Below are 57,671 nucleotides of genomic sequence, written 5' to 3'. Positions count from 1 at the left end.
TCCTCTGGTTTGCCTGGGTGGTCAGCGACCCGAAGGCTACTGGAAAAATTTCGGTAGAGAAATTATTCTGCCGTAAGTTTTCCCGCCATGCGAGTCCGAGACGGGGCTTCAGGCGGTCGGGTAGGGGAGGTTGGCGTGACGTCACCGGTGGGTCTGCACCGCGTCGTGGAACCCGCTGGGGTGCTGCCGCAGGCCGCGTGGCGGCTGGACGCGCGTCCGGAGATCGCGCCGAACGAGGTGCGGATCCGGGTCGAGCGGCTGAACCTGGACGCGGCGAGTTTCCGCCAGTTGTCCGAGAAGCACGCCGGGGACGGCGATGCGGTCCGTGCCGAGGTGCTCCAGATCATTTCCAGCCGGGGGAAGATGCAGAACCCGGTGACCGGGTCCGGCGGCATGTTGATCGGCACGGTCGAGGAGGCCGGACGGCGCTCGCCGTTGGGGTTCAAGGCCGGCGAGCGGGTGGCCACCCTGGTGTCGTTGACGTTGACCCCGCTGGTGGTGACGGACGGGTTGGCCCGCTGGGACGGTCGTAGCGAGCAGGTGCCGTGCGAGGGGTGGGCGATCCTGTTCGCCCGGTCGGTCGCGGCGGTGCTGCCGGCGGATCTGGATCCGCAGCTGTCCCTGGCGGTGCTGGACGTGTGCGGTGCGCCGGCGTTGACCTCCCGGGTGGTGTCGCGGTATGTGGCCGAGCGGGCGGCCGAGGGGGACGCGCGACCGGTGACGGTGGCGGTGGTCGGCGGAGCGGGCAAGAGTGGTTCGTTGTCGCTGGCGGCGGCGCGGCGGGCGGGCGCGGGCCGTACGGTCGGGGTGGTGCCGGTGGTCGCGGAGCGCGACGCGCTGGTGGCGGCGGGTCTGGCCGACGCGGTGGCGTTGGCCGACGCCCGGGATCCGGTGGCGTTGTCGACGGCGGTGACGTCTGCGCTGGGGGTGCCGGCGGACGTGACGGTGGTCTGCGTTGATGTGCCGGGTTGTGAGCACGGTGCGGTCCTGGCGACGGCGGACGGCGGCACGGTGATCTTTTTCTCGATGGCGACGAGCTTCGCGGCGGCGGCGCTGGGTGCGGAGGGCCTGGCGGCGGACGTGACGATGCTGGTCGGTAACGGGTACGTGCCGGGGCACGCCGAGTTGGCGTTGGGACTGCTGCGCGGCGAGCCGGGGGTGCGTGGCCTGTTCGAGGCGCGGCTGGCGGCAGACTGAGGCCATGAAGAACAACCCCTCGACGTTGTACCGCGCCGGTGTGCTGCACTGCCCGGCGGATCCGTCCGCGACGGCGCTGTTGGTCCGCGACGGGCGGATCGCCTGGTTGGGTACGGATGGCGACGCCCCGTCGGCGGACCGGGTGGTGGAGCTGGACGGCGCGTTGGTGACGCCGGCGTTCGTGGACGCGCACGTGCATGTCAGCGACACGGGTCTGGTGTTGTCGGGGCTGGATCTGTCCGGGGTGCGGTCGGCCGGTGAGCTGTTGGACGCGGTGGCGGCGTACGTGGCGGGTCTGCCGGCGGACGCGGTGGTGCTGGGGCACGGGTGGGACGAGTCGACGTGGCCGGTGCCGCAGCCGCCGTCGGCGGAGCAGGTGGGGCGGGCGGCCGGGGGCCGGCGGGTGTACCTGTCGCAGGCGTCGATCCATTCGGCGTTGGTGTCGTCGGCGTTGTTGGCGGCGTGTCCGGAGGCGGTGGCCGCGCCGGGGTACGACGAGTCGGGTTGGTTGCGCCGTGACGCGCACCACGTGGTGCGGGCGGTGGCGCGGGCGTCGGTGACGCGGGCACAGCGGGTGGCTGCGCAGCGGGTGGCGTTGGCGCATGCGGCGTCGCTGGGGATCGCGGCGGTGCACGAGTGTGGTGGGCCGGAGATTTCCGACGAGGAGGATTTCACCGGCCTGTTGGGGATCTCGGGTGCGGGGGTGCCGGAGGTGTACGGCTACTGGGGTGAGCTGGGTGGTGCGGCCCGGGCCCGGGAGCTGGGTGCGGTCGGCGCCGGCGGTGATCTTTTCGTGGACGGCGCGTTGGGTTCGCGGACGGCGCATCTGTCGCAGCCGTACGCCGATGGTGACGGGTGTGGTCACGGTTATCTGAGCGCGGACCAGGTTCGTGATCATTTGTTGGACTGTGCCGCGCACGGGATGCAGGGCGGGTTCCATGCGATCGGTGACGCGGCGGTGTCGACGGTGCTGGAGGGTTTCGCGGCGGCGGCGCGGACGGTGGGTACGGATCGGCTGCGGACGGCGCGGCATCGGGTGGAGCATGCGGAGCTGGTGGATCGGCGGTTGATCGCCGGGTTCGTGGAGTTCGGGGTGGTGGCGTCGATGCAGCCGGCGTTCGACCGGTTGTGGGGTGGCGCGGGCCGGATGTATGAGACGCGGTTGGGGTTGGCGCGGTCGTTGGCGTCGAATCCGATGGGGGCGATGCACGGGGTCGGGGTGGCGTTGGCGTTCGGTTCGGATTCTCCGGTGACGCCGTTGGATCCGTGGGGGTCGGTGCGGGCGGCGGTGGCGCATCACAACCCGGTGCAGCGGATGAGTGTGCGGGCGGCGTTCGCGGCGCACACCCGGGGTGGCTGGCGGGCGGTGCATCTGGACAGCGAGGGGGTGCTGGCCCTGGGTGCGCCGGCGACGTTCGCGGTGTGGTCCACGCCGGCGGGTGTGGAGCGGGGGTTGCCGGTGGTGCAGTCGGAGGATCCGGAATTGCGTGGTGCGGGTGATCCGACGCCGTTGCCGGTGTGTCGGCGCACGGTGCTGCGTGGTGAGGTGATCTATGAGGAAGGGTCCGCGTGACTGGGAAGCTTGACCTGGATCCGGTGCTGGTGGCGCGGGCGCGGGAGTTGGCGCGGCGGGCCGGGTTGCCGGTGGTGGAGCTGGCGCGTGGTCACACCACGGTGTCGGTGGAGCGGGCGGTGCTGCGGTTGGCCGGGGTGGCCGGGGCCGATCCGGACGGGATTCCGTGGGTGAACCGTCTGGTGGACGCGGTGGTGGCGGATGTCGGGTTGGGTCACGGGGTGGCGCTGCCGGTGTTCGACGCGCTGGCGCGGGAGCAGATCAGCGATGTGACGTTGCTGGCGCAGAAGGCGGCCGCCGGGTCGGTGCGGTTCGTCCAGCCGACGGGTAGGGCGGCTACCGCTGCCCGGCGGGCGGCGCGTGCGGCGGTCGCGGCCGGGATCCGGCGGATCGATCGGCGGCGCGCCGAGCGGGAGCGGTTGGTGAAGCGGTACGGGGATCCGCCGCGGCGGCCGTGGATCTATCTGATCGTGGCGACGGGGGACATCTACGAGGACATTCCGCAGGCGCAGGCGGCGGCGCGGGCCGGCGCGGATGTGATCGCGGTGATCCGGTCGACGGGGCAGTCGCTGTTGGATTACGTGCCGGAGGGGGCGACCCGGGAGGGGTTCGCCGGTACGTACGCGACGCAGGAGAATTTCCGGCTGATGCGGGCGGCGTTGGATGTGTCGTCGAAGGAGCTGGGTCGGTATGTGCGGCTGACGAACTACGCGTCGGGGTTGTGCATGCCGGAGATGGCGACGCTCGCGGGTCTGGAGCGTCTGGACATGATGCTCAACGATTCGATGTACGGGATTTTGTTCCGGGACATCAATCCGGTGCGGACGTTTGTGGATCAGCGGTTCTCGCGGCAGGTGCACGCCCGGGCGGGGATCATCATCAACACCGGTGAGGACAACTACCTGACCACCGCGGACGCGGTGGATGAGGCGCACACGGTGACGGTGTCGCAGTTGCTCAACGAGTATTTCGCGCATGAGGCGGGGTTGGCGGACTGGCAGTTGGGGCTGGGGCACGCGTTCGAGATCAACCCGGATGTGCCGGAGTCGTTGCGGTTGGAGTTGGCGCACGCGTTGCTGGCGCGGGAGCTGTTTCCGGACGCGCCGTTGAAGTGGATGCCGCCGACGAAGCACATGACCGGGGACGTGTTCCGGGGGAATCTGCTGGATGGTTTCTTCAACCTGGTGGGTGCGCTGACCGGGCAGGGGATTCTGCTGGTGGGGATGATGACGGAGGCGGTGGTGACGCCGTGGTTGTCGGATCGGGACATCGCCCTGCAGAACGTGCGGTACGTGTTGGGTGCGGCCGGTGGGTTGGCCGAGGATTTCGTGCCGGCGTCGGGTGGGTTCATTCAGCAGCGGGCGAACCGGGTGCTCGGCGAGGCGGTGGAGCTGCTGGAGCGGATCGGTGAACAGTCGTTGTTGACGGCGATCGCCGAGGGCACGTTCGGGATCATGAAGCGGCCGGCGGACCGGGGTAAGGGTCTGGACGGGGTGGCGCGGCATGAGGCGGACTACTTCAACCCGGCGACGGAGATTCTGGAGCGGCCGGGCGCGCGAGGAATGGGCGAGCGCGGCGAGCGAGTCCCGCAGTCGCGACCTGAGGAGGTCCGGTCGTGACGGGCGGGACGGTTGTGCGGCCGTACGGGGACACCACCGGTGACGGCATGGTGCAGGTGTCGTTCACGTTGCCGGTGCCGCATGACAAGCGGGCCGAGGGTGCGGCGGTGCAGTTGGCGAACCGGATGGGCATCGACCCGGCGTTGCTGGTGCACGCGAAGCCGGTTGGTGACGGGTTCACGTTCTTCGTGGTGTACGGGCGGGTGAACCATCTGGTGGACCTGTCGGCGGTGCGGGTGGTGGAGCGGGACTTTCCGCTGCTCAGCGCCAAGGAGGTCAACGCGGTGGTGAAGCGGCGGTTGCGGCGGAAGCTATCGGTGGTGGGTGCCTGTATCGGCACGGACGCGCACACGGTGGGTATCGACGCGATTCTCAACGTGAAGGGCATCGCGGGGGAGAAGGGCCTGGAGTACTACCGGGAGTTGTCGGTGACGAACCTGGGGGCGCAGGTGAGTGTGCCGGAGCTGGTGGAGGCGGCGCGGGTGGCGCGGGCCGACGCGGTGCTGGTGTCGCAGGTGGTGACGCAGCGGGACGCGCATCTGCACAACACCCGGGAGATGTCGGCGGCGTTCCGGGAGGCGATGCCGGCGGGTCGGCGGCCGTTGCTGATCGTGGGTGGGCCGCGGTTCGACGAGTCGCAGGCCGCCGAGCTGGGGGTGGATCGGATCTTCGGTCGGGGTACGACGCCGGGTGAGGTGGCGTCCTACCTGGTCCACGCGTTGATCACGAACAAGAAGGCGAAGGTGGCATGACTGACCGGCGGTTGGGTGTGACGGTGACGCATCGGCGGTATGTGCCGTACGCGCACGCGCACTACGCGGGGAATCTGGTCGACGGGGCGTACGCGTTGGGCCTGTTCGGGGACGTGGCCACCGAGGTGTGCATCCGTACCGACGGGGACGAGGGGTTGTTCGCGTCGTACTCGGATGTGCAGTTCCGGGCGCCGATGCGGGCCGGTGACGTGTTGGAGGTGGTGGCGACGGTGACGCGGGTGGGTACCCGCAGCCGCACCATCGACTTCGAGGCGCGGGTGGTGTGCCGGGGTCGGCCGGATCGGGGCGGGTCGGCGGCGGAGGTGTTGGCCGAGCCGCTGGTGGCGGTGACGGCGACCGGCACGGTGGTCGTGCCCGCCGCGGCGTGAACGTCGCGGTCTGCGCCGACGTCGGTTCGACGTACACGAAGGTCGCGGTGGTGGACCTCGACGGTGGTGGGCTGGTGTCGGCGGCGGCGGCGCCCACCACGGTGGGGTCGGATGTGCTGCACGGTCTGGACGCGGCGGTGGCCGCGGCCACCGCCGGGCTCGGCTCGGGTGAGGTGCCGTGGTTCGTGTGTTCGTCGGCGGGGGGCGGGTTGCGGCTGGCGGTGATCGGCTACGAGCCGCTGGTGACGGCGCAGGCGGGTCGGCGGGTGGGTCTGTCGGCGGGGGCGGACGTGGTGCACGTGGCGGCCGGCCGGGCGGGTCGGGCGGAGTTGACGGCGTTGCGGGCGGCTCGCCCGGACGTGGTGCTGCTGGTGGGGGGCACCGACGGCGGGGACGCCGACACGCTCACGCACAACGCGACGCGGCTGGCGCGGGCCCGCTGGCGGGTGCCGGTGGTGTTGGCGGGCAACGTCGACGTCCGGGACGACCTGCACGGGCTGCTGGCGGGGGCGGGGGTGCCGGTGACGGTGGCCGACAACGTGCTGCCCCGCATCGGGGTGTTGGCGCCGGTGTCGGCGCGGGCGGCGATCCGGCGGGTGTTCCTGCGGCATGTCATCGGTGGTAAGGGGTTGTCGCGGGGTCGCCGGTTCGCCCGGCTGGTGCGGGCGGCGACGCCGGACGCGGTGTTGTCGGGGGTGGAGGTGCTCGCCGACGTGGCCGGTGGTGACCTGGTGGTGGTCGACGTGGGTGGTGCGACGACGGACGTGTACTCGGTGCTCACCCCGGACGAGCGGGCCAGCGGGCCGGGCCGGGAGGTGGCCGGTGAGTTGTGGCGGGCCCGGACGGTCGAGGGGGACCTGGGTGTGCGGTGGAGCGCCCCCGGGGTGGTGCGGGCGGCGGTCGAGGAACGTCTGATCGCGGTGGGCGAGGGTGACGGGTTGGCGGTCGCGGCGGCGGCGCGTGCGGCCGATCCCGGGCTCCTGCCGGCGGATGCGGCCGGGCGGGCGGTGGACGCGCGGATCGCGGTGTTGGCGGCGACGGTGGCGTTGCGGCGGCACGCCCGCGGGGTCGGCACCGGTGAGCGGGCCGGCCGGGACCTGCGGGACGTGCGGTTGCTGGTGGGTTCCGGTGGGGTGTTGAGGTACGCCCCGGACAACGACGCGGCGGGGGTGTTGGACGCGGTGTTGTCCGACCATGCCGGTGGGTGGGCGTTGCCGCGGGCGGCCCGGCCGGTGGTGGACGGCGACTATGTGCTGGCCGCGGCCGGGTTGCTCGCCGGGGAGCATCCGGTGGCGGCTCGGGCTCTGCTGCGGCCGCTGCTGGGTTGACCAGGGTGGACGGCCGCTGTCGCGGGGGGTGCTTGTCCGGCGGCCGGTGGGTGGTCCGGGGCTGGCGTCGTGGTGGTGGCGGCCACGACACGCCGGGGCGGGGCGACGACTCGTCGGGGGTGGGTTGACAAGGCCGGGGGTGGGCCACGTACCGTCTTTGAGTCCTACCACGGGAAGCGGCTGTTGTTCGCTTCGTCCCTTCGTCCGCTGGCCGAGCGACACGGTGCATGTTCAGTCGCGGCGGCCAGGTCCAGCGGGCGGGGGTCGGCGGGGCGGCGCGAACCGGCCGCGGTTACCGGTGTACGGGCAGGATGGGATGCACGGCCAGTAGACAACGGCCCGGCGGGGACAGCCAGTCATCGTCCGGTCGGTCCGAAGGTCGGCGTGTCACATTCCGCCGCACCGGCCGGGAGGGGCCTGGGAGCATCGGGGCGCGGCGTATGCCGCGCCCCGACTTCATTGAGTCCCTTTGTCGACCTTCCCGGTGCGCTGTGATCGACGGCACGGCGCGTGCGTTCAGCTGTCGGCCCTGGCGGGGCGGGCCCGCACGTGCAGGCGTTCGCCCTGCGGTCCGAACAGGTTGAGCACTTCGGTGGGTTCGGGGCCGGGGTTGGTGACGCAGTGCGGCACCCGGGTGTCGAATTCGGCGACCTCGCCGGGGGCCAGGAGCAGGTCGTGTTCGCCGAGGCGCAGCCGCAGTTGGCCGGAGAGCACGTAGAGCCACTCGTAGCCCTCATGGGACTGCGGTTGCGGGTCGGCGGGGGTGTGCGGGGGCAGGATCTGTTTGAACGCCTGGAGGCCGCCGGGGCGGCGGGTCAGCGGCAGGAAGGTCATGCCGTGCCGGACGATGGGGCGGGGGCGTACCCGTGGGTCGCCGACGGCGGGTGCGCCGACGAGTTCGTCCAGCGGTACCTGGTGGGCGCGGGCCAGGGGCAGCAGCAGTTCCAGGGTGGGGCGGCGCTGCCCTGATTCGAGTCGGGACAGGGTGCTCACCGAGATGCCGGTGGTGTCGGCGAGTTCGCTCAGGGTGGTGCCGCGACGTTTGCGCAGGGCGCGCAGCCGAGGCCCGACCGCCGCCAGCACCGCCGCCTCCTCGTTTGCCATAGCAGCAACGTTACTTGTCGTTTGCCGGTGTGGGTTGCAGGGTGTGAGTCAGCAGCGACGAGGGGGCGGACATGGACGACAGGTACGACGTGGTGGTGGTCGGTGGCGGGGCCGCCGGGTTGGCGGGGGCGCTGGCACTGGCCCGGGCGCGGCGCAGTGTGCTGGTGGTGGACGCGGGGGAGCCGCGTAACGCCCCGGCCGGCGGGGTGCACAACTATCTCGGGCGGGAGGGCACGCCGCCGGCGGAGCTGATGGCCGTGGGGCGGGCGGAGGTCACCGCGTACGGGGGGCAGGTCGTGGCCGGTCGGGTCGACGCGGTGACCCGCGACGACAGCGGCTTCGTGGTCATGGTCGACGGTGGCCGTACGGTGCGGGCCCGGCGGCTGCTGGTCACCACCGGACTCGTCGACGAGCTGCCCGAGGTGCCGGGGCTGACCGAGCGGTGGGGGCGCGACGTGCTGCACTGCCCGTACTGCCACGGTTGGGAGGTCCGCGACCGGGTGATCGGGGTGCTGGCCACCGGGCCGATGGCGGTGCACGCGGCGCGGCTGTGGCGGCAGTGGAGCCCGCACGTGCGGCTGCTGCTGCACGACAGCGCGCCACCCGGGCCGCAGGAGACCGAACAGTTGGCGGCCCGCGGCATCGCCGTCGTGCCCGGGCGGGTCGTCGGCGTGGAGACCGCCGGGGACCGGCTGGCCGGGGTGCGGTTGGACTCCGGGGAGCTGGTGGAACTCGACGCGGTGGTGGTGGCCTCCCGGATGACGGCCCGGTCGGCGCTACTGGAGTCGCTCGGGTTGACCCCGGTCGACGTGGAACACTCCGGTCACGTCATCGGGCAGCGGATCCCGGCCGACGCCAACGGCGCCACCGACGTGCCGGGGGTGTGGGTGGCCGGCAACGTGACCGACGTGACCGGCCAGGTGATCAAGGCCGCCGGGGGCGGCCTCACCGCCGCGGCGATGATCAACATGGATCTGGTGGAGGAGGACACCCGCGACGCGGTGGCCGAGCACCGGCGGCAGCGGGAGACCATGTTCACCGAGGCGGCCTGGGAGGAGCGCTACCGGTCCAAGCCCGCGGTGTGGAGCGGCCGACCGAACCCGCAACTGGTCGCCGAGGTGACCGGGTTGACCCCCGGCCGGGCCCTGGACGTGGGCAGCGGTGAGGGCGCCGACGCGGTGTGGCTGGCCGAACGCGGCTGGCAGGTCACGGCGCTGGACATCTCGACCGTCGCACTGGCGCGGGCCGCCGCCCACGCGCGAAGCGCCGCCGCCGAGGTGGCCGAGCGCATCGAGTGGACCCACACCGACCTGCTCGCGTGGTCGCCCCCGGCCGGCGCCTACGACCTGGTGTCGGCGCAGTTCATGCACCTGCCGCCGGAACCTCGGCGGGAGGTGTTCGCCCGGCTGGCCGACGCGGTCGCCCCCGGCGGCCGGCTGCTGATCGTCGGGCACCACCCGCGGGACCTGCGTACCACGGCCCACCGTATGCACTATCCGGAGATGATGTACACCGCCGAGCAGGTCGCGGCGGAACTGGATCCGGAGCGTTTCGAGGTGCTGACCGCGCAGGCCCGGCCCCGGACGGTGACCGACCCGGACGGGCGCGACGTCGTGGTGCACGACGCTGTCCTGTTGGCTCGCCGCCGGTGACGGCGGTGGTATCCCCGGGCGGGCCGCTTCGCAGGACGGCGGCCGGGCGGCCGGTCGCAATGGCCGGGTAGCCTTCGGCGCGTGATCGCGTCCGACCCGCCCGTGACGACCGTGGACCGTGCCGCCGGTGCCACCTCGCCGCCGCCCGCCCGTGTGCCGGTGGGCCCGGTGCGTCTGCCGGTGGCCGTCGCCATGGCGGTGGCCGCCGGCGTGGCGCTGCTGGTGGCGTTCCCCCCGTACGGCTGGTGGCCGCTGGCGCCGGTCGGTGTCGCGCTGCTGGCCGCGGCGACGCACCGGCGGCGGTTGCGCGCCGGAGCCGGTCTGGGTTTCCTGACCGGTCTGACCCTGTTCGCGCCGTTGCTGGCCTGGACGAACCTGCACACCGGCTACCTGCCGTGGGTGCTGCTGTCGCTGCTGCAGGCCGGCTACCTGGCGCTGCTGGGGCTGGCCACGGCGTGGGTGTCGCCGCTGGCCGACCGCCTGCCGGCGGTGTGGCCGGCGCTGACCGGGGTGCTGTGGGTGGGGCAGGAGGCGCTGCGTGACCGGACCCCGTTCGGCGGGTTCCCGTGGGGGAGGCTGGCGTTCGGCCAGGACGACTCGCCGCTGCTGCGGCTGGCGGCGCTGGGCGGCGCGCCGCTGGTGACGTTCGCGGTGGCGCTGGCCGGTGGGCTGCTGGTCGCCGGGGCCTGGTGGACGGTACGGGCCCGCCGCGACGCCGGCGGCACCCGGTGGTGGGCGCCGGCGGCCGGATGCGCGGCGACGGTGCTGCTGCTGCTCGCCGGTGGGCTGCTGGTGCCGGTGGCCACGACCCGCGACTCGGCGAGCGTGACCGTGGCCATCGTCCAGGGCAACGTGCCCCGGTTGGGGCTGGACTTCAACGCCCAGCGGCAGGCCGTGCTCGACAACCACGTCGACGCCACCATCGCCCTGGCCGGTGAGGTCGCCGCCGGCACCCGCCCCCGACCGGACCTGGTGGTGTGGCCGGAGAACTCCAGCGACATCGACCCGCTGCGCAACGCCTCGGCCGGTACGCGGATCTCCGCCGCCGCCGACGCCGTCGGCGTGCCGATCCTCGTCGGTGCGGTGCTGTTCGGGCCGGAGCAGGGGCAGGTGCGCAACGCGGGACTGCTGTGGCGTCCGGGTAGCGGTCCCGACCTGGAGCAGCTGTACATCAAGCGTCATCCGGTGCCGTTCGCCGAGTACGTGCCGCTGCGTCGGATCGCCCGGATGGTCAGTGACCAGGTCGACCGGGTGCGGGCCGACTTCGTGGCCGGCACCGAGCCGGGGGTGGTCGACAGCGGGCCGGTGCTGCTCGGGGACGTGATCTGCTTCGAGGTCGCCTACGACGGGCTGGTCCGCGACACCGTCGTCGGTGGGGCGCAGCTGCTGGTGGTGCAGACCAACAACGCCACGTTCGACGAGGCGGAGGCGCGCCAGCAGTTGGCGATGGTGCGGCTGCGGGCGGTCGAGCACGGGCGTGCGGCGTTGATGGCCTCGACGGTCGGGGTGTCCGGGTTCGTCGCCCCGGACGGGCGGGTAAGCGACGCCACCGGGTTCAACACCCGCGCGGTCGTGGTGCGGCAGCTGCGACTGACCGAGGGTCGCACGCTGGCCACCCGGGTCGGGGTGCTGCCGGAGGTGGTGCTGGCCGGGCTGGCCGTGGCGGCTCTGGCCGGTGCGGCGGTGCTGCGGCGCCGGCGGGGCGGCCGATCCGGACAGGTGGCCGCCGACCCGGGGTGAAGGGGGCAGCGGTGATGCGCGGAACCGACATCCGTCCGGTGATGACCGGGGTGCCCGGCGTGGGTCGGGTGCTGGTGGTCATTCCCACCTACAACGAGGCCGACAACGTCACGGCGATCGTGCGGCGGGTTCGTGAGGCCGCGCCGCAGGTGGAGATTCTCGTCGCCGACGACAACAGCCCCGACGGCACGGGCGCGATCGCCGAGGGCCTCGCCCGGGTCGATCCGCGGGTGCACGTGCTGCACCGGGAGGGCAAGCAGGGGTTGGGCGCGGCGTACCTGGCGGGGTTCGCGTGGGCACGGCGGCGTGGTTTCGACGCGGTGGTGGAGATGGACGCCGACGGCTCACACGCCCCGGAGGACCTGCCGGCGCTGCTGGCCGCGGCCCGCGACGCCGACGTGGTGATCGGGTCGCGGTGGACCCGTGGTGCGCGGGTGGTCAACTGGCCGTTGCGGCGGCTGCTGCTGTCGCGGTGCGGCAACCTGTACGCGCGTTTGGCGCTGGGCATGCCGGTCGCCGACGCCACCGGCGGCTACCGGGTGTACCGGGCCGGGGTGTTGGACGCGCTGGATCTGGACTCGGTGTGTTCGCAGGGGTACTCGTTCCAGGTGGAGTTGTCCCGGTTGGCCCACCGTGCCGGGGCGCGGATCGTGGAGGTGCCGATCACCTTCGCCGAACGGGAGCGTGGCGCCAGCAAGATGAGTCCGTTGATCGTCGTCGAGGCGTTGTGGCGGATCACCGGCTGGGCGGTGCGGGACCGGCGGACGGCGATGCGGCGTGGACTGCACGCCGCCACGGCCGGGCAGGCGCGGTGGCCCTGAGCCAGGGCGTGTCATGCTGGGGACGGGACGGCTGCGCCCGTCGGGCGGGCCGAGACGATGAGACGTCGTGAGGCGGATGGGGTGATATGCGCCGAGCACTGAGGTTCGTACCGTTGGCCCTGCTGGTGTCCGTGGCCGTGGAGATCGCCGTGTTCGTGCTGGTGGGTCGGGCGATCGGCTTCGGCGCGGCGACGTTGCTGGTCTTCGCGGCCTCGCTGCTGGGTCTGGTGCTGCTGCGTCGCGAGGGCGTGCGGGCGTGGCGGGGGTTCCGGGAGGCGGCGCAGTCGGGCCGGCCGCCCGGCCGGCAGGTGACCGACGGGCTGGTGGGGCTGGTCGGCGCGCTGCTGCTGGCCTCTCCGGGGCTGGTCAGTGGCGTGGTGGGGCTGGTGCTGCTGGTGCCGCCGGTGCGGCGGCTGATCCGTGGCGGGCTGCAACGTGTCGCCGAGCGCCGGGTGTCGTCGATGACCGCCGGTGACCTGTTCGGGCCGCGGCGGGTGCGGGTGTACCGGGGTGGGCCGCAGCAACCGGCGCCGGCGCCGCCGCAGGAGCCGTCACCGCAGACTCCGGTGCGTCCGGTGGTCGAGGGTGAGGCCATCGAGGGTGAGATCGTGGAGCCCCGCAACGGTTGAGCGTGCACGACGACGCCCCCGGAGATTCCGGGGGCGTCGTCGTGGTGTTTCGGGTCAGGCGCGACCGCGGCGGGTGCGGACCTCCTGCAGCCGCTCGGCCAGAATGTCCTCCAGCTCGGCGATCGAACGCCGCTCCAGCAGCATGTCCCAGTGGGTGCGCGGCGGCTTGGCCTTCTTCTGCTCCGGCTCACTGCCGTCGACCAGGCGGGCCACGCTGCCGTCGAACTTGCACTCCCAGGTGGTCGGCACCTCGGCGTCGACGGCGAATGGCACCTCGAACTGGTGACCCTTGGCGCACAGGTACTCGCGGGTCTGCCGCGGCGCGAGCTCCGTGTTGCGGTCGGATTCGTAGCTGACCGCGCCCAGTCGGCTACCGCGCAGCATACGCTCGCCCATGTTCGACTTCCCCTCTTCGGTGGTGCTGGTCCTATCGGTGTAACGGTCCGTCAGCGGCGGGCCATTCCCGCGGCCGCGCCTCGACGCCCCGAACGCCCGGGTGCGTGGTCAAGGGTAGCCGGCCATCACGTACGCCCGGCGGGGGTCGTCCCAGCCGGGTCGTCTCGGCGGACCGTCGCCGCCAGCGGGAATGGTAACCGGCCGCAGCCTCGGTACGGCGACGCCGCGAGGTGACGCGCCGGTCCGGCCGGCCGGCGCGGCCCACGCCGGAGCGGCCGGCGTCGGTCAGCCCGCCCGTGGCGTGGGCGGTAGCGGCAACGGCAGCCCCGGCAGACCGTCGATGCTGCTGGCGATGTCGTCCTTGCCGGCGAAGTACGCGTCCAGCGACGTGTCGTCCTCCCGGGCGAAGCGGCGGGCGTGCAGGTCCCGGTCGGCGTCGTAGGTCATCAGCGGCACCGCGTAGCCGCAGGTGTCGCGGATCAGCCGGGCGTGCACCACGATGACGGCCCGTAGGCCGTGCCGGGTGGTGTCGATGTCGGGAAAACGCGCGAGCAGGCCCGGGAAACGGGGATCGTCACGGAACACCGGCTCACCCCTGCCGTGCACCCGCACGATGTTCGGCGGGCCGGAGAAGGCGCACCACATCAGGGTGATCCGGCCGTTCTCCCGCAGGTGGGCGATGGTCTCGGCGTTGCTGCCGGCGAAGTCCAGGTAGGCCACTGTCTGCTCGTCGAGCACGGTGAGACAGCCGCGCAGGCCCTTGGGGGAGAGGTTGACCGTGCCGTCACCGGCCAGCGGCGCGGTCGCGGTGAAGAACATCGGCTGCGCCTCGATGAACTCCCGCAGCCGGCCCTCGATGCGCTCATACGTCTTACCCATACCGCCATCCTCCCCCGGCCGCGCCCGTCGATGTGTCCCGATTGGACGGTGTTCGAGGTGCCCCCGACCGCACCACCGAACCAGGTCAGGGGGTGGGGCGGGTGAGGGCGGTGGCCAGGTCGGCGACCTTGGCGGCCAGCTGCGCCACCCGCTCGCGGGCGTCGTCGCGGTCGGCCTCGGTGGCGCGCAGGCGTACCGTCAGCTCGGCGACCTGGCCCTCGGCGGCACCGACCGCCGCGCGGACGCCGGCCAGCTCGTCCCGCAACCGGTCGACGTGGGCGGCGGCGACAGCCTGCTGCTCGCCGGCCTGCCGCGCCTCGGCCAGCGCCCGCTCGCGCTCGGCGTCGGCCTGCGCCCGGGCCTGCGCCGCCCGCTCGGCGTCCGCGCGGGCCGCCGCCGTGTCCGCCCGGGACCGCTCGACCTCCACCGTGAGCCGCGCAGCCTCGGCCCGGGCCTGCTCGGCCTCCGCGCGGGCCCGCTCGGCCGCGGACCGCGACCGGTCCAGTTCGGTCCGCAACCGGCCGGCTTCGGCCACCGCCTCGGCGGTGGCGCCGGCAGCACGCTCGGCCTCGGCGCGGGCGGCATCGCGCTCGGCGGCCAGCTCACCACCACGGCGGCGTTCGGCGGCCAGGTCGGCACGCAGCGCGGTCAGTTGGGTTCCGGCGGCATCCCGGTCGGCCTCGGCCTGCGTCCGCAGCGCCTGCGCGGCCACGGCCTCCCGTCGGGCCTCGTCACGGGCCGTCTCCGCGTCCTGCGCCCGCTGGGCGGCGGACGCGGCCTCCTGCGCGGCGCGGGCGGCCTCGCCGAGGGCGGCGTCACGCTCGGCGGTCGCGGTCTGGGCGTGTCGGCGTTCCCGTTCGGCGCGGGCCGTGGCGTCCTCGGCGACCCGCAGCGCCTCGTCGCGTTCGGTCTGCGCCGCCGCGACCTCCCCGGCGGTCTCCGCGCGCAGCTGCGACAGCTGCCGCTGCACCCCGGCCGGGGACAGCTCGGCGTGCAGCGCCTCGGTCAGCGTCGCCACGATCTGGTCGAGCCGGTCCACCGCCTCCCAGGTGCGGGCCACCTGGCCGGGCAGGCCCGGGGCGTTGCGGTGTCGCATGCGGCTGTTGCGGGAGGCCCGCTGGCAGGCGCCGTCGTTGTCCCGGCAGTACCGGAACGGGCGGCCCGCCCCGGCGCGCTGCGGCACGTCACGTCCGCAGTGGGCGCAGGGGCGGGTGTCGGCGGCGGTTGTCGACTCAACGTCCATCGAACGGGCAGTCTAGGCCCTGCCCTGTCGATCATGCTGGGCCGAGACGCGGCCCGGTGACGACCGGCAGGGCCGGGCCTCGTGGCGCGTCCCGCACCGTCGACGGTGTCGCCGCGAGGTCCCGGCACGCCCCGACGGCTATCGGGTGAACGACACCCCGGTCGGCTCACCGGCGGCCAGCTGCCGCACCGTCGCACCGTACGGGCTGCGTATCCGCAGCCGCTGCGGGACCGCCGAGACCAGCCGGACGCGTACCGAGCCCGGCCGCCAGGCCAGCTCCTCGACGGTGACCCGCCCGGGGCAGCGCACCCCGCGCAGCGTTCCGCGCGGCAGTGCGGGCAGCGGCGCCGGCAGCAACCGCAGCCGGCCGGGCCGCCCCTGCACCAGCGACTCGATCAGCACCGCCGGCAGGGTGTGGGCGGCGTCGGCGTTGTAGGTGACCCGACCCGGGTTGTGCGCGCTCATCAGCGACCGGAAGAACATGTCGTTGCCGACGATCTTGAGAAGGTTCGCCTCGACCAGTGGACCGTCGTACAGCCGGGCGGCCGCCAACGCCCGGTGCAGGCTGCCGTGCGCGGACAGGTTCTCGTCGCCCCGGCGGCGCAGCGCCCGGTGCGCGGCCCGGGCCAGCTCCGGGGTGTCCTCCGGGTTGATCTCGTCCAGCGGCCACACCGGATACAGATGGCTGACGTGGCGGTGGTTCTCGTCGCCCTCGTATCCGGGCCAGGCCCACTCCGTCAACGCCCCGTCGGCGTCGACCCGGTACGCCGGCAGCCGCGCCGCCAGCCGCGCCCACCGCCGCTCGCCGGTCAGCACGGCGGCCACCGCGAACGCGTGCCGCGCCGCCGCGATGTCCATGGTGGCGTTGACCGCCACGTGCACCGCTCTGCCCGTCGCGTCCAGCGGCCCGGTCTCCGCCGAGTACGACGGCACGAACCCCCACGTCGTGTCGCCTCCGGTGGTGGTCAGCACGTCGGCGAAGAACTCGGCCACCTCCACCAACCAACCCGCCACCTCGCCCAGCGGCGCGCCGGTCACCAGATGCCGCTCGTAGAGCGGGAACAGCAGCCAGTGCGCGCCGGGCAGCCACGCCGCGAACGGCCAGTCCGGATGCAGGTGGAACAGGTGTCCGTGCTCGCCGTCGGTGCGGCTGGGCGCCAGCAGGCCACGCGCCCCGTAGATGACCCGGGCGTTGCGTCGCCAGTGCTCCACCTGCGCGCGTACCAGCCGCGCGTGCGCCTCGACCACCTCCGGCAGGGCGGCGATGTTGGCCGAGGCGAGCTGAAGGTTCAGGTTGGCGTCGGTGGTGAAGTCACCGGCCCAGGCGGCGTCCCACGAACCCGCCCACAGCCCGGTCAACCGGGGCGGCAGCACCCCACTGGCGCTCAGCAGCAGGTACCGTCCGGCGTGGAACAGCCGCTCCAGCAGGACCGGATCCAGGGTCCGCGGGTCGGCGGCCTGCCGGGCCAGCAGCTCACCGACGGGCAACGCCCGCTGCGCGTCCGGCACCTGCAGGTCCAGCTCGACCCGCCGGTACGCCGGTGTGTGCCGGGCCGTGTGCCGGGCGAGCAGGTCGCCGTAGCGGGCGTCGCGGTGACCGGTCAACCGGCGGACCAGCGACCCGGTGCGCCAGCGGGCCTGCGGGCGGTCGAGCACCGTCAACAGCAGAGCGGGGCCGTCGACGCGCACCCCGTCCCCGTCGACCTCGACCGCGCCGCGGAGCAGGGTCAGCCCTTCGAAGCCGTACGCGGCACCGGCGGTCGGGTAGCGACCCCGGACCCGCAGGAAGACCAGCCCGTCGCGGCGGTACGCCGACACCGCGTAACGCAGCGCGGCGGGCCGGCCGGGCAGGTCCCCGGTCGCCCCGACGCGGCAGGCGCCCATGTCCAGCCAGGTGACGACCATCCGGTCGGTACGCGAGACGAACGAGCGGCGGCTCCCGCCGGCCCACCGCACGACGACCTCGCCGGTGTCGAAGTCGGTGTACCGACGGTAGTCGTCCACCGGTCCGCCGGCCGCCTCGACGGTGAGCGCGAAGCCGGGATGGAACGACTGCGTCCACCGCAACACCCCGTCACCGGCCAGCAGCCGACCGGCCTCGGCCCGCCGGTCGGCGAGGACCAGCCGCCGGATCCGGGGCAGCATGGCCGCCAACTGCGGCGCACGCGCGTCGTGGGTGCCGTTGGGCAGCACGAACCGGTGGTGGTTGACCACGATCCGTTCGGCGTACGGGTCGCCGTGCACCATGATCCCGTACTCGCCGTTGCCGGCGAGGAACGCGTCTGCCCAGCCGAGCGCCGGTGCGGTGTCCCAGATCCGGTGCGCCGGTCCGGTCACCGGGCCGCCGTCCGGCCGTCGTACGCCGGGTCGGCCGGCGCGACGGCGGCGGTGCTGTCCCGCACGGTCAGCCGGGGTTCCAGCAGCGTCACCTGCGGTACGGCCTCGTCACGCAGCTTGCGCATCAGCAGCGACACGGCCTGCCGGCCGATCTCCTCCGCCGGCACCGGCACCGAGGTCAGCCGTGGGCTGGCGTGCTCGGCGAACTGGTCGGGGCAGACCGCCACCACCGACACGTCGTGCGGCACCCGCCGGCCCAGGGCGGCCAGCGCCGCCTGCACCGGCCCCACCGCCGCCTCGTTCTGCACCACCAGCCCGGACAGCTGCGGCTGCCGGGCGAACAACTCGACCACCCGGGCGTGCACCTCGGCGGCGTTCTCCTCACAGGGCAGCGTCACCGCCTCGACGCCGTGGCGGGTCGCCGCCTCGACGACGCCGGCGCGGGTGCGGTGGGCGAAGCCGGTGCCCCGGTCGTAGACGGCGGCCGGGGCACCGAGCAGCGCTATCCGCTGGTGGCCGAGCCCCGCCAGGTGTTCCACGCAGACCTGCCCGGCCCGGTGGAAGTCCAGGTCCACACAGGTCAGGCCGGCGGTGTCGGCGGGCAGCCCGATCAGCACACTGGGTCGGCCGAGCTGCCGCAGCAGCGGCACCCGCACGTCGTGCAGTTCCACGTCCATCACCAGCACCCCGTCGACCAGGGCGCCGGCCGCGATGCGGTGCAACCCCTGCGGGCCCTCGTCGGAGGTCAGCAGCAGCACGTCGTGGTCGTGGCGGCGGGCGGAGGTCACCACCGCCGTGGCGAACTGCATCACCACCGGCACCTGGATGCCCGAGCGCAGCGGCAGCACCAGCGCGATCACGTTGGCGCGCCGGCTGGCCAGGGCCCGCGCCCCGGCGTTCGGGTGGTAGCCGAGCAGCCGCACGCTGGCCAGCACCCGGTTGCGGGTCACCTCGGAGATGGCGCGTTTGCCGCTGAGCACGTACGACACGGTGCTCACCGCGACACCGGCGTGCCGGGCCACGTCGGCGATGGTGGGCTGACCGGACGGCGTCCGGCCCCGCCCGCTCACCGGACCCCGCTCGCGGCGTGCGGCCGGGTCGGCCGACCGAACGGTTCACCGCGTACGGCCACGGCGTCGACCAGCCGCACGTCGGTCGCGGACCGCCCCACCAGCACGGTGTGGGTGGCGTCCTCCACCACGTGCGCGCCCCGCTCGGCGTCCCACCAGCACAGCTCGGCGGTGCGCAGGCGCAGTGTGACGGTACGCCGCTCGCCCGGTGACAGGACGATCCGGGCGAAGTCGCGCAGTTGGCGCAGCGGCTGCTTGACCCGGGAGCGGCGCTGCCGGGTGTAGAGCTGCACCACCTCCACACCGGTGCGGCCGCTGGTGTTGGTGACGTCCACGCTCACCTCGACCTCCTCGCCGGCGCTCACCGATGTGGCGCTCAGCCGCAGGTCACGGTAGTCGTAGTCGGCGTAGGAGAGGCCGTGCCCGAACGGGTACAACGGCTCGCCCCGGTAGTACAGGTAGGTGGAGTCCGAGCCGATCACGTCGTAGTCGAGCAGGTCGGGCAGCTCGGCGGCGTCGGCGTACCAGGTCTGGGTGAGCCGGCCGCCGGGATCGGCGTCGCCGAGCAGCACGTCGGCCAGGGCGTGGCCGTGTTCCTGCCCGCCGTGCGCCGACCAGAGCACCGCCGGCAGGTGTTCCTGCGCCCACCCCAGCGCGTACGGGTAGCTGCTGGTGACCACCAGCACGGTGCGCGGGTTGGCGGCGTGCACGGCGCGCAGCAGCGCCTCCTGCCGGGCCGGCAGGGCCAGGTCGAGGCGGTCCTCGGTCTCCCGCCCGTTGACCATCGGATGGTTGCCCAACGTCACCACCGCCACGTCGGCGGCGGCGGCCAGCTCGGCGGCGCGCGCCGCACCGTCGACGATCACCTCGATGCCGAAGGGGGTGCCGGCTTGCCGGCCGTCGCCGTCGACCCGCAGCCGGCCCTCGTCGTCGACGGTGACGTAGCGGTCGGTGGCCAGGTGGCGCAGCAGCACCGTGCCGCCGGGCAGCGGATCGAACTGGAAGGTCTCCCGGACCACCCAGCCGCCGGGGCCGCAGCGGTCGTTGACCAGGTAGCCGTCGTCGTCGGCGCCGACGTGCCGGCCGTTGCCGGCGGCGCGCAACGCCACCGCGTCCCGACCCCAGTCGAACACGTCGAACCCGGCGGCGTCGGCGCCGACGGTCAGCGGGCCACCCTCGGCCGCGTCGGGGCAACCAACGTGACGGTCACCCACCCGCAACGCGATCCGGTCGGCGCCCGGATGGGTGGTGACGGCCGCCAGCCGCTGCGCCAGCCCCTGGTGGACGCTGACCGCGTAGGGGAGGGTGCCGCTGTACCAGTCGGTGTGCACGGCGTCGGCGAGCGGGCCGAGCACGGCGATCCGCAGGCCGGTCGTCAGCGGCAGCAGCCCGCGGTTGCGCAGCAGCACCACCGACTGCCGGGCGGCCTCCCGGGCCAGCTCCCGGTGCGCCGGGCAGTCGATGACCTCCGGACCGGTCGCGGCGTACGGGTCCGTGTGCGGCGGATCGAGGTCGCCCAGGCGCAGTCGGACGGTGAGCACCCGCCGGACCGCCCGGTCCACGTCCGACACGGTGATGAGGCCACGGTCCAGGGCCTCGGTCAGGTACCGCCGGGTCGGGGAGCTGTCGGCGTCGTCCTCGGTGAAGCTGTCGATGCCGGCGCGCAGCGCCGCGGCGAAGCCGCTGACGTGGTCGGGCAGGTGCCCCTGCACGCCGGCGATGTTGCTCACCGCACCGGCGTCGCCGACGACCAGCACCTCGCCGGGCGCCCACCGGCGCAGTTCACTGTCGATCAGCGGGCTCAGGTGGGCCGGGACCCCGTCGACCAGGTTGTACGCGGCCATCGCGGCGACGGCCGCGCCCACGGCGAGGGGGGCGCGGAACGCCGGCAGTTCGTACTCGTGCAGGACCCGGGGCGGCAGGTCGCTGGAGGTGGTGGCCCGGTCGGTCTCGTTGTTGTAGCCGAGGAAGTGCTTGACGGTGGGTGCGGTACGCAGCCGTTCGGGATGCCCACCGCGCAGGCCCTCGGCGTAGGCGGTGGCGAGCCGGCCGGTCAGCCACGGGTCCTCCGACCAGCCCTCCTCGTTGCGTCCCCAGCGCGGGTCGCGCAGCGGGTTGACCACCGGCGCCCACACGTTGAGGCCGACCCGCTGCGGGTCGGCCTGGTGCTTGGCGCGCACCTCGTCGCCGACGGCCTCGCCGACGGCGCGCACCAGGTCCGGGTTCCAGCTGCTGGCCAGGCCGATGGCCTGGGGAAATACGGTCGCCGGGCCGAGCCAGGCGACGCCGTGCAGCGCCTCGGTGCCGGTGCGGAAGCCGGGCAGGCCGAGCCGGGGCACGGGGGCCTGCCACTGGTGCAGCAGCCCGATCTTCTCCGGCAGGGTCAGCCGGGCCAGCAGGTCGTCGACCCGGTCCCGGGGCGGGGGCGTGGTGCGGTCGGTCATGGTGGATCGCCTTCCAGTGCCCGGCACGCCGGAGGTCGAAGCGCTTCGACGGCGGATGGCCGAGCGGCATCGCAGGTCATGGTGGGATGACGGTCGTCGGCCCGGACGCTGGCGAAGCGCTTCGACAAACCGTGGAAAGCAAGCCGCCCCGGGTGCCCGTACGGAGCGGCTCGCTTCGAGGTTGGCACCCGCGGCGGGTCGGGTCAAGACTCCGACCGGCCGAGTGGGCATCGACCGCGGACGTTGCCCGTCGGGGCGGCCGCCCGACGGTGGCGGATCAGCGGGCCGGCAACCGTCCGGCCTCGACGGTGGCCAGGGCGGCGGTGGCGCCGCCGAGCGCGGCGGCGGTGTCCAGGACGGAGGCCTCCAGGCGACACCCGCCCGCGCCCGGGGCGTGCGTGCGTGCGGCCAGCTCGGAGCGGGCCGCCGGCAGCAACCAGGGGGCCAGGGTGGCGAAGTGGTCGCCGAGCACGACCGTCTCGGGGTTGAGCAGGTCGGCCAGGACGGCGACACCGCGCCCGAGGTGCCGGCCAATCTCGGCCAGCCCGCTGCACACGCCGGGGTCCCCCTGCCGGGCGAGCGCCACGATCCGGGTCAGTTCCGGCAGGTGGTCGACGACCGGACCGTCGGCCTCGGCGTCAGGCAACAGCCGGCGCACCACGGCGGGCAGGCCGACCAGGGCGGTCAGACAGCCACGGTTGCCGCAGGGACAGGGCGGCCCGGCCGGGTCCAGCGTGAGGTGCCCGATCTCGCCAGCGAAGCCGCGCCCGCCGCGCAGCAGTCGTCCGGCCGCGATGATGCCGGCGGCGACGGTGAGCCCGCCGGTGAGGTGCACCAGGTCGGTGCCGCCCGCGTACGCGCCGTGCCGCTGCTCGGCGAGGGCGGCGAGGTTGGCGACGCTGTCGACCCCGACGGTGAACTCCGGTTCCCGCAGGGCGGCGCGCAGCTCGGCGGCGACCGGCACGTCCCGCCAACCGAGGGCGTCGGCCAGCGGCACCGCGCCGGAGGGGTCGACCAGTCCGGGGACGCCGAGGGTGAGGCCCAGCACGGTGCGGCCCTGGGCGGTGACCCGGGCGACCGCCCGTCGGGCGAGTGCGGCCACGGCGCGCAGCGTCTCGGTAGGGGAGACGGTGGTCGCGGCGAAGGCCCGCCGCCAGGTGAGCAGCCGGTTGCCGCCGAGGTCGATGGCGACGGCCACCAGTTCGTCGACGCCGATCTGCAGGCCCAGGGCGGCGTACGGCTCACCGTCGAGCACCAGCATGGTGGCCGGTCGGCCGACCCGGTTCTCGGTCAGCCCGGTCTCGCGGACCAGCCGCTGGTCGATCAGCTCGGTCACCAGACTGGAGACGGTGGCCTTGTTCAGGCCGGTCCGCGCGGCGATGTCGGCCCGGGAGCAGGGGGCGTGCAGACGTACGTGCCGCAGCACCACCGCCCGGTTGGCGACGCGTACGTCACCGAGATCGGTCGGCTGCGGTTCGTTGTGGATGCTGATCACGATCTGCCCGCTCCCTGCGCCGGTGTCGCGGCGCGCGTCCATCATCGCGTACCGCGCTGGCGGGACCGACCAGGCCGCCCGCCTGTCTTGTGGGACGGATTACCGTCGATTAGTTTGTTCGGCTAGAACCCCAACTAATCCTAGCCCGAGCCTCCTGCTCCGCAAACCATTACCGACAACGAAGGGAGTGCGCCGTGAAGCCTTCCCTGCCGAGCGCATCCACCGACCGCCGGACCATGCTGCGGCTGCTCGGCCTCGGCGCAGCCGCGACCGTGAGCGGCGGCGCCCTGGCCGGTTGCAGCAAGGAAGCCGGGAGCCAGGGCAGCGCCACCAACGCCGACGCCATCAAGGCGGTGCTGCCCACCTACCAGCGGGCTGAGCTGCTCAAGCCGGACATCCCCGGCGAGGGCCCGATCCCGGACGGCTACCTCAGCTACCCGCGCGAGCTGGTCGACGCGGTCACCGAGCAGCCCGGCCGGGGTGGCCCGCCGATCCAGACGATGAGCCCGTGGTGGGGCCCGACCCCGCCGCCGCTGGGCCGCAACTCCTACCTGAGCGCGGTGAACGGCAAGCTCGGCGTGGAGGTCAACCCGAGCCTGCAGGACGGCCTCACCTACGCCGACAAACTCAACGCCATGCTCGGTGCCCGCGACGTGCCGGAGCTGCTGTCCGCGCCGAACTGGGAGGTGGACAAGGTCGCCCGGTTCTCCGACGCGGTCAAGGCGTTGTTCACCGACCTGACCGACCACCTCCAGGGCGACAACGCGGCGAAGTACCCGTACCTGGCCGCGCTGCCCAGCGGCGCCTGGGAGTACTCGGTCTGGGGCGGACGGCTCTACGCCGTGCCGTTCCCCACCGACGGCCCGTTCGCGTGGGCCATGTTCTACCGCAAGGATCTGCTCGGCGCCGCCGGACTGGCCGCCCCCACCAGCCCCGACGAGCTGTACGAGTTCGGCAAGAAGGCCACCGACCCGGCCAAGGGCGTGTGGGCCTTCGGCAGTGTCTTCGAGATGATCCAGCAGTACTTCGGCTGCCACCAGACCTGGCGCAAGAAGCCCGACGGCGGCCTGCAGCACAAGTTCGAGGACCCGGCGTTCGAGGCGGCGCTGGCGTTCACCGCCCGGCTGTTCGCCGAGGGCCTGGTGCACCCGGACACGGTGGCCAGCAAGGGCGCCGACGAGAAGCAGCTGTTCAACTCCGGCAAGATCCTGATGTACCGTGACGGCCTCGGTGCCTGGCAGGGCATGCAGAGCGAACGGGTCAAGGAACTGCCCACCTTCGACATGCAGCCGCTGCCGGTCTTCGGCGCGCAGGGCGCCCAACCGGTCATCTGGGGCAGCGAGAAGCCGATCTTCTACACCTTCCTCAGGAAGGACCTGCCCACCGAGCGGGTCGACGAGTTGCTGCGGGTGCTCAACTGGTGTGCCGCGCCGTTCGGCAGCCGGGAGTTCGAACTGCGCGAGTACGGCGTGGAGGGACAGCACTTCACCCGGGGCACGGACGGTACGCCGACGCTGACCGAGCGGGGACGTACCGAGTTGGGCGCGCAGTACACCCACATCGGCGGTCGGGTGCCGGTCAAGGTGCGCAGCGGCGACACCCCCAACTACGTGCAGGACTACATCGGGTACTACCGCAACCACATCGGCCAGATGGAGCAGGACCTGTTCGCCGGGATCAAGCTGGAACTGCCGGCGAACTGGTCGAAGATCATCCAGCCGACCGACGACAAGATCCGCGACATCCTGCGCGGTCGTCGCCCGGTCAGCGACCTGGCTCAGGTACGCAAGGAGTTCCTCGACACCGGTGGCGAGGAGGGCCGCGCGTTCCACGAGAAGGCGCTCGCCGACAACGGCCGATGAGCAGGCAGGTGAGCGTGCCGCCGACCGGCGGCGGGGTGCGGCCGTGAGCGCCCCCGGCACCGTCGACACGCGACCACCCGCCGGGCGTACGCCGTCACCGCGGCGTCCCCGGCGGGGCCGGCGGCGCAGCCTGAAGGTGCGGCTGCGCCGCGACTGGCCGCTGCTGGCGATGGCCGCGCCGGCGGCGGCGCTGCTGCTGGTCTTCCACTACCTGCCGACCCTGGGCAACATCATCGCCTTTCAGGACTACAACCCGTTCGTCGGCGACGACCCGCTGGAGGCGTTCCTCAACAGCGAATGGATCGGGTTCGGCAACTTCGAGGCCCTGTTCCGCGACCCGCTGTTCTGGGACGCGGTGCGCAACACGCTCAGCATCACCGCCTTCCAACTGGTGTTCTTCTTCCCGCTACCGATCCTGCTGGCGCTCATCCTCAACAGCGTCGTCTCCGGGCGGCTGCGCGGCTTCGTGCAGAGCGTGGTCTACCTGCCGCACTTCTTCAGTTGGGTGCTGGTGGTGACGTTCTTCGTGCAGATGTTCGGCGGGGCCGGGCTGCTGGCCCAGGAGATGCGCCAGGCCGGCCTCGAGCCCTGGGAGATCATGACCAACCCGGACACGTTCATCGTGCTGGTCACCGCGGAGGCGGTGTGGAAGGACCTCGGCTGGGGAGCCATCGTCTTCCTGGCCGCCCTGTCGGCGATCGACCAGAACCTGTACGAGGCGGCGGCCGCCGACGGCGCCGGCCGGTGGCGACGGCTGTGGCACATCACCCTGCCGGGCCTGCGTCCGGTGATCGTGCTGCTGCTCATCATGCGGCTCGGCGACGCGCTCTCGGTCGGCTTCGAGCAGTTCATCCTGCAACGTGAGGCGGTCGGCCGGGAGGCCGCCGAGGTGCTCGACACCTTCGTCTACTACCAGGCGATCAGCACCCAGCAGTGGGGGCTCGGGGCCGCGGCGGGCCTGTTCAAGGCGGCGGTCGGGTTGGCGCTGATCCTCACCGCCAACAAGATCGCGCATCGGCTCGGTGAGCAGGGGGTGTACTCCAAGTCATGACCGCACAGCTCAGCGGTGCCGGGCCGGTGCCCGCGGCACCGACCACGGCGGGACCGCCCCCGTCACCACCCCGGCGACGCCACCCCGGTCGTCCGGTGTGGGCGGGGCGCCCCTCGACGTCCCTGACCATCGGCAAGGGGGTCGTGCTCACCCTGCTGGTCGCGGCGGTGCTGGTGCCGCTCTGGGCGGTGCTGGTCACCAGCCTCGCCTCCCGCGGCACCATCGACGACGCGGGCGGCATGGTGATGATTCCCCGGGAGATCGACCCGTCGGCGTACATCACCATCTTCAGCGGCGGAGACGTCACCCGGGCGGTGTGGATCAGCACCCTGGTCACCGTGCTGGGTACCACGGTCAGCCTGGTGCTCACCGTGCTGGCCGCGTACGGACTGTCCCGGCCCGGCTCGGTGGCCCACCGTGGGCTGCTGTTCTACTTCCTGCTGACGTTCCTGATCTTCCCGGGACTGGTGCCGAGCTACCTGGTGGTCACCGGTCTCGGGCTCAAGGACAGCCTCTGGTCGCTGATCCTGCCCAGTGCGATCAGCGTGTTCAACCTGGTGGTGATCCGCGCGTTCTTCATGAACGTGCCGGCGGAACTGCTCGACAGCGCCCGCATCGACGGCGCCGGTGAACTGCGCATCCTGACCCGGATCGTGCTGCCGCTGTCCAAGGCGGTGATCGCCGTGGTCGGGCTCTTCTACGCGGTCGGCTACTGGAACGTGTACTTCAACGCGGTGCTCTACATCGACTCCAACGACAAGTTCCCGATCCAGCGGGTGTTGCAGAGCTACATCCTGGCCGGGCAGTCGCCGAACGTCTCCGGCGCGGCAGTGAACCTGCCCGGCGTGACCGCGTACCCGCCGACGCTCGCGGTCAAGATGGCGGTGGTGGTGGTGACGGTCATTCCGGCGGTGATCATCTACCCGTTCGTGCAGCGGCACTTCACCAAGGGCGTGATCACCGGTGCGGTGAAGGGCTGACCCGGCAGGGTACGGGCGGCCCCGTCCCACGCGGCGCCCGACTCCGTCCAGTCGAGGCGCCGCGTGGGACGGTCAACCCCGCGCGGGACAGAGTCCCGCGAAGGGCACGACGGTCACCGCCGCACCGTTGAGCAGTGACCGGGCCGGTCGGTCGGCGTCGCCGACCCCCGCGAGAGCCAGCTGCCCCACCAGCAGCGGCCCCCGGGTCCGGATCCGCAACTCGTCGCCGTCGCGGACCGCCGCGATGAACGTGTCGCCGTCCACGTCGTGCACGACCGTCTCGCCGTCCACCGCGCCCCAACTGACCAGGGTGACGTTGCGGAACGGTCCGTCGCCCACGGTGGCCTCGGGCGCGACCAGCGGCAGCAGCGCGCCCCGGCGCACGTACAACGGTATCCGGTCCAGCGGCACCCGCACCCGCAGATGCCGGCCGCCCGGATGCAGCTCACCGGTGGCGGCGTCGAACCAGTCGTCGCCGACGGGCAGGTAGACGTCACGCTCGCCGGACGGATCGACGACCGGCGCGACCAGCAGGTCCGTTCCGAGGCGGTACTGCAGGTCGGTGGTCCAGGCCGTCGGGTCGTGCGGGGTGTCGACCAGCAGGGCCCGCATCATCGGTACGCCGGTGCGGGCCGAGCGCACCGCCGCTGACCACAGGTACGGCATCAGCCGGTAGCGCAGCCGCAGCGCGGCCACCGCGAGTGCTTCCGCCTCGGCCGGGAACTCCCAGGGCAGCCTGCTGGTGGTGCCGTGCAGGCGGACCAGCGGCGACAGCGCCCCGAACTGCGACCAGCGCACGTAGAGGTCGGGCTCGGGGGTGCCGTGGAAGCCACCGGTGTCGTGGCTCCAGAACGGCACCCCGGACAACCCGTGCGACAGCCCGCCGCGCAGCGTGCTGGCCAACGCCGGCCAGGTGGCGTTGACGTCGCCGCTCCACTGTGCGCTGTGCCGCTGCCCGCCCAGGTACGACGAGCGCGCCCACACCGCCCGGTGACCGGCCACCTCCTCGGTGACACCGGCGACCACGTCGTTGAACAGCAGTGCGTACACGTTGTGCAGGTCGACGCCGCTCATCCCGTTGTGGGCCACCGCGTCGGCGGGCACTCCCTCGGCGAAGTCGGTCTTGAACACCGCCACGCCCTGCCGCAGCAGGGGCCGCAGCAGCCCGGTGAACCAGTCAACCGCCTCGGGGTTGGTCAGGTCCACGATGGCCGAGGTCGGGTAGCTGCCGTGCCACACGTCGGCGACGTACGTGCTGCCGTCCGGGCGGCGCAGGAAGTACCCGGCGGCCTCGGCCTCGGCATAGAGCGGACTGGCCGTCATCACGTACGGGTTCATCCACAGGCAGACCCGGAACCCCTGCTCGGCCAGGGTCCGCAGCATCCCGGCCGGGTCGGGGAACGCCTCGGTGTCCCACCGCAGGTCCGACCAGTTGCCGGCGACCTGCCAGTAGCAGTCCAGGTGCAGCACGTCGCAGGGGATGTCCCGCTCGCGCAGACGCCGGGCCCGCTCCAGCACCCTGTCCTGGCTGTCCGGGTAGAAGCCCGAGGAGACCCAGGTGCCGAAGGTCCAGCGCGGCGGCAGGTACGGCCGCCCGGTCAGCCGGTGCAGGCGGTCCAGAACCTCGACGGGGCGCGGCCCGGCCAGCACGTAGTAGTCGAGCAGGTCGTCGGGGACCAGGATCTGCACCGCGCTGTGGGTGGACTGGCAGACGTCGAACTGCACCGGCGTCCCGCTGTCGACCAGGATCCCGTAGCCGCGACTGGACAGGTAGAACGGGACGTTCTTGTGCGACCGGTCGGACTCGCTGCCGAAGGCGTCGAAGTTCCACATCAGCGCCCGCTGGCCACGCTTGTCCAACGGGGTGAACTTCTCCCCGAAACCGACGAAGCGCTCGTCGCCGGGGGCGACGAAACTCTCGTGCCAGGCGACGCGGACCCCGTCGGTGGTGGAGTGCCCGAACGGGAGGGTGCGCCGCCGGCCGCTGATGTCGACGGTGCCGGGATCCTGCTCCAGCAGCAGTGAACCGTCGGGGCGTAGGAACCGGATGTGCCACGGGTCGAGCCGGATCTCGGCGATCACCGCGCCGGCGTCGACCCGTACGTGCCGGTCGTCGGCGGTGACGGTGGCCGGGTGGGTCCGGGGGTGCACCAACGGCATCACCCGGGCCGATCGGCTGCGGGCCTGCGGGTCCTCGGCCAGGCGCACCCGGATCATCCCGTCGCCGGCCGCGTCGACCCGCACCACGGCGGTCACCCCGTCGGCCAGCACCGCCTTGACGGTCGCCCCGTACGCGTCGGTGCCGGCGACCTCGGCCCGGCTCACCACGGCCGGACCTGCCTCACCGGGGGCGCGCACCGGCAGGTCGGGCGGGTCGGCGACGAAGGTCTCGTAGGGCACCAACGGCGGGCGGTACGGCATCAGCTCTCCTCGACGGCGTTAGCGGCGGTGCCGACAGTTTCTTTAACTACCCAACAAACTGTCAACGAGGATCTTCAATCACACCGGTGGCGGGGCCGTTGACATGTGCGACGATGATCCATAGTTTGGACGGGTCGTAAACTAATGGCGGGTGATGGTGATGTGGACCGACGGCCCGCTCTGCTACGGCGGCGACTACAACCCCGAGCAGTGGCCGCCTCACGTGTGGGCCGAGGACGTCGCCCTGATGCGCCAGGCCGGGGTCAACCTCGTCACCGTGGGGGTGTTCGCCTGGTCCCGGCTCGAACCGGCACCTGGCCGGTACACCTTCGACTGGCTCGACCGGGTGCTCGACCTGCTGCACGCCGGCGGCGTGCGGGTTGCCCTGGCCACCCCCACCGCCTCGCCGCCGCCCTGGTTCACCCTGGCCCACCCGGGCGCGCTACCGGTGACCGCCGACGGGATCCGCCTGCACCACGGCAGCCGGGACACCTACTGCGCCGCCACGCCCGCCTACCGCGAGTCCGCGCTGCGGATCACCACCGCCCTGGCCGACCGGTACGCCCACCACCCGGCGCTGGCCGGCTGGCGCGTGCACAACGAGTACGGCACGATCTGCCACTGCGAGCACGCCGCCCGCGCGTTCCGGCTCTGGCTGGCCGCCCGGCACGGCGACCTGACCGCCCTCAACGACGCCTGGGTGACCAGCTTCTGGAGCCAGCACTACTCCGACTGGGCGCAGGTCAGCACCCCCCGGGCAACCCAGTACCTGCCCAACCCCGGCCAACTGCTCGACTTCCGCCGCTTCTGGTCGGACACCCTCCTCGCCGCGTACACCGAACAACGCGACCTGCTGCGGGCGGCGAACCCGGCGCTGCCGGTCACCACCAACTACGTGCTCGGCGACTGGGTGCCGGTCGACCACGCCCGCTGGGCCACCGAGGTGGACCTGGTCGCCGTCGACCACTACCCGTCCGCCGTCGACGGCGGCGCCGAGGAACAGACCGCGCTCGCCGCCGACCTCGCCCGTGGCTGGGCGCGGCACGCCGCCGCCCACCGGTCCCGCACGTCGCCGGCCGGCGACGCCGCGACGACGTGGTTGCTGATGGAGAGCGCACCCAACCAGATCCACACCGCCGGACGGATGCACACCAAGGAACCGGGGCGGATGCTGCGGCACAGCCTCACCCACGTCGCCCGCGGTTCGCACGGTGCGATGTTCTTCCAGTGGCGGGCACCGGTCGGCGGCGCCGAACGCTTCCACTCCGCCCTGGTGCCACACGCGGGACCGGAGAGCCGGGTGTTCCGGGAAGCCGTCCAACTGGGTGCCGCGCTGCGCCACCTCACCGAGGTTCGAGGCGCCGTCGAGGCGTCCGTGGCACTGGTCGTCGACGCGGCCAGCGGCTGGGCGCTGCGCCACCCCGGTCTGCCGTCGACCCTGCCGGACCACCACGACGAACTCGCCGCCGCGCACCGCCTCCTCTGGCGTGCCGGCTACGCCTGCGACACCGTCAGCCCTGGCGACCCCCTCGACGGGTACCGGCTGCTGGTCCTGCCCGCCCTGTACCTGACCGACGACGCCACCGCCGACTGGCTGCGCGGGTACGTCCACTCCGGCGGGCACCTGCTGGCCACGTACCTCAGTGGCGTCGCCGACGAACACGCCCGGGTACGCCTCGGCGGCTACCCCGGCGCGCTGCGGGACCTGCTCGGCGTCCACGCCGAGGAGTTCCACCCGCTCGCCGCCGACGACCACGTCCGACTCGACGACGGCGGGACGGGGCGCATCTGGGCCGAGACGCTGCGCCTGACCGGGGCCGACACCGTCGGGTCTTACGTCGGCGGGGTGCTCGACGCGATGCCCGCCGTCACCCGGCACCGGGCCGGCGACGGCACCGCCTGGTACCTGTCCACCCGCCCCGACGACACCACCTACCGTCGGCTGCTCGACACCGTCGCCCGGACGGCCGGCGTCGCCCCGGTCTGCCCCGGCGCGCCCGAAGGGGTGGAGACGGTACGCCGCCGCGACGGCGACACGAGCTGGCTCTTCCTGTTCAACCACACCGGGTGTGAGCAGCGCGTACCGGCGCGGGGGACGGAGCTGCTCAGCGCGACACGAATCGAGGAGGAGCTGACCCTGCGGCCCGGCGGCGTCGCCGTGCTCCGCGAGAGCCGGGTCGATCCGTCGGCAGCCGCTGGCTAACCTCGAAGCAGCGCGTCGGGACGCGCCGCGACTCGCCGGAAGGCTTGAAGCCACCCCGCACATTCTTCGAGCGACGGACACCGACGCTCAAATCCGCCCGTGCGAGTCCGGGCGAGCAGCGAGGTGCCGCGTGAAGACCCTGCCCGACAACCCCAACCTCGACCACCTGCGCCAGCGGGCCAAGAACCTGCTGGCCGGCCTGCGCGACATCGACCCGGCCGCGACGCCGGCCACCGCCCAGGACCGGCTGGCCGAGCAGCACGGCCGTCGCCCGCGCCGACGACATGGGGCGGCGGGGTCGCTGGTGACGGACCGGTGGCGGGTCTACGGAGGGCTGCACCCGGCCGCCGCTGCTGGCCCCGGCCCGTTCGTCGGTCACCCGTGCCGTCGGCGACGTGCTCGCCACGATCCACGGGCTCGACCCACCTGCTGTCGCATCTGCCGACCGGGCGGTACTGGAACACCTGCTGGACGTGGCGGCCGGGACGACCCGCCGCTGAGCCGCCGCCCGGAGACTCAACCGGTGGCGACGGCGGCACGGGAGCGGTCGGCGGCGATCCGTACCGCCAGCGCCGCCAGCACCGTACCCATCACGATCCGCTGTACCCGCAGCCACAGCGGTCGGCGGCTGAGGAAACCGGCGATGCCACCGGCGGTCAGCACGATCAGCGTGTTCACCGTCAACGCCACGGCGATCTGGGTCAGCCCCAGCAGCAGACTCTGCCCGGCCACGTTGCCCCGCGCCGGGTCGATGAACTGCGGCAGCAGCGACACGTACAGGATGGCGATCTTCGGGTTGAGCAGGTTGGTGACCAACCCCATGGTGAACAGTCGTCGAGCCGGATCGGGTGGCAGCGGCGCCGGGGTGAACGGCGACTGACCGCCCGGACGCAACGCCTGCCACGCCAGCCACAGCAGGTACGCCGCGCCGGCCACCTTGACCGCCGTGTACAGCGCCGGAACCAGCACGAACACGGTGGCAATGCCGGCCACCGCCGCGCCCAGGTACACCGCGAACCCGGCGGCCACCCCGAGCAGGGAGATCAGCCCCGCCCGCCGGCCCTGGGTCACCGACCGGGACACCAGGTAGACCATGTTCGGCCCCGGTGTCAGCACCAGCCCCAGGGCGACCAGCGCGATCCCGACGACTCCAGCCGTACCCACCATGTCCGTGACCCCCGTCCCACGTGTGCTACGAGCCTAGGCCACCGGGGAATGCCGGCCGGGCCCGTGACGCTGCGCCATCGAGAGACGGTGGTCACGTTACGGTTGTCCGGGGAGGTGGCGCGGTTGGACAGGCGGTGGGAAGCGTCGGTCGAGGCGCAGATCAGGTCGGCTCAGGAACGCGGCGAGTTCGACGACCTGCCCGGCGCGGGCAAGCCGATCGCCGGCCGGGGCCTGCCCTACGACGAATCGTGGTGGATCAAGAGTTTCCTGGAGCGCGAGCAGGTGCCGACCGACCTGCTGCTGCCCACCCCGTTGCTGCTGCGCCGCCGCATCGAGCAACTCGCCGACGAGGTCCGCGACCTGCCCACCGAACAGGCCGTCCGGGCCTGTGTCGCCGACCTCAACGCCGAGGTGCTGGCCTGGCTGCGCAACCCGTCCGGACCACGGGTGGTGGTGCGCCCGGTCGACCCCGAGGCGGTGGTGCGCCGCTGGCAGGAGCAGCGGCGCGACGCCGTACGATCGCAGACCGCTGAGCCGCCGGTGCCGCCACGGCGTTCCTGGTTCCGCCGTCGCCGCGCCGCGTAACGCAACGGCCCGTTCGAGGACAGCCGCCTGATCCTGCTCACCACCACGGGAGCACGCACCGGCACCCGACACACCACCCCGTCGGCTACCTGCCCGACGGCGCGGAACGCATCCTGGTGATCGCGTCCGCCGGGGGGAGCGGACCGGAATCCACAGTGGTACCGCAACCTGATCACCGATCCGCAGGTGACCGTCGAGGACGGCACCTTCACCTATCCGGCGCGTGCCGAGGTGCTCACCGGTGCCGAACGCGACCGGCTCTTCGCCCGGGCCGTCGAGACGGACCCGGGTTGGGCGGACTACCAGGCGAAGACGGAACGGGTGATTCCCGTCGTGGCTCTCTATCCGCAGCCCGGCGGTCCCACCCGACGCGCCGTCGTGGGGCGCGGCGCTGAGGATGATCCACGACGCCAACGACCGGATCTCGCGCCCGTGCTCGACCGGCTGCGCGAGGAGCACCGGCGGGTCGCGGAGCTGCTGGAACAGCTCCGGCACACCGTCGACGACACGGCGGCCGACCGCGAGCAGGTCCGCGGTCGGGTCGCCCGGCTCGTCGCCGAACTGGAGGCCCACCTGGCGTACGGGGAGGAGCAGTTGATCCCGGTGCTCGACGGGACTGGCTGACGTTGACGCGGGGGCAGCGTCCGGGGCGCGTGTTCGTCCTGGCGCTGCCCCGTCCGTCGAGGCAACGAACCGCCAGCGGTGCCGGACGTTCAACAGGCGGCGACGCAGCACCGAAGACCGATTAACAGATTGCCGTTAACAGTAATCCGTTAATTGGTTGCCGCGAATCGGACAAAGCGACCATGCATCATAATGACAGTTAAGATGCATAAGCATCTAGGCTGGTGCGGGAGTGGCGTGCGCTGGTTCCGGAGCGCGGACCTGTGCCCAGTTCAGTGAGATCGGTGACCGGCGCTCGGACGTGTCGATGGGTCCGGGTCGTGGGCCGGTCAGCGGAAGTACTGGACCAGGCAGAACTCGTGGCCCTCCGGATCGGCCATGACGACGACCACGCCCTCGTCGTAGTCGTGCCGTTCGCCGGTGAACCGGCCACCCAGCTCGACGACCATCGCCATTGCCTCGTCGATGTCGTCGACGGAGATGTCCAGGTGGATCCGCACCTTGCCGGTCCCGGGCTCCGACACCGGCTGGAACACCAGCCGCGGCTGAGGATCGCCTCGCTCGCCGAGGTAGACCCAACCCTGCGGAGACGGCCCGGGCTCGCGACCGAGCAGGGCGCTCCAGAATCGCGCTACCCGCTCGGGATCAAGGCAGTCGATCGTCACACCGGACCAGACGTTCGCCATGCTGCGATTCTGACCGAGCGCGTGCCGATCGTGTGGCCGGCCGCCGCGGCCGGCCTGATCGCCGTTGGACGGTCGCCGCGCGGGTTTTCATCTGCCGGGCCGGTCCGGCACCCCGACCTTCGATCCGGTACGCCGAGCATTTCCGATCCGGCCGAGGTGGGTGTGTTCGAATCCCTCGGTCGTCTTCAGGCCGTAGCCCAGCGCGCGGTCGACGGCGATATGGAATGCCCAGGCGACGGCCAGAATTCCGAGCCAGTCGATTCGGTCGTGCCACGCGGCTGCGACAACGGTCGCCGCGCCGAGCGCCGCCGGCAGCGTGTAGGAGTGAGCCAGGTTGTAGCAGAAGGCGCCGAGGCGTGGCCCGTGCAGGTAGCCGAGCATGGACAGGTCGAAGACGAGGAAGAGGGCGAGCAGCGACCACCACGGGTATCCGGCGGCGACGGTCACGACGACGGCGAGGGCGGCGACGACGACCGCCTCGATGCGCTGCGCGGTGACCGGGTTCAGAGTTGGCATCTTCCACCTCCAGGTCGGTTGGGACTGACACTCATGGTGCTCGCCCGATCAACCGGTGAGCGCCCGGACGAGTCCGGACCGGAGCATGTGGGTCGAGGCGAGGCTCCTGATCGATGTCACCACGTCCGATCCAGCACCGGCTCGCGCACAGCGGGGCCGACCGGCCGCGAGCCCCGTCTGCACCCCTCGCGGCTTCTCGACGAGGTGGTCCCACGCCGGGCGGCGGAGGCCATCCGATGGTGGGTGACCCGCCACGCTCCTGACCCGGCCCCGGGCCGTCGTGGTCAGGTGGTCGCCGAGGGCGAACTCCGCGAGGACGGCTCCGCCGAGGACATGGAAGCGTGTTCTGTCCCGCGATGGTCCCGGACCTGGGCTGGAACAGGAGAAGCAGAAGGTCCTTGGCCAGGATCTGAGTGGCCGGGTGCTCCCGGGATACCGCGGTCATCGGCGGGGCTCCCAGCGGAAGAGTCGGGTAGCCAGGGCGACGGCGACGACGACCCAGCCCAGGGTGGGCGCGAGCAGGAACAGGGATTCGGTCACAGCGGTGCCACCGTTCCAGGCGTTCATGGTCAGTTCGGTGGCCGCGCCGCCGGGCAGCAGCCGCTTGAGCCAGGTGAGGTCAGCGGTGCCGCTGACGCCTACCCAGCTGGCCACGGCGATCGCGCCGAGACTGACGGGCAGGGTGGTGACCTGGGCGTGCTCGGGGGAGTTGGTCAGACCTGCGGTGGCCAGGGCCAGTGCGATCATCATGGCCAAGGCCGCCAGGGTCGCCACCACGAGCAGGACGACGTCGGCTGGTCCACCGGCGACCACGGCCAGCGCGGTCAGGATCGCGGCCACCTGGATCGTGGCCAGGACGGTGACGGGCAGCAGCAGGCCGGTGAGGATGCCGGCATCACTTTCGGCGGTGGAGCGCAACCGCTTGAGGAAGAGGTTCTGGCGCCGGGAGGCAAGGGTCGTGACGGCGGTGGTGTAGAGCCCGAACGCGGCCACGGTGAACATCACGATCGCCGCGATGTAGCCGAGGCTGCCGACGGCGGCGAAGGTCTCGTGCTGGCGGACGAAGAGGGCGGAGACGGCCGCCGGGACGATGAGGCTGGTGACCAGCACCAGCCGGTTACGGAAGATCTGGATCAGTTCGCTGGAGGCGATGGACAACATCTGGACTTTCCTCTCGAGAGACCGAATCAGGTGTTGATGGCGCGGAACACGTCGTCGAGCCGGGTCGGCCCGGCCGCCAGGTCGGGCAGTTCCACCGCGTGCTCCTGCGCCCACCGGAGCAGGAGGTGCAGATCCTTCTGCAGGGCGAAGGTCTCGACCAGGACCTTCCCGTCGGCGTCGACGGCGGCCGGTAGCGGCAGCGCCGGCGTCGGCCTCGGCAGGGTGAAGCGGATGACCCCCGGCAGGGTGCGGGTCAGTTCGGAGACGGTGCCCTCCCGGTGGAGGGTGCCCTGGTGCATGAGCCCGATGCGGTCGGCGCGCTGCTGTGCCTCCTCCAGGTAGTGGGTGGTGAGCATGATGGTGGCGCCGTTTTCCCGCAGCCGGTCGACCGTCGCCCAGACGGCGTCGCGGGACTGGATGTCCAGGCCCGTGGTCGGCTCGTCCAGGAAGATCAGCTCCGGAGTGCCGTAGACGGCGGTGGCGAAGTCCAGCCGCCGTTTTTCGCCGCCGGAGAGTTGGGATACCTTCCGGCTCGCCCGGCCGGTGAGGTCGACGAGGTCGAGCACCCGGCCGACGTCGTCGGTGCGCCGGGTGAGCCGGCCGATCAGGCCGACGGACTCACGGACGGTGAGGTCCGGGGAGAATCCGCTCTCCTGGAGCATCACACCCATTCGGGGACGTACCGTTCGCCGGTCGTCGGGGCTGTGCCCGAAGACGCGTACCGTGCCCGAGGTTGGCCGCCGGTGTCCCTCGACAACTTCGAGGGTGGAGGTCTTTCCGGCGCCGTTGGTGCCTAGCAGTGCGTAGAGCTCTCCGGGCCGTACCTCGAAGGAGAGGTCCTTCACGGCGTGAAAGTCGCCGTAGGTGAGGTTCAGCCGGTCGACTTCGATGACTGGTGTGGTGGACATGCACCCATGACAGCGCGGGCGCGACCGACCGGTCAGTGGCGTGGCGTCACGACCGCATATGACGTGGTGTCACTGGTCGTGACCACGGGCTGCCGGATACTGAGACGGTGACCGCACGACCGCCGCGCTTCACCGAGTCGACGCAGCGAAGGCTGCGCCGGCTCAATCTGGCGACCTCACTGCCGCCGGTGGTGTTCGCCGCGGTGGTGCTGCTCTACATCGACGTGCATGCCTGGTGGCACATCGTCGTGCTGGCACCGGGTGCGGTGGCGGCCGTGGTGGCCTTCGAACGGTGGACGGCGAACGACCTGTCCCGGTTCGCCCTGCCCTGCGTGATCGTCGCGGGCACGGTGTGGCCACTGGGGGTGCTGGTCACCGGTAGTCCGAACGCGTACTGGGGGATCTGCGCCGTGGGTTCCCTCGCCCTGCGCGAGGTGCGGCGGCGGGTTCTCGCGATGGTGGGGTTGTTCTCCTACGTCGCCGCGATCGGCGCTACGCGACTGCTGGTGGAACGGGACGACGTACGCCAGGTTCTGGTCGCCTACGTTCTCGTCCCGACCATTCTCACCGTCGTCGTGACCGTCGTGACGATAGTGGGTGAGCGGTTCTACGACCTCATCCGGGAACTCGAACAGACCCGGGAGCGCGAGGCGGAGTTGGCCGTGGTCCGGGAACGGGCCCGGTTCGCCAGCGACCTGCACGACATCCAGGGACACACCCTGCACGTGGTCAAATTGAAGATCGCCCTGGCCCAGAAACTGCTGGACCGTGACACCGCACGGGCGGGCAGGGAGTTGCAGGAGACGTACGCGCTGGTCAGCGACACCATCGCGCAGACCAAGGAACTCGCGTACGCCCAACGGCGGCTCAACCTGACCGCAGAGATCGAGAATGCGAAGAACCTGTTCGAGGCCGCCGGCATTCGGGTCCGGGTCACCCGGGAGGCCGAGGTCGCTGCCCACGTCGGCGAAATGCTCGGGCAGGTGCTGCGCGAGACGACCACCAACATCCTGCGGCACGCACAGGCCACGAAGGTGCAGATCACGCTCGCTGCGCGGGGCATCACCATCGTCAACGACGGCGTGACCGCCGCCACGGTCCCCGAGCTCAGGGGGCTCGCGGCGCTTCGGCAACGGGTGGCGAGTGATGGCGGCGAGTTGACCGTGGAACTGAAGGACGATCGATTCCTGACGGCTGCGGTGTTTCCGCCCGCGCGGGCCGGCATGGCCCCCACGGTCCCGGGGGAGGACGCGAGGTGACAACCATCGTGCTCGCCGACGACGAGATGCTGCTGCGCACCGCCCTGGCCGCGCTGCTGCCGATGGAGGGCGACATCACCGTTGTCGACGAGGCCCAAGACGGTGGGGCGGCCATCGAGGCGACCCTGCGGCACCGGCCCGACGTGTTGGTCATCGATCTGGAGATGCCGGGCGTGGACGGGCTCGGCGCGGTCGCCGAAATCCGCCGCGTGCGACCGGAGCAGGTGGTCCTCATGCTGACCCGGCACGCCCGCCCCGGCGTGCTGCGTAAGGCGTTGAAGCTCGGCGTCCAGGGTTTCGTCAGCAAATCCGCCGAGCCGGCCCACATCGCCTCAGTCATCGCCACCCTGCACGCGGGGAAGCGCTGGATCGATTCGGACGTGTCCGTGCTCGCCGTCACCGAGGACTCCCCGCTGACGGATCGCGAGGCCGATGTGCTGCGGGTCACCGGCGAGGGCTACTCGGTCGCCGACATCGCCGCCCGCCTCCACCTCGCGCCGGGCACCGTACGCAACTATCTCTCCAACGCGATGCGTAAGACCCAGACCCGGACCCGCCACGAGGCGGCCCGCTACGCCCGGGAACACGACTGGCTGTGAGCCCCCGTCCCGGGTGTTGATCAGGTCCGTCCGTCCATCGGGCCGCGACCAGTGCCGCCACATCGTCCAGGGTCAGTGGCAGGCCATAGGGTTACCGGCATGGCGTTGCGGCTGGTGCAGGTGAACTTCAAGGCTCGGAACGATTCAGCTCTCGGCCGGTTCTGGGCGGACGCGCTCGGCTGGGGTGTCTCCAGCGAGGAACCCGGTGTGACCAACCTCGAACCCCTGGGATTCTCCTGGCCGGACCCGACCGCCGTCTGCATCGACCTCGTCCTCGTCCCGGATCCGGAGACCGTGCGGTACCGCGCGCACCTCGATCTCGCCACCACCTCGGCGGACCATCAGGCGGAGCTGGTGGCACGCCTGACCGATCTCGGTGCGACGCCCGCGGACGTGGGTCAGGGTGACGTCCCGTGGACGGTTCTGGCCGACCCGGAGGGCAACGTGTTCTGCGTGTTGGAGCCTCGGGAGATCTACCGGGACACCGGGCCAATCGCCGCGGTGGTGGTCGACTGCGCGGATCCGCGCGCCATGGCCCGGTTCTGGGGTGAGGCGACTGACTGGACGCTGCACGAGGTGACCGACGATCATGCGCGGCTGCGTTCGGCCCGGGGTGTCGGCCCGTACCTGGAATTCCTGCGTACGTCGGGGCCGAGGACCTGGTGGAGCCGGGTCCATCTCGACCTGAAACCGTACTCCGGTGACGATCAGGCGGCGGAGGTGGCCCGGCTTGAGGCGCTCGGCGCCACCGTCGTCGACGTGGGCCAGGGCGACGTGTCGTGGCGGTGCCTCACCGACCCCGAGGGCAACGAGTTCTGCGTCCTGTCCCCGGGCTGACGCCCGCCCTCCCCCTGCGACACCAGCGGCGGTCACCGGCGGGCAGCCCCGACATCGGACGCCTGCCGCCGCCGGTGCGGCCGGGCGTGCTGCCGGTCGGAAAACCGGTTGAGCGTCGCCTTCGCGGTCCCGTAGGTTGCCGACGACCCGCCGCAGTGAAGACAGAGGACACAATCCGCGTGACCCCACCTGCTCTCTGAACCTGACATCTTCTCCGCTCTGGTAGCCGACGTTCCCGTCGGTCTCGCCGGGCTGCCCGCGCGCGCCCGGTCGTACAGCGCTTGAGGCCGCGCGCAATCGGCCTCGTGTCAGGTCTCTGGAGCAATCGTGTCTTCACAACCTCATATCGTGCTGCCCTGGTTCGTCCGTCGGACCAGGCTGCCTCTGCTGTCGCTGCGGTGCGTGGACTGCCGGTCGGAGTCGGCCACCACCGGCCAGGGCAGGTTCCGCGTCAACGCCAACGGCAAGCTGCTGGACGTGTGGCTGCTGGTCCGCTGCGTGTCCTGTGATCGGACGAGCAAGCTCACCGTGCATGAACGGATGCCGGTCGGATCCTTCGACCCGGGGCAGCTGCGCGGCTACCGCGTCAACGATCCGGAACTGGTGGCGTCCAGACTGCTGGATCCGCTGCTCGCCCGGCGCAACCGGTTCACCCTCGACTGGACGGGGGCCTGGCGGCTGGACGTTCCGTCGGAGCGGCCCGACGGGGCGTGGCCGGTCCAGGTCGTGGTCGTCTTCGACGATTCGGTGCCGGTGCGTCCCGAACGGCTCATCGCGCAGGGCCTCGGTCTCAGCAGGAGCGAGGTGCTGCGACGGATCAAGTGTGATGTTCCGCTGCGCCGTCCGAGGAGTGCCGGGTTCACCTTCACCGTGCTGGCCGGGGACTGACGGGGTGTGGCCGGGCCGTCCCGGTGGTCGCGCCCGGCCACGAACCGCGCCGATGCCGGCGAGCGGCGGTGGCCGAGGTCAGGAGGACGTTCGCCCGTACGCCGCCCGGGCCTCGGCGACCTGCGCCGCCTGTCGCTCGCGCCAGCGTTTCTGTGCCAGCCGGTTGCAGCTGCGGCAGACCCGACGCAGCCGGCCCGTCGCCGGGTCGATCTCCCGCTCGTGCCCGTTGCGGCAACGCGGACGTTGGCTGCGTTCCCGGCAGTTGTCCGCGTGGCTGAGCTGGCGCAGATGAGTTGGCTCGATGCAGTCGGGCACCCCGCAGCCGTGGTGGACTTCGAGGGTGGGGTCGTAGCCGCCGACGAAGACCGCGTACGCCGCGATGTGCGCCCATGCCCGGCCGGCGAGTTTCTGATGGACGCCGCGTCGGCTGCCGTAGCCGCGCACGATGAGGCATCCGTTGTCGGCCCGCGTCGTGCGGCTGAGCAGGTAGGCCCGCAGCGTGTCTTCGGTGAAGTGTCGGGAGAGGCCATTGATCTCAGACAGCACAGCGTCAGGGTAGGCGTCGGCTACGACCCCGCAAGATCCCGTGGTTTCTCCCCGCGGGTCACCGGAGAGGTCGTTGTCGAGGGCTGTGTACACACAAAGACAGCGGCCCGATGGCTGTCCGCCCGACTGCGTTCGGTTAGCCATCGGGAGAGATTTATGTCACTGAACGACGCGTGACGGAAACCCACCTGCCTCCCATTACTTGGGACGGCCGGATGGTTGGCGCGCCGGCGCACGCACGGCGACATCTCCCATGTGGGGGGGTGAGGTCGACCTACGCCCGGTCTCCGGCGGTTGGGGGCGTCAAGACGCTAAAGAGGAGCAAGCCTCATGTCTGCGATGGGGCATCGCGATGAGTAATTCCTGTCTTGCCGTTAGTCACATTCACTGCCTAATCTCGCCGAGGTCGTAGGCACACCGTCTGTGTTGAGACACCGCCGTCGTCAGCTCGACCGACCGGCTCTCGTGGCACCGTCATCAGCCACCTCACGGGGAACAGGACTCACGATGTCGACGAACACAACCCCTGCCACGCTCCAGGACACCGCCTTCGGGCGGGGCTACCGCAATCCGCCGGCCCTGCGCGAGGCGGTTGCCCGCGCCCACACCACCCGCCCGTTGCGCACGACCGCCACAGCACTCTTCGACCACGTGAGCGTGCCGCTGCTCCTGCTGGCCGCCACCTCACCACCAGTGCGGCAAGCGGGCTGGCCGGTGCTGGCGACGGCCCTGGTGGTCGCCGTCGTCCTCGCGGCCCGGCAGTTGCGAGCCCTGGAGTGCCTGGTGCACGAGGCTTCCCACTTCAACTGGAGCCGGCGGCACCGGACGCTGCAGGACGCCTTGGCCACAGTGCTGGCGGCTGTGCCGACCGGTGCCCGGATAAGCGAGTATCGAGCGAGCCACCTGTTGCACCACGGCCGGTTCGGCACGTCACAGGACCCGGACCGCCAGCGCTACGAGGAACTCGGCATCGAGGATCTCGACCGCTCCGGCGCCGTCGTGTTCATGCTCGGACTGCTGGCCCGGTTCGGCGCCTATCAGCGCGGCTGGCTGGGCACCCTCGGCTCCGCTCCGGCCACTGTGGCCCTGCCGTTGGCTTGGAGCCTGCTCACCGTTGCGCTGCCCGCCTGGCTCCTCGGCGGCCCGGCCTGGGCCGGCTGGGGCTGGCTCGCCTGGCTGCTGACCTATGTGCTCGCGCTGCCCGCGCTGCGACTGGTCGCCGAGAGCAGTGAGCACACCTATCGCGAGGCGAGCACCGTCTTCGCGGCCACCGTCAGCAACCTCGGCCGGATGCAGCGGCTGATGATCCACCCGCACGGCGACGGCTACCACACCATCCACCACATGTGGCCGGGTGTGCCGCATCATCAGCTGGCACGCCTGCACCGACAGTTGCTCGCCGCCGACGAAGAGTACCGCAAGCGGCTTCGGTACCGTACGAGCGTGCTACAGCGACCTCGTCAAGGATGGAACAAGATGCCCGATTCAACGGCAGTGCCGGCGACCGGCTCCGGGGCGCGTGGTCGCGCATGAGCGCGCTGCACATCGACAAGGCCGTGCTCACTGGCTATCCCGAGGTCCGCTTGGCGGTCGTCGTCGCCGAGGGGGTCCAGGGCGCCGACCGGTGGGACGAGGCCGACCGGATGTTGGCCGGGATCGAGGCAGCCACCGCGGAGGGCCAGTTCTTCCCGGCGTCGGAGTCCGACCCGGAGATCGCCGCCTGGCACCTGGTCTACCGCAGGTTCGGCACCAACCCGCGCAGGACGCGGGCGAGTGTTGAGGCGCTCTGCCGCAGGCTCGCCCGCTCCGGCCGGCTGCCCCGCATCAACGGCCCGGTGGACGCGTACAACGCCGTCTCGGTGCGGCATCGCCTGGCCGCCGGCGCGTTCGACCTGGACGCCCTGCACGGCGATCTGCATCTGCGCGAGGCACGCGCGGCAGACGTCTTCACCCCACTGGGCGAGCCCGAGGTGACAGAGCGTCCCGGCGACGGGGAGGTGGTGTACGCCGACGCCACCTCGGTGCTGACCCGGCACTGGAACCACCGCGACGCCGAGCGGACCAAGGTGACCCCGCAGTCGCGGCGCATCCTGTTCATCCTGGAATCAGCCGAGGGCGAAGCCGGGGTTCCGCACCTGGAAGCGGGCGTGCAGACCCTCACCCGCCTGCTCGCTTCCCAGGCGACCCGTACCACGGTGCGCCTGCCCGGCGCGGGGGAGTCGATGGTGGACCTGCGGTCGGAGCATTGACCGGGTGGAGGTGACCTACCTCGCGGGGCTCGCCCTCGGGCTGGCCTGATCGTGCCGATCGGCGCGTAGAACGTCTTCGTGGTAGGGGGCAAGGCCTGGCTGCGATGATCATTCGTGCCGGCGCGCCTGTTCGCTAACCCCAACCGGGGCTGAGAGCATTTTTCACATGCGTCCGCACGAGACTCCGGTGCAGTACCGTCCGCCGGCCTATCCGGCCCTGCCCGACGGGCCGATGGCCGTCACCGATGCGTGGTTGCGTAACCGCAGGTTGAGCGAGCACACCCGGGACGCGTACCGCCGTGACGTCGCCGGCTGGTTGAGCTGGTGCGCCGCCCGTGAGCTGGACCCGCTGCGCGCCAACTTCCTGCACGTCAACCAGTACGGACGCGAGCTGGAGGGCAGCCTGTCCGCCCGGACCGGCCGTCCGCTGACCCCGGCGACCGTCGCCCGGAAACTGTCCGCGTTGTCGAGCTGGTACGACTTCCTGGTCAAGCTGCGGGCGGTCGAGTCCAATCCGGTCGCCGGAGCCGACCGACCGCGCGTCGACCGGGACCATTCCGCGACCGTCGGCCTCGCCCCGGACGAGGTCGACGCGCTGCTCGCGGCCGCCGAGGCCGAGACTGGGCCGACCGCCCTCCGTAACCGCGCCGCCATCGCCCTCCTCGCCGACCTGGGGCTGCGGGTGGGGGAACTGGTCGCGCTCGACCTGGACGACCTCGGCGCCGAGCGGGGACACCGCAGCGTGCGGTTCGTCGGCAAGGGCGGGCGGCCACGCCGCCGGGCACTGACCCCGGGCACGGCGTACGCCGTCGACGCGTATCTGGCGGAGCGGGCCGCCGCCCAGCGGGTGGAGGTGGCGGAGCTGACCGGTCCGCTGCTGGTCACCGCCAGTGGTGCCCGGCTCGACCGGCACTCGGTGTTCCGGCTGGTCCGGCGGCTCGCCCGCAGCGCCGGGATCCCCGCGTGGGCGCGGCTGTCACCGCACTCCCTGCGACACGCCTTCGCCACCACCGCCCGCGCCGAGGGGGTGCCGTTGGAGGACGTGCAGGACGCGATGGGCCACGCCGACCCGCGCACCACCCGCCGCTACGACCGGGACCGGCACAACCTGGACCGGGATCCCGCGTACGCCATCTGGGCCGCCCGGGCCCGCCGCCGCGGCTGACCGTGGCCGGTGGGCCCGGCCTCGGTCAGCGGCTCACCGTGGGGACGCAGTACACGTCGCCGGAGTTGGCCTCGTGCGGCAGCGCGAGCAGGTACGCGGCCATCTCCTCGACGTCGACCCACCGCCCGAGGGTCAGCGCCTTGTGATCGCCGAGGGCCACGTCGAACCCGCCGAAACCGAGCTCGGCGAGCCGGTGCAGGCAGCGCAGCGCGACCGCCCGCCCGATCGTGGTGAACTCGAACGACAGTGCGGGCAGCGGGCGGCTCAGGCCGGCGAGCACGGCGTCCTCGAAGCCCTCCACGTCGATCTTGGCGAAGGCGGGTGTGCCGTACTCGGCGATCAGCGTGTCGAGGGTGGTCACCGGTACCTCTATCTGGCCGTCCCAGACCTGGCCCTCCCAACCGCCGGCCCCGGCGGCGGCGGCCACGAAGTCGGTGGAGGCGGTGGAGACGGTGGGGTTGGCCGAGTTGACCAGGAAACCGACCCGGCCGGGTTCGGCGCCGCAGGCCGCCTCGATCAGCGTGACCTGGTCGTCGTCGGCGTAGATGGTCCGCAGCGCCCGCAGGCACAGCGGCTGGGGTTCGACGGCCACGACGCGGGCGCCGAGGCGACGGAAGCTGCCGATGTGGTCGCCCACGTGCGAACCGATGTCGAAGACCAGGTCGCCGGGGCGAACGAACTGGGCGTAGAAGCCGTCCATGGCCGCGTCCCGGTCGGGGTTGCCGTAGTAGACCTCCAGCGAACGGCGTAGCGAGGCGGTGTTCGGGTCGGCCTTGAGCGCCTCGACCGCGGCGGAGTGGGTACCCATCGCAGCACCTTAACCCGCCCGCGGCGGCCGCCATGGCGGTCCGCGCGGCTGCCGCTCACCCCGGGTTACCGGCCCTGGTGCCGCAGCTGTCGGCACCCGGGGTCTCGCTGGTGATCGCTGATCGGGCAATGATCCCGGCCCGGAGAATATTGTTAGCCTCGGTGCATGGAATCCCCGTCGCCGGGTCGCCCGTCGGACCTGATGTTCCTGCTCAGTTGGGCCAGTCACGCGCTGCGCGCGGAGCACGCCGCCGGCCTGGCCGAACTGGGGATCTCGCCGCGGGCGTACGGGGTGCTGCTGCGCGCCCACGCGGGTGGCCTCACCCAGCGGCAGATCGGTGAGCAGTGCGGGGTCGACAAGACCACCATGGTGGTCACCCTGGACCAGTTGGAGGCCGCTGGCCTGGCCCGACGCGTTCCCGCGCCGCACGACCGACGGGCCCGCCTGGTCGAGGTGACCCCCCAGGGCGAGCGGGTGCTGGACCAGGCCCGGCAGATCGCCGCCCGCATCGAGGCGGATGTGCTCGCGGTGCTGCCCGAGGCCGAGCGCGAGGTGTTCATGCGGGCCGTCCAGCGTCTGGTCGACGAGCGGCTCTCCGGCGCAAGGGCATGTGGAGCCGTCGGCTCGGTCTGCTGAGCCACCCTCCGTCGATCTTGGTTCGACGGAGGCTCCGAGGACGTTTTCGGATCAAGGTCCGCCCGATCACACGGTTGTGGACAAGATAGTCTCGTACAAGACTATCTGTTACGGTCGCTGTCAGGTTCCCCCGATCGAGGAGTGATTCATGGACAGCACAGTCGCGCCTTCCGTCAGCGCCACCACCTCCATCCGCCGTCGAGCCGCCGGCGCACTGGCCGCTGTCGCGGTCTGCGTCGTGATCTGGCTCGTCGGCGCGCTCGGCGGTGCCGATTACTCGGTCCGCAGCCCGGGGCAGCCCGAGGTGGTGGTCAACCTGGTCCCGGTCGTGGTCGTCTCCCTCGGCTCGGCCCTGCTGGGCTGGGCGGCGCTGGCCGTGCTGGAGCGGTTGGCCGGGCGCCGGGCCACCACCATCTGGTTCAGCCTGGTGGTGGCGGTGACGCTGCTGTCGTTCGTGCCGCTGTTGCAGGTCGACGCCAGCGGCGGCGCCAAGATCGCCCTGGGCCTCATGCACCTGGCGGTGCCGGCCACCCTGGTCGCCCTGCTGCCGAAGCGCGGTCACTGAGCCGCCGACTTGACGCTGAGCGACGGACGAGCTAAATAAAGAAGTGGAAGTTGAGTCGACCGGACTCAACTAAGGATCCTTCGGCCAGGAGAACCGAGGAGGCACACGATGCTGATGCGTACCGACCCGTTCCGTGAGATCGACCGGCTCGCCGAGCAGTTCTTCGGCACCACCAGCCGCCCGGCCGTCATGCACATGGACGCCTACCGCGACGGTGACTACTTCTACGCCGCCTTCGACCTGCCCGGAGTCGACCCGGAGAGCATCGACTGCACTGTGCAGCGCAACGTGCTGACCGTCCGCGCCGAGCGTCGCCGCCCCGCTGGCGACGGCATCGAACTGGTCGCCGCCGAACGCCCGATGGGCGTCTTCAGCCGCCAGCTCTTCCTCGGCGACACGCTCGACACCGACAAGCTCGAGGCCGGCTACGACAACGGCGTGTTGACGCTGCGGATCCCGGTGGCCGAGCGGGCCAAGCCCCGCCGGGTCACCATCAGCGCGACCGCCAACGGCCACCGGGAAATCAAGGCCTGATCGACGAAACCGGTGTGGCCGGACGGGACACGGTGCGGTCCCGCCCGGCCACACCGACTTTCCGCCCGCCACGGCGGCCGATTCTCTACCGTCGGGTGGTGTGGGCGCCGCGCAACCGTGGAGCAGACCCGCCCGGCGACGCCATCCGATGCGGACCGGCCTCGCCATCGCCGGAGCGGGCGTCGCGTTGTGCTGCGTCGGGGTGGCCGGCCTGGGCGCCTGGAACCTGCAACTGGTCACCCAGGCCGCCGGCCCCGTCCGGGAGACCGCCGAGGGGTTCCTGCGGGAGGTCACCGCCGGCGACACCGGCAGCGCGTACGAACGCCTCTGTGCCGACGCCCGTACCCGGTGGAGTGAACTCGGCTTCACCAGCTGGGTACGCACCCCACCGGTGGTGCGCGACTACGAGATCGTGGACGTCTCCGTGGCCACCCAGGGCGGCCGGCCGCACGGCAAGGTCACCGTACGGCTGACCCGCGACACCGGCAGCACCGAACAGCGGGACCTGTCGGTGGTGCGGGAGGACGGCGGCTGGCGGGTCTGCGGCGATCCGTACTGATTCACACCCGGACCGGTTCGGCCGACTCGACCAACCGGCCGTCGCGCAGCACCAGCACCCGGTCGGCCAGCTCCACCAGGGTCGGGTCGTGGGTCGCGACCAGCGCCGTCATGCCCCGGGCGTGCACCACGGCCCGCAACAGGTCCATCACCGCACGGCCGGTCTCCGAATCCAGCTGGCCGGTCGGCTCGTCGGCGATCAACAGCGCCGGGTCGTTGGCCAACGCCCGGGCGATCGCCACCCGCTGCTGCTGCCCGCCGGACATCTCGTACGGCCGCTGCGCGGCGTGACCGCCCAGCCCGACCAGCTCCAGCAGCACCGACACCCGCTCCTCGCGTTGCGCGGCCGGGACCTTCGCCAGCCGCATCGGCACCCCCACGTTCTCCGCCGCCGACAGGATCGGGATCAGCCCGAAGGACTGGAACACGAACCCGATGGTGTCCCGGCGCAGCCGCAGCAGATCCTTCTCGCCCGCCGCGGTGACCTCCTGCCCGGCCACCCACACCCGACCCGAGGTGGGCCGGTCCAGACCGCCGATGAGGTTCAGCAGGGTGGTCTTGCCCGCGCCCGAACGTCCCCGCACCGCGACCAGCTCACCCCGACCGGCGCGCAGCGAGACGTCCCGCACCGCGTGGACCACCCGGTCACCACCGCCGTAGTCACGGCAGAGCCCCTCGGCCCGGATCAGATCGTGCTCGCTCACCGCGAACTCCTCTCGTCGCCGGAGCGGACCTGCACATGGTCCGGCTCCAGGGTCAGCCGGACCCGGTCGCGCAGGGCCAACGCGTCGACGAAACCCGCCGGCAACTGCATCCGCCCGGCCCGGTCCAGCACCGCGTACTCCTCGGTGACCAGTTCCTCGACGCCGTCGGCGCCCACCCGGGCGGTGCGGTGCACCTCCGAAGCGGTACGGCCGTCGCGGATCGCCACGGTACGGCGTACCTGGGAGGCGACCTGCGGGTCGTGGGTCACCACCACCACGGTCACGCCCAACTCGGCGTTGATGGCGCGCAGCGCGGCGAAGACCTCCCCGGCCGTCGCCTCGTCCAGCTCACCGGTCGGCTCGTCGGCGAAGAGCACCTCCGGGTCGTTGGCCACCGCCACCGCGACGGCACAGCGCTGCTGCTCGCCGCCGCTCATCTGCCCAGGGCGGCGGTCCGCGCAGTAGCCGACGCCGACCATCTCCAGCAGCTCCGCCGCCCGTCGCCGGGCGGTCCGGCCACCCCGGCGTGACAGCCGCATCGGCAGCTCCACGTTCTCCCGGGCGGTCAGATAGGGCAGCAGGTTGCGTCCGGTCTGCTGCCACACGAACCCGACGGTGTGCCGCCGGTAGCGCAGCCGTTTTCGGGCCGACATGGTGAGCAGGTCGTAGCCGGCCACCCGGGCGATGCCCGCGGTCGGCGTGTCCAACCCGGACAGGATGTTGAGCACCGTGGACTTTCCCGAGCCGGAGGCTCCCACGATGGCCAGCAGCTCACCACGGTCCACGACCAGGTCGAGGCCCTGCAACGCGACGACCTCCACCCCGTCGCTGGTGAAGATGCGCACCAGCCCGTCGCAGACGATGTGACCCCGTAACCGGTCAGCGCCCCCGGCCCGCGCGGCGGCCCGTTCCGCCGCCCGCCGCTGCAACGTCGCCAGGTCCGGGACGTCCCGCACCACCGTCATGGGTTCTCCTCTCCCAGACGCAGCGCCTCACCGAGGCGCATCCGTCGGTTCATCAGGTTCTCCACCGCCAGCCCCGCCGCCAGGCCCAGGACCACCAGCCCCAACACCGACGCCACCACCAGCGGATCGAGGTGGTCGCGGACCGGCACGCCGGGGGCGAAGGCGGACAGCCCGAGAGTCGGTCCCAGCATTCGCGGCAGCGCCATCCCCACCGCCGCGCCGGCCAGCGCCGCGACCAGGACCAACGGCACCAGCTCGTACACCAGCAACCGCCGACCACGGCCCGCGGACAGGCCCAGGGTGCGCAGCCGGGACAGCATCCGACCGCGCCCGGCGGCGTCGGCGACGACCGCGAACCCGACGGCGAGCACGGCCAGCGCGGTGCCCCCGGCCGCGCCGGCGGTGAACGCCAGGGTCAGTACGTCGTTCGCGCCGGTACGGTCCAGTCCCTCGCGGTACGCCCGCCAGGTCTGCACCGTCGCCGGCAGCTGCGTACGGGTCACCTCCGCGCCGAGCACCGCCGACTGCCGCCGCCGCTGCGCCTCGTCGGCCACCCCCCGCAGCTGCGCCTCGTCGATGTCGTCACCGGCGACCAGGAACCGGTTCGGAATGATCGGCGTGTACTCGTACTCGGGCAACGCCTGCCACGGCAGCACCACGAACCGCTCGGTGCCCAACCCGACGCCCGGAAAGACCTCGGTCACCTCGGCGACCCGGAACTCGTACAACCGGCCCTGCACGTCGACGGCGGCCCGGTCACCGACATCCGTGGCCACCTGCGGGGACACCACCGCCGGCACCGGCGCGTCGCCCCGGGCGGCAGCCCGCAACGCGCCCGGCACATCCACGTCGACGCCGCTGCGCGCCACCACCTCGGCGAAGGCCGGCGCATCCACCACCAGCACCCGGGCCGTGCCGAGCTGCCGCGACGGCGTCCCCGCCTCCGGCACCAGCCGGCGATTCGAGTCCACCCAGGCCCGGGCCACCGTCGTCACCCCGGACACCTCCGTCAGCGCCGCCGCCGCATCGGGGGCGAACGCGTACCCGGACAGCCAGGCATCCGCCGGCACCGTCAACGTCGCCGCCCGGTCCCGGGCCGCACCGACCGTGGTGGTGACCACCCCACCGAAGACCCCGGTGCTGACCGCGACGATCAGCACCGCCAGCGGACCCAACGCCACCGGCGCACCTCGCGCCGCCCGGGCCACGCCGAGGAACAGCAACGCGCCCCTGGCCCGCGCGGCGAGCCGCCCGGCCAGCCGCAACGGCCCCGGCAGCAGCCGCACCGCCAGCAACGCCGCGGCGACCGCCACCAGCACCGGCACCGAGGCGAGGTACGCGTCGACACCGGCGTCCGGGTCGAGGCCACGACGGCGCAGCAGCACCACCCCGAGTCCGGCCAGCAGCAGCACGCCCGCCTCGACGGTCAGCCGTCGAGCCGAGGGGCGCCGCCACGCGGCATCGGCGCGTCCGGTGACCACCCCGACCCGCCGCTGCGAGTGCATCGCCAGCACCGGCACCACCAGGGTGGTGAGCACCGCCAACGCCAGCACCGGCCACGGCACCGCCGCGCCGCGACCCGGCACCCGGGTGCCGATCAGCCAGCCGACCAGCACCGCGAGCGGCTGCACGAGCGCGGACTCGGCCAGGGTCCGCAGGCCGATCGCGGTCAGGGCCGCACCCCGGGCCCGCAGCAGCGCGAACTCGTCACGTCGTCGCAGCACCGCCAGCCGCGCCGCCAGCAGGATCAACCCGAGCAGACTGGCGACCAGACCCGCCTGCACGACGGCCAACAGCGCCTGCACGGCACGCAACTGACCCGCGAAGCGCGACAACGCGCTGTCCAGCGACGTCTGCACGGTCGCCCCCGACGACCACGACATGCGGCGTGCCTCGGCCACCGCCGCCGTCACCGAATCCAGCGTGTCCGCGTTCAGTCGCCGCTCGTCGAGGCGGTACCGCCAACCGCTCACCGCCGGGACACCGCTGCCGGCGGAGACGACGTCCACACCGGCCCAGTCGGTCACCCCCGCCACGATGTACGGCTCACCGTCGAGCACCGGAACCACCGGCTCCAGCGCGTACCCGAGGTCGTCCCAGACCGGGTCGTCGGCGTTCCGCGGCTCGAAGAGTCCGACGACGTGCGCGGGCGCCTGCCCGTCCCGCCCATCGAAGGTCAGCCGCTGGCCGGGACGCAACGACAGGGTCTCGGCCACCGCCGCCGACACGGCCACCTCGGCCGGGCCGTCCGGCCGCGTACGCGGCCACCGCCCGGCGGTCAGCTCGGCCGCCTCCACCACACCGGTCTGGGCCCGCAGGCCGAACATCTTCCGCGCGCCACCGTTCATCGGCGCGTCGTCGCCGGAGGCGAGCAGCCGCTCCTCATCCAACGACGCCGAATACCACCGGCGGTCCACCAGCTCCGGCAGCGGGTGCGGCAACTCGGCGACATAGCGGTCCAGGTCGGCCTGCCCGGCGGCGACCGGCGACGGCCGCTCCGCGGCGAGGGACACGTCGCGCACCAGGTGCGGTAGCCGGGCCACGTCCGCACGCAACCCCCGGTCGGTGTATTCGCCGGTCAGCCGAGGTGCGGCCGTCAGCAGCAACGCCGCCACCAACCCCAGCACCGCCAGCAGCGTCACCTGCCCGCCGTACGCCCTGATTCGCCTCAGGTTCACCGGACGCGCCTTTCGTTCGCGACTGCGGGGCTCGCAAGCTCACTCCTCGCGCTCACTGGTCCTCCGCGGTGCGTAGGTGCGTGGCGGTCAGCCGGCGTCGGACGCTCACCGACACCGCCGCGCTGAACGCCAGGGCCAGCGCCAGCAGTCCCACTGCGGTGCCCAGCACCGGCGGCCAGTCGACACTCAGCAACGGTGGGGGATCGGGGCGGTCCGCCGACGAGGTGAGGATGACCAGCGGCGCCATCGTCGCCGCCACGCCGACGCCCACGGCCAGCCCGACCAGCACGCCCATGCCGGCGAGGAACGACTGTTCGGCCAGCAGCGACCGGGCCACCAGGCGGTGACCGGCACCGAGGGTGTGCAGCACGGCCAGTTCCCTGGCCCGCCGCCGTGCCGTCGCGCTCACGTCGACGGCCACACCGACCGCGGCCAGCAGCACCGCGGCGAGGGCGGCGGCGAAGAGCGCACCACGGGCACCCACCCCGAACGGGTCGCGGGCCAACTCGTCGGCCACATCCTCGCGAGCCAGCACGGTCAGCCCACCGAGAGCGGTGGCCGCCCCGGCCACCTGCGCCGCGTCACCGGGCCGGGCAGCCACCCACCACTCCTGCGGCGTGCGGACGATGCCGTGGTCGTGGAACAGCCGGTTGCGCAGCGACGGCAGGTCGACCAGCAACGCCGCGTCCTCGGTGTCGCCGGGCATCGCCGCGACCCGGTCGACCACGACGACGTCCACCTCGCCGCCACCAAGGAACAGCCGGGTCTGCGCCCCCACGTCGACGTGCAACATGTCGAGCGCCTCGGCCGTGGCGACCACCGGCACCCGGTTCGCACCGGCCGGACGGGTCACCGCCAGCTGTACAGGGGAGTCCCGGGCCCACCAGCCCGCCGGAATGTCACGTTCGTAGCGGCCGGTCAGCGTGGCACCGGAGACCGTCGACGCGGTGGCCGCGCCCGTGCGGTCGACCAGCTGCCACGGCCCGCCAGCGAGGTCCACCGGCGTGCCGGCGGAGGAGTCCGGGCTGGCCCGCAGGTTCGACAGCCGCCAGTCGACGCTCAGCCGCGGAGCACCGACGGTCTCGGCGGTGAAACCGGCCAGCCGCCACGGCCCGTCGCCCGCCGGCAAGTCCACGGCGAACCGCAGCGGCTGGCCGCCCCGGCCGGTGGAGCCCAGGTCCACCAGATGCTGCTCACCCCGCACGTCGCTGAGCACCACCCGGTGTCTTACGCGGGTGCCGTTGTCGAAGCCGTCGACCCGGGTACGCAGCTGGCCGGTCAGCCGCCGGGAACCCGCCGGCAACAGCGTCTCCGGTGCCCCGACCCGCGCGTCGGCGAGACCTGCGAACAGCCGCTCGGTGGAGCCGCCGGCCAGGTCGGACCGCAGTCGGATCACCGCGCCCGCGGTGTCGGCGTCCACCGCCAGCATGGTGGCCGGTGCGGTGCCCGAGCCCAGCCGTACCGGGTCCCGCCAGGCCGGCAGAACCGCGCGGGTGCCCGGCAGACCGGTGAGCTGGTCGGCGCGGCCGGCGGGAGCGGCCCCGGTGGTCTCGGTCAACCGCAGGTCGGCGCCGACCCGGTGGGCGGCCTGGTCGTCGAGGGAACGCTGTGACGTGCCGGCCAGCGACCAGGCGAGGGTGCCGACCGCCACGGCGAGGGCCAGCAGCAGCACCGGGCCGGCATGGGGGCGCCGGCCAGCCTGCCAGGTGCCCAGCATGACGGCGGTCCACGGCCTGCGGTCCACCCAGCGTTCCGCCAGCCGGACCAGCGGGGGCAGCAGCCGCAGCGCCAGCACCGCCCCGGCCAGCACACCCAGCGTGGGTGCGGCCGCCAACAGCGGATCGACGCCCAGCTCGCCGCCGTGGGAACGCGACAGTGGGGACGAGTACCTGCTCAGCTGGTACCAGCTGAGCAGGGCCAGGCCCACGAGCAGGACGTCGAACCCGGCCCGTTGCACCATGCCCCGCCGGCTCGGCCGGGAGCGGCTGGCCAGGTCCGCGACGTAGCTGTCGCCCCGACGCAGACTCGGTCCGACCATCGCCAGCGCGCAGCCGGCGGCGGCCACCCCGGCCACCAGCCACACCATCGATTCGGGTGACAGGTCGGGGCGCAACGAGACGGCGGCGAGTCCGGGTAGCCGGTCGGCCGCGCCCAGCAGCTCAACCACGAGTGGTGGGGCGAGCACCGCCGCCGGCAGGACGACCAGGGCGGCCTCCCGGGCGGTCAGCCCGGCCAGCTGCCAGCGGGCCGCGCCCCGGGCCCGCAGCAGCGCGGTCTCGGCCCGCCGGTGCTCGGTGAGCAGGACCGCCACGAGCAGCAGCGCGTACCCGCCGAGCACCACCACCAGCAGCATCGGGGTGACCAGGGCGGACCGCCCGACGAGGGTGGCCTGCTGCAGGCGGTGCACCAGGGCCACGAGGTCGCTGGTGACCACCGCCGATTCACCGAGCCCGGCCTCGGCCGCGGTGTTCGTGGTGATCTGGGCGGCGGCGTCGGCGAGCCGGTCCAGGGCGGCGGGGCCGACGCCGGCCAGCTCCGGCTCGACCAGCCAGGCGGCGGAGGCGTTGGCCAGGAAGTGGGTGACGAAGTCATCGCGGGACACCGTCATCGGGCCGTAGGTGGCCGCCTGCGGCAGCGAACCGACCGCCGTCTCCGGCGCCAGTCGCCAGTACGCGGCGTCCGGGTCGACGGGGGTGAACACGCCCGCCACGACCACGTCGGTGACCCGTCCGCTCAGCCCGTCGGTGATCGGGATGCGGTCGCCGACGCCCACCCCCAGTGTCGTCGCCGCCGCCTCGGCGATCGTGGTCTGCACCGGGCTCGCTCCGGTTTGCGACCACGCCCCGGCGGTCAACCGGGCGTGCGCGGGCAGGTCGTCGAGAAACATCACCGACGCGTAGGTGGCCCCGGTGCGGTCCGCCGCGGCGTCACCGGTGTCGCCGCGCAGCTGCCGACCGGCGGCGTACCCGGCGGTGCTGATCCGCGCCGGCAGGCCGGCCAGGTCGGCGGAGACCCGCTCACGCAGGGCGGTGTCGCGTTCCCGCAGCGCCTCGTCGGTGCGACCGGCGGAGGCGCGTACCAGGACGGACCGTTCCTCGGCGGTGGCCGCGCCGAGCACGTTGCGGGTACCGGAGTCGACGACGTCCCGGTTGTACGCGGCCAGGCCGGTGAGGGCGACGGTGGCCACCAGCGCCGCCCCGGCGGCGGCCAGCAGCAACCCCTTCGTGGCCCGGGCACGCCGCAACGCGAACCTCATCGTGCTGTACCCCCGCCGGTCCGCGGGCCGCTGTGGCCCTCTGGTCGCTCTCGTCATGCACCAGAAGGGGTCGACCCCGGGGAAAGGTTCGCAGCGGTGATCGTTTCGTTATCCGAGGTGCCGCGCGGCCGGCCGGGACCGGCGGTTCAGCTGCCGGGTGCGGCGCCGCGGGGGCCGAGGTCACCGGCGCGGTGATGCCGCCGGCAGAGCACCTGGTAGCGCACGTCGGCGGTGTCGACGGTGTCGCCGATGACGACCTGCTCGCCCTCGCGGGCCACCCGCCCGTCGGCGACGCGGGCGTTGAGCAGGCCCTCGCGTCCGCACCAGCAGAGCACCTCGACCTGGATGCGGGCCACCGAGTCGGCCAGTTCGAACAGTCGCTGGGCGGCCGGGAACAGGCAGGAGCGGAAGTCGGTGGCCAGGCCGAAGGCGTACACGTCGACGTCGTAGCTGTCGACCAGGTCGGCCATCTGCTCCACGTGCTCGACCGAGTAGAAGCTGGCCTCGTCGCAGATCAGGTAGTCCACGCGTACCCCGTCGGCCCAGGCGTCGCGCACCAGGGTGCGCAGGTCGAGCGAGTCGGTCACCTCGATGGCCTCGTGGGCCAGCCCGATCCGGGTGGTCACCTGCGGGCCGAGCGAACGGTCGATGCGGGTGGTGACCAGACCCCGGCGTCCCTGCCGGGCATGGTTGTAGTTCATCTGCAGCGCCATGGTCGACTTGCCGCAGTCCATCGGCCCCCAGTAGAACCGCAGCGCGGCGGCGTGCGCCGGCCGCCCGTCCACGCCGCGGGCGGCGACACACCCGGCCGGGTTGTCGCCCTCACCGGGCAGCGGCGGGCGGGCCAGACAGGTCGGTACGGCGTCGTCGGTCGTCACGGATCGGCAGCCTAGTGCGGGGGCATCCGTTTCACGCGGCTGGTCCGACCGGTGGTGTCGATCATCGCACCACCGGTCGGTGTCCGCCGGGTCAGAGCACCCGGGGCGGGGTGTTGCCGGCGGCGACGATGGCCCGCCGGATCGGCACCGCGAGCAGCAGCAGGAAACCGACCACAAAGAAGATCAACAAGGAGACCAGGCCGACCCGGTAGGAGTTGGTGAGCTGGAACACCAGGCCGAACGCCAGCGGTCCGAGCCAGCTGGTGCCCTTGTCGCTGATCTCGTAGAAGCCGTAGTACTCGCCTTCCTTGCCGGCGGGGATCAGCTGGCTGAACAGTGACCGGCTCAGCGCCTGACTGCCGCCCAGGACCAGGCCGATGGCCGCGCCGAGCACCATGAACGGCAGCGGCGCCTCGGCGGGCAACCGGAACGCCGCCACGATCACGGCCGTCCACAGCACCAGGCTCAGCAGGACCGTCTTCCAGGCCCCGATCCGCCCGGCCAGGGCACCCAGCGCCAACGCGCCACCGAAGGCCAGGAACTGCACCAGCAGGATCGTCACGATCAGGGTGCTCTGACCCAGCCGCAACTCCTCGGTGCCGTACTGGCTGGCCAGGGTGATGACGGTCTGAATGCCGTCGTTGTAGACCAGGAACGCCAGCAGGAAGAACAACGTCAGCGGGTACGCCTTGATCTCCCGCAGGGTGCGGCCGAGCTGCCGGAACCCGTCGGTGAGCACGTTGCCGCGGCCACCGGCGGCGAGCGCGGCGGCGGTGGGGTGTTCCCGCAGCCAGCGCAGCGGCACCAGGGTGAACGCCGCCCACCACAGCCCGGCCGAGACGATGGACCAGCGGGCCATATCCAGGGTGCGTTCGGCGGTGCCGTTGTCGAACGACTGCACCGCGACGAGGTTCAACGCCAGCAGTAGACCACCGCCGAGGTAGCCCAGCGCCCAGCCCCGGCTGGAGATGGCGTCGCGCTCGTCCGGCCCGCCCAACTGGGGCAGGAACGAGTTGTACACCACGATCGCCGCACCGAAGCTGATGTTCGCGATCATGAACAGCGCGCCACCGAGCAGGTACCGGTCCCCGGTGACGAACAGCATCCCGATGGTCGCGGCGGCACCGGTGTACGCCGTGCCGGCCAGCAGCCGCTTCTTGTGCAGCGACCGGTCCGCGATCGCCCCGATCACCGGCAGCACGAAGACCGTCAGCAGCACCGACAGCGAGATCAGGTACGGGTAGTACGAGCCGGCGGCCACCTTGATGCCCAGCGGGTACACGTACCCGGAACAGTTGTCGGCGCCGAGTTCGCAGCCGGCGGCGAGCTTGGCCACGCTGGTCAGGAACGGCCCGAGGAAGACCGTGATGACGGTGGTCTGGAACGCCGAGTTGGCCCAGTCGTAGAAGTACCAGCCGGTGCGCTCGCGGCGGGTGCTTCTCGGTGGTGGTGCGTCCTGCGCCGCCGGGGTGACCGTCTCGGCCATGGGGGTCCTCCGCCCAGATTGTTCAGGCGGCCCAGTGGCCGCGGCTGCGGTAGACGTCGCGCAGCACGCCGACGTGGTCGGTCATGATGCCATCAACACCAAGATCAAGTAACTCGTGCATCTCGGTGGGTTCGTCGATCGTCCAGACGTGCACCTGCAGGCCGAGTCGGTGAGCCGTCCGCAGGAAGCGACGGTCGACCACCGGCACCCGGCCGTAGCGCACCGGCA

Annotated in this window: 49 protein-coding genes and 2 pseudogenes (1 of these 51 cut by a window edge); 28 read left to right on the top strand and 23 right to left on the bottom strand. The window is 72.4% G+C overall.

Annotated features, from left to right (window positions below):
• Positions 1-135 precede the first annotated feature (135 nt).
• The 6 genes and pseudogenes from kdd (at position 136) to SM447_RS12500 (ending at position 6,858) form a co-directional block, all read left to right on the top strand.
• Entirely contained in the window at positions 136-1,197 is a 1,062-nt protein-coding gene (gene kdd, locus SM447_RS12525) for an L-erythro-3,5-diaminohexanoate dehydrogenase (RefSeq protein WP_474572924.1), read from the top strand.
• Positions 1,198-1,201: 4 nt separating this feature from the next.
• Positions 1,202-2,770, top strand: a complete 1,569-nt coding sequence (locus tag SM447_RS12520) for an amidohydrolase (RefSeq protein WP_474572923.1) — start codon at positions 1,202-1,204, stop codon at positions 2,768-2,770.
• A pseudogene (gene kamD / locus SM447_RS12515) lies at positions 2,767-4,326 on the top strand (lysine 5,6-aminomutase subunit alpha); the annotation flags it as partial. The gene SM447_RS12520 and the pseudogene kamD, both read left to right, overlap by 4 nt.
• Before the next feature lie 59 nt (positions 4,327-4,385).
• A complete protein-coding gene (kamE, locus tag SM447_RS12510; protein WP_474572922.1) occupies positions 4,386-5,141 on the top strand; it encodes a lysine 5,6-aminomutase subunit beta in 756 nt (251 codons plus the stop codon).
• Positions 5,138-5,530 carry a 3-aminobutyryl-CoA ammonia lyase gene (kal, locus tag SM447_RS12505; protein WP_474572921.1) on the top strand — a complete coding sequence of 131 codons (393 nt, stop codon included), beginning with the start codon at positions 5,138-5,140 and terminating at the stop codon, positions 5,528-5,530. The genes kamE and kal overlap by 4 nt, the downstream gene beginning before the upstream one ends.
• Positions 5,527-6,858 (top strand): glutamate mutase L, encoded by a 1,332-nt coding sequence (locus SM447_RS12500; protein WP_474572920.1) that lies wholly within the window; start codon positions 5,527-5,529, stop codon positions 6,856-6,858. The genes kal and SM447_RS12500 overlap by 4 nt, the downstream gene beginning before the upstream one ends.
• A gap of 516 nt (positions 6,859-7,374) precedes the next feature.
• Here SM447_RS12500 and SM447_RS12495 read toward each other — a convergent pair.
• Positions 7,375-7,962: a helix-turn-helix domain-containing protein gene (locus tag SM447_RS12495; protein ID WP_474572919.1), complete on the bottom strand. Its 588-nt coding sequence runs from the start codon at positions 7,960-7,962 to the stop codon at positions 7,375-7,377.
• 71 nt (positions 7,963-8,033) lie between these two features.
• On the opposite strand from SM447_RS12495, the gene SM447_RS12490 reads away from it, so the two are divergent.
• From SM447_RS12490 to SM447_RS12475, 4 genes are all read left to right on the top strand, one after another.
• Positions 8,034-9,614, top strand: coding sequence for an FAD-dependent oxidoreductase (locus tag SM447_RS12490; RefSeq protein WP_474572918.1), 1,581 nt, complete (start codon positions 8,034-8,036; stop codon positions 9,612-9,614).
• Between the two features lie 81 nt (positions 9,615-9,695).
• Positions 9,696-11,354 (top strand): apolipoprotein N-acyltransferase, encoded by a 1,659-nt coding sequence (gene lnt, locus SM447_RS12485; RefSeq protein WP_474572917.1) that lies wholly within the window; start codon positions 9,696-9,698, stop codon positions 11,352-11,354.
• Between the two features lie 14 nt (positions 11,355-11,368).
• Complete coding sequence (locus tag SM447_RS12480; protein WP_474573264.1) at positions 11,369-12,175, top strand: polyprenol monophosphomannose synthase; 807 nt, start codon at positions 11,369-11,371, stop codon at positions 12,173-12,175.
• A gap of 86 nt (positions 12,176-12,261) precedes the next feature.
• The gene (locus SM447_RS12475; protein WP_474572916.1) at positions 12,262-12,804 is read left to right on the top strand and encodes an FxsA family protein; all 543 of its coding nucleotides are present in this window, start codon (positions 12,262-12,264) and stop codon (positions 12,802-12,804) included.
• 54 nt (positions 12,805-12,858) lie between these two features.
• Here the strand turns inward: SM447_RS12475 and SM447_RS12470 are convergent, their stop codons facing one another.
• From SM447_RS12470 to SM447_RS12440, 7 genes are all read right to left on the bottom strand, one after another.
• Positions 12,859-13,200, bottom strand: a complete 342-nt coding sequence (locus tag SM447_RS12470) for an RNA polymerase-binding protein RbpA (protein WP_046564157.1) — start codon at positions 13,198-13,200, stop codon at positions 12,859-12,861.
• Positions 13,201-13,485: 285 nt separating this feature from the next.
• Positions 13,486-14,079 (bottom strand): pyridoxamine 5'-phosphate oxidase family protein, encoded by a 594-nt coding sequence (locus SM447_RS12465; RefSeq protein ID WP_474572915.1) that lies wholly within the window; start codon positions 14,077-14,079, stop codon positions 13,486-13,488.
• Between the two features lie 85 nt (positions 14,080-14,164).
• On the bottom strand, positions 14,165-15,322 hold the full coding sequence (locus tag SM447_RS12460; protein WP_474572914.1) for a hypothetical protein: 1,158 nt from the start codon (positions 15,320-15,322) through the stop codon (positions 14,165-14,167).
• Between the two features lie 138 nt (positions 15,323-15,460).
• Positions 15,461-17,659, bottom strand: coding sequence for a glycosyl hydrolase family 95 catalytic domain-containing protein (locus SM447_RS12455; protein ID WP_474572913.1), 2,199 nt, complete (start codon positions 17,657-17,659; stop codon positions 15,461-15,463).
• A complete protein-coding gene (locus tag SM447_RS12450) occupies positions 17,656-18,729 on the bottom strand; it encodes a LacI family DNA-binding transcriptional regulator (RefSeq protein WP_474572912.1) in 1,074 nt (357 codons plus the stop codon). The genes SM447_RS12455 and SM447_RS12450 overlap by 4 nt, the downstream gene beginning before the upstream one ends.
• Positions 18,726-21,173 (bottom strand): glycoside hydrolase family 3 C-terminal domain-containing protein, encoded by a 2,448-nt coding sequence (locus SM447_RS12445; protein ID WP_474572911.1) that lies wholly within the window; start codon positions 21,171-21,173, stop codon positions 18,726-18,728. Before SM447_RS12445 ends, SM447_RS12450 begins: the two co-directional genes overlap by 4 nt.
• A gap of 277 nt (positions 21,174-21,450) precedes the next feature.
• Positions 21,451-22,668 carry an ROK family transcriptional regulator gene (locus tag SM447_RS12440; protein WP_474572910.1) on the bottom strand — a complete coding sequence of 406 codons (1,218 nt, stop codon included), beginning with the start codon at positions 22,666-22,668 and terminating at the stop codon, positions 21,451-21,453.
• Between the two features lie 194 nt (positions 22,669-22,862).
• On the opposite strand from SM447_RS12440, the gene SM447_RS12435 reads away from it, so the two are divergent.
• The 3 genes from SM447_RS12435 to SM447_RS12425 are packed head-to-tail and all read left to right on the top strand — an operon-like array spanning position 22,863 to position 26,561.
• A complete protein-coding gene (locus tag SM447_RS12435; RefSeq protein ID WP_474572909.1) occupies positions 22,863-24,530 on the top strand; it encodes an extracellular solute-binding protein in 1,668 nt (555 codons plus the stop codon).
• Between the two features lie 43 nt (positions 24,531-24,573).
• The gene (locus tag SM447_RS12430) at positions 24,574-25,581 is read left to right on the top strand and encodes an ABC transporter permease (RefSeq protein ID WP_474572908.1); all 1,008 of its coding nucleotides are present in this window, start codon (positions 24,574-24,576) and stop codon (positions 25,579-25,581) included.
• The gene (locus SM447_RS12425) at positions 25,578-26,561 is read left to right on the top strand and encodes a carbohydrate ABC transporter permease (protein WP_474572907.1); all 984 of its coding nucleotides are present in this window, start codon (positions 25,578-25,580) and stop codon (positions 26,559-26,561) included. The genes SM447_RS12430 and SM447_RS12425 overlap by 4 nt, the downstream gene beginning before the upstream one ends.
• A gap of 72 nt (positions 26,562-26,633) precedes the next feature.
• Here the strand turns inward: SM447_RS12425 and SM447_RS12420 are convergent, their stop codons facing one another.
• On the bottom strand, positions 26,634-28,982 hold the full coding sequence (locus tag SM447_RS12420; RefSeq protein ID WP_474572906.1) for a TIM-barrel domain-containing protein: 2,349 nt from the start codon (positions 28,980-28,982) through the stop codon (positions 26,634-26,636).
• 154 nt (positions 28,983-29,136) lie between these two features.
• On the opposite strand from SM447_RS12420, the gene SM447_RS12415 reads away from it, so the two are divergent.
• Complete coding sequence (locus SM447_RS12415) at positions 29,137-31,185, top strand: beta-galactosidase (protein ID WP_474573263.1); 2,049 nt, start codon at positions 29,137-29,139, stop codon at positions 31,183-31,185.
• A 516-nt stretch (positions 31,186-31,701) separates the two neighbouring features.
• Here the strand turns inward: SM447_RS12415 and SM447_RS12410 are convergent.
• Positions 31,702-32,352 (bottom strand): LysE family translocator, encoded by a 651-nt coding sequence (locus tag SM447_RS12410; protein ID WP_474572905.1) that lies wholly within the window; start codon positions 32,350-32,352, stop codon positions 31,702-31,704.
• A 114-nt stretch (positions 32,353-32,466) separates the two neighbouring features.
• Here SM447_RS12410 and SM447_RS12405 point away from each other — a divergent pair, with 114 nt between their 5' ends.
• The 3 genes and pseudogenes from SM447_RS12405 (at position 32,467) to SM447_RS12395 (ending at position 33,561) form a co-directional block, all read left to right on the top strand.
• Entirely contained in the window at positions 32,467-32,937 is a 471-nt protein-coding gene (locus tag SM447_RS12405) for a DnaJ family domain-containing protein (RefSeq protein WP_474573262.1), read from the top strand.
• A gap of 144 nt (positions 32,938-33,081) precedes the next feature.
• Positions 33,082-33,267, top strand: a pseudogene (locus tag SM447_RS12400) (nitroreductase/quinone reductase family protein); the annotation flags it as partial.
• Positions 33,259-33,561 (top strand): hemerythrin domain-containing protein, encoded by a 303-nt coding sequence (locus SM447_RS12395; protein ID WP_474573261.1) that lies wholly within the window; start codon positions 33,259-33,261, stop codon positions 33,559-33,561. The pseudogene SM447_RS12400 and the gene SM447_RS12395, both read left to right, overlap by 9 nt.
• 329 nt (positions 33,562-33,890) lie before the next feature.
• Here the strand turns inward: SM447_RS12395 and SM447_RS12390 are convergent, their stop codons facing one another.
• The 4 genes from SM447_RS12390 to SM447_RS12375 all read right to left on the bottom strand — a co-directional run bounded on the left by SM447_RS12390 (position 33,891) and on the right by SM447_RS12375 (position 36,832).
• Positions 33,891-34,247 (bottom strand): VOC family protein, encoded by a 357-nt coding sequence (locus SM447_RS12390; protein WP_474572904.1) that lies wholly within the window; start codon positions 34,245-34,247, stop codon positions 33,891-33,893.
• Positions 34,248-34,334: 87 nt separating this feature from the next.
• Positions 34,335-34,763 carry a DUF4260 domain-containing protein gene (locus SM447_RS12385; protein WP_474572903.1) on the bottom strand — a complete coding sequence of 143 codons (429 nt, stop codon included), beginning with the start codon at positions 34,761-34,763 and terminating at the stop codon, positions 34,335-34,337.
• A 441-nt stretch (positions 34,764-35,204) separates the two neighbouring features.
• The gene (locus SM447_RS12380; RefSeq protein ID WP_474572902.1) at positions 35,205-35,924 is read right to left on the bottom strand and encodes a hypothetical protein; all 720 of its coding nucleotides are present in this window, start codon (positions 35,922-35,924) and stop codon (positions 35,205-35,207) included.
• A 26-nt stretch (positions 35,925-35,950) separates the two neighbouring features.
• Positions 35,951-36,832, bottom strand: coding sequence for an ABC transporter ATP-binding protein (locus SM447_RS12375; RefSeq protein ID WP_474572901.1), 882 nt, complete (start codon positions 36,830-36,832; stop codon positions 35,951-35,953).
• A 107-nt stretch (positions 36,833-36,939) separates the two neighbouring features.
• On the opposite strand from SM447_RS12375, the gene SM447_RS12370 reads away from it, so the two are divergent.
• From SM447_RS12370 to SM447_RS12355, 4 genes are all read left to right on the top strand, one after another.
• On the top strand, positions 36,940-38,091 hold the full coding sequence (locus SM447_RS12370; RefSeq protein WP_474572900.1) for a sensor histidine kinase: 1,152 nt from the start codon (positions 36,940-36,942) through the stop codon (positions 38,089-38,091).
• Positions 38,088-38,690, top strand: a complete 603-nt coding sequence (locus SM447_RS12365; protein WP_474572899.1) for a response regulator — start codon at positions 38,088-38,090, stop codon at positions 38,688-38,690. The genes SM447_RS12370 and SM447_RS12365 overlap by 4 nt, the downstream gene beginning before the upstream one ends.
• 99 nt (positions 38,691-38,789) lie before the next feature.
• Positions 38,790-39,527 carry a VOC family protein gene (locus SM447_RS12360; protein WP_474572898.1) on the top strand — a complete coding sequence of 246 codons (738 nt, stop codon included), beginning with the start codon at positions 38,790-38,792 and terminating at the stop codon, positions 39,525-39,527.
• Between the two features lie 348 nt (positions 39,528-39,875).
• Positions 39,876-40,415 carry a DUF1062 domain-containing protein gene (locus tag SM447_RS12355; protein WP_474572897.1) on the top strand — a complete coding sequence of 180 codons (540 nt, stop codon included), beginning with the start codon at positions 39,876-39,878 and terminating at the stop codon, positions 40,413-40,415.
• 78 nt (positions 40,416-40,493) lie between these two features.
• On the opposite strand, the gene SM447_RS12350 is transcribed toward SM447_RS12355, so the two are convergent.
• On the bottom strand, positions 40,494-40,961 hold the full coding sequence (locus SM447_RS12350; RefSeq protein WP_474572896.1) for an HNH endonuclease: 468 nt from the start codon (positions 40,959-40,961) through the stop codon (positions 40,494-40,496).
• 507 nt (positions 40,962-41,468) lie between these two features.
• Here SM447_RS12350 and SM447_RS12345 point away from each other — a divergent pair.
• The 3 genes from SM447_RS12345 to SM447_RS12335 all read left to right on the top strand — a co-directional run bounded on the left by SM447_RS12345 (position 41,469) and on the right by SM447_RS12335 (position 44,375).
• Positions 41,469-42,494 carry a fatty acid desaturase gene (locus SM447_RS12345; protein ID WP_474572895.1) on the top strand — a complete coding sequence of 342 codons (1,026 nt, stop codon included), beginning with the start codon at positions 41,469-41,471 and terminating at the stop codon, positions 42,492-42,494.
• Positions 42,491-43,210 (top strand): B3/B4 domain-containing protein, encoded by a 720-nt coding sequence (locus SM447_RS12340; RefSeq protein WP_474572894.1) that lies wholly within the window; start codon positions 42,491-42,493, stop codon positions 43,208-43,210. Before SM447_RS12345 ends, SM447_RS12340 begins: the two co-directional genes overlap by 4 nt.
• A 166-nt stretch (positions 43,211-43,376) precedes the next feature.
• A complete protein-coding gene (locus SM447_RS12335) occupies positions 43,377-44,375 on the top strand; it encodes a tyrosine-type recombinase/integrase (RefSeq protein ID WP_474572893.1) in 999 nt (332 codons plus the stop codon).
• A 25-nt stretch (positions 44,376-44,400) separates the two neighbouring features.
• Here SM447_RS12335 and SM447_RS12330 read toward each other — a convergent pair whose 3' ends face one another.
• Positions 44,401-45,183, bottom strand: coding sequence for an FkbM family methyltransferase (locus SM447_RS12330; protein WP_474572892.1), 783 nt, complete (start codon positions 45,181-45,183; stop codon positions 44,401-44,403).
• 165 nt (positions 45,184-45,348) lie between these two features.
• On the opposite strand from SM447_RS12330, the gene SM447_RS12325 reads away from it, so the two are divergent.
• The 4 genes from SM447_RS12325 to SM447_RS12310 all read left to right on the top strand — a co-directional run bounded on the left by SM447_RS12325 (position 45,349) and on the right by SM447_RS12310 (position 47,477).
• The gene (locus SM447_RS12325; protein WP_474572891.1) at positions 45,349-45,819 is read left to right on the top strand and encodes a MarR family winged helix-turn-helix transcriptional regulator; all 471 of its coding nucleotides are present in this window, start codon (positions 45,349-45,351) and stop codon (positions 45,817-45,819) included.
• Positions 45,820-45,967: 148 nt separating this feature from the next.
• Positions 45,968-46,384, top strand: a complete 417-nt coding sequence (locus SM447_RS12320) for a DUF6069 family protein (RefSeq protein ID WP_474572890.1) — start codon at positions 45,968-45,970, stop codon at positions 46,382-46,384.
• Between the two features lie 108 nt (positions 46,385-46,492).
• Positions 46,493-46,918 carry an Hsp20/alpha crystallin family protein gene (locus SM447_RS12315; protein WP_474572889.1) on the top strand — a complete coding sequence of 142 codons (426 nt, stop codon included), beginning with the start codon at positions 46,493-46,495 and terminating at the stop codon, positions 46,916-46,918.
• 100 nt (positions 46,919-47,018) lie between these two features.
• The gene (locus tag SM447_RS12310; RefSeq protein ID WP_474572888.1) at positions 47,019-47,477 is read left to right on the top strand and encodes an Rv0361 family membrane protein; all 459 of its coding nucleotides are present in this window, start codon (positions 47,019-47,021) and stop codon (positions 47,475-47,477) included.
• Position 47,478: 1 nt separating this feature from the next.
• On the opposite strand, the gene SM447_RS12305 is transcribed toward SM447_RS12310, so the two are convergent.
• The 7 genes from SM447_RS12305 to SM447_RS12275 form a co-directional block, all read right to left on the bottom strand.
• Positions 47,479-48,180: an ABC transporter ATP-binding protein gene (locus SM447_RS12305; RefSeq protein ID WP_474572887.1), complete on the bottom strand. Its 702-nt coding sequence runs from the start codon at positions 48,178-48,180 to the stop codon at positions 47,479-47,481.
• On the bottom strand, positions 48,177-49,145 hold the full coding sequence (locus SM447_RS12300; RefSeq protein ID WP_474572886.1) for an ABC transporter ATP-binding protein: 969 nt from the start codon (positions 49,143-49,145) through the stop codon (positions 48,177-48,179). Before SM447_RS12300 ends, SM447_RS12305 begins: the two co-directional genes overlap by 4 nt.
• Positions 49,142-51,823 carry an FtsX-like permease family protein gene (locus SM447_RS12295; protein ID WP_474572885.1) on the bottom strand — a complete coding sequence of 894 codons (2,682 nt, stop codon included), beginning with the start codon at positions 51,821-51,823 and terminating at the stop codon, positions 49,142-49,144. The genes SM447_RS12300 and SM447_RS12295 overlap by 4 nt, the downstream gene beginning before the upstream one ends.
• Before the next feature lie 52 nt (positions 51,824-51,875).
• On the bottom strand, positions 51,876-55,079 hold the full coding sequence (locus SM447_RS12290; protein ID WP_474572884.1) for an FtsX-like permease family protein: 3,204 nt from the start codon (positions 55,077-55,079) through the stop codon (positions 51,876-51,878).
• A 146-nt stretch (positions 55,080-55,225) separates the two neighbouring features.
• A complete protein-coding gene (locus tag SM447_RS12285; RefSeq protein WP_474573260.1) occupies positions 55,226-55,927 on the bottom strand; it encodes a thymidine kinase in 702 nt (233 codons plus the stop codon).
• A gap of 121 nt (positions 55,928-56,048) precedes the next feature.
• Positions 56,049-57,443, bottom strand: a complete 1,395-nt coding sequence (locus SM447_RS12280; RefSeq protein ID WP_474572883.1) for an MFS transporter — start codon at positions 57,441-57,443, stop codon at positions 56,049-56,051.
• A gap of 22 nt (positions 57,444-57,465) precedes the next feature.
• On the bottom strand, positions 57,466-57,671 hold the 3' portion of the coding sequence (locus tag SM447_RS12275) for a glycerophosphodiester phosphodiesterase family protein (protein ID WP_474572882.1). It continues 565 nt past the right edge of the window; only the last 206 of its 771 coding nucleotides appear in the window; its start codon lies beyond the right edge, outside the window; the stop codon is at positions 57,466-57,468.

The sequence above is a fragment of the Micromonospora aridisoli genome, from assembly GCF_056150025.1.
Note: the sequence above shows the minus strand (reverse complement) of the source record. Positions and strands in the feature narration are given on the sequence as shown.

Bases quoted from the DNA above. Each gene is read 5' to 3' on its own strand.
- SM447_RS12290 (WP_474572884.1), bottom strand. From the start codon at position 55,079: ATGAGGTTCGCGTTGCGGCGTGCCCGGGCCACGAAGGGGTTGCTGCTG.
- SM447_RS12315 (WP_474572889.1), top strand. From the start codon at position 46,493: ATGCTGATGCGTACCGACCCGTTCCGTGAGATCGACCGGCTCGCCGAG.
- SM447_RS12360 (WP_474572898.1), top strand. From the start codon at position 38,790: ATGGCGTTGCGGCTGGTGCAGGTGAACTTCAAGGCTCGGAACGATTCA.
- SM447_RS12300 (WP_474572886.1), bottom strand. From the start codon at position 49,145: ATGACGGTGGTGCGGGACGTCCCGGACCTGGCGACGTTGCAGCGGCGG.
- SM447_RS12390 (WP_474572904.1), bottom strand. From the start codon at position 34,247: ATGGCGAACGTCTGGTCCGGTGTGACGATCGACTGCCTTGATCCCGAG.
- SM447_RS12420 (WP_474572906.1), bottom strand. From the start codon at position 28,982: ATGCCGTACCGCCCGCCGTTGGTGCCCTACGAGACCTTCGTCGCCGAC.
- SM447_RS12465 (WP_474572915.1), bottom strand. From the start codon at position 14,079: ATGGGTAAGACGTATGAGCGCATCGAGGGCCGGCTGCGGGAGTTCATC.
- SM447_RS12330 (WP_474572892.1), bottom strand. From the start codon at position 45,183: ATGGGTACCCACTCCGCCGCGGTCGAGGCGCTCAAGGCCGACCCGAAC.
- SM447_RS12380 (WP_474572902.1), bottom strand. From the start codon at position 35,924: ATGTTGTCCATCGCCTCCAGCGAACTGATCCAGATCTTCCGTAACCGG.
- SM447_RS12520 (WP_474572923.1), top strand. From the start codon at position 1,202: ATGAAGAACAACCCCTCGACGTTGTACCGCGCCGGTGTGCTGCACTGC.
- SM447_RS12480 (WP_474573264.1), top strand. From the start codon at position 11,369: ATGCGCGGAACCGACATCCGTCCGGTGATGACCGGGGTGCCCGGCGTG.
- SM447_RS12475 (WP_474572916.1), top strand. From the start codon at position 12,262: ATGCGCCGAGCACTGAGGTTCGTACCGTTGGCCCTGCTGGTGTCCGTG.
- SM447_RS12320 (WP_474572890.1), top strand. From the start codon at position 45,968: ATGGACAGCACAGTCGCGCCTTCCGTCAGCGCCACCACCTCCATCCGC.
- SM447_RS12345 (WP_474572895.1), top strand. From the start codon at position 41,469: ATGTCGACGAACACAACCCCTGCCACGCTCCAGGACACCGCCTTCGGG.
- SM447_RS12325 (WP_474572891.1), top strand. From the start codon at position 45,349: ATGGAATCCCCGTCGCCGGGTCGCCCGTCGGACCTGATGTTCCTGCTC.
- SM447_RS12335 (WP_474572893.1), top strand. From the start codon at position 43,377: ATGCGTCCGCACGAGACTCCGGTGCAGTACCGTCCGCCGGCCTATCCG.
- SM447_RS12340 (WP_474572894.1), top strand. From the start codon at position 42,491: ATGAGCGCGCTGCACATCGACAAGGCCGTGCTCACTGGCTATCCCGAG.
- SM447_RS12495 (WP_474572919.1), bottom strand. From the start codon at position 7,962: ATGGCAAACGAGGAGGCGGCGGTGCTGGCGGCGGTCGGGCCTCGGCTG.
- SM447_RS12410 (WP_474572905.1), bottom strand. From the start codon at position 32,352: ATGGTGGGTACGGCTGGAGTCGTCGGGATCGCGCTGGTCGCCCTGGGG.
- SM447_RS12280 (WP_474572883.1), bottom strand. From the start codon at position 57,443: ATGGCCGAGACGGTCACCCCGGCGGCGCAGGACGCACCACCACCGAGA.
- SM447_RS12425 (WP_474572907.1), top strand. From the start codon at position 25,578: ATGACCGCACAGCTCAGCGGTGCCGGGCCGGTGCCCGCGGCACCGACC.
- SM447_RS12415 (WP_474573263.1), top strand. From the start codon at position 29,137: ATGGTGATGTGGACCGACGGCCCGCTCTGCTACGGCGGCGACTACAAC.
- SM447_RS12470 (WP_046564157.1), bottom strand. From the start codon at position 13,200: ATGGGCGAGCGTATGCTGCGCGGTAGCCGACTGGGCGCGGTCAGCTAC.
- SM447_RS12375 (WP_474572901.1), bottom strand. From the start codon at position 36,832: ATGTCCACCACACCAGTCATCGAAGTCGACCGGCTGAACCTCACCTAC.
- kal (WP_474572921.1), top strand. From the start codon at position 5,138: ATGACTGACCGGCGGTTGGGTGTGACGGTGACGCATCGGCGGTATGTG.
- SM447_RS12445 (WP_474572911.1), bottom strand. From the start codon at position 21,173: ATGACCGACCGCACCACGCCCCCGCCCCGGGACCGGGTCGACGACCTG.
- SM447_RS12460 (WP_474572914.1), bottom strand. From the start codon at position 15,322: ATGGACGTTGAGTCGACAACCGCCGCCGACACCCGCCCCTGCGCCCAC.
- SM447_RS12490 (WP_474572918.1), top strand. From the start codon at position 8,034: ATGGACGACAGGTACGACGTGGTGGTGGTCGGTGGCGGGGCCGCCGGG.
- SM447_RS12385 (WP_474572903.1), bottom strand. From the start codon at position 34,763: ATGCCAACTCTGAACCCGGTCACCGCGCAGCGCATCGAGGCGGTCGTC.